Source organism: Stenotrophomonas sp. FR012 (genome assembly GCF_047520565.2).
Lineage (GTDB): Bacteria > Pseudomonadota > Gammaproteobacteria > Xanthomonadales > Xanthomonadaceae > Stenotrophomonas > Stenotrophomonas sepilia.
Window position 1 is genome coordinate 253768 of record NZ_JAXBQL020000005.1, and the last position, 56617, is coordinate 310384.

50 protein-coding genes and 1 riboswitch are annotated in these 56617 nt (G+C 67.3%); of the genes, 32 read left to right on the forward strand and 18 right to left on the reverse strand.

From position 1 onward, the window contains the following. Positions 1-48: 48 nt before the first annotated feature. The gene (locus ACM0O9_RS11185) at positions 49-480 is read right to left on the reverse strand and encodes a YkgJ family cysteine cluster protein (protein ID WP_005407630.1); all 432 of its coding nucleotides are present in this window, start codon (positions 478-480) and stop codon (positions 49-51) included. 104 nt (positions 481-584) lie between these two features. On the opposite strand from ACM0O9_RS11185, the gene oleC reads away from it, so the two are divergent. The 3 genes from oleC (at position 585) to ACM0O9_RS11200 (ending at position 3469) form a co-directional block, all read left to right on the forward strand. Then, positions 585-2243, forward strand: a complete 1659-nt coding sequence (oleC, locus tag ACM0O9_RS11190; protein ID WP_005420778.1) for an olefin beta-lactone synthetase — start codon at positions 585-587, stop codon at positions 2241-2243. Beyond that, positions 2240-3232, forward strand: a complete 993-nt coding sequence (gene oleD, locus ACM0O9_RS11195; protein ID WP_005420776.1) for a 2-alkyl-3-oxoalkanoate reductase — start codon at positions 2240-2242, stop codon at positions 3230-3232. The genes oleC and oleD overlap by 4 nt, the downstream gene beginning before the upstream one ends. An 81-nt stretch (positions 3233-3313) precedes the next feature. Continuing rightward, complete coding sequence (locus tag ACM0O9_RS11200) at positions 3314-3469, forward strand: DUF1328 domain-containing protein (protein ID WP_005407633.1); 156 nt, start codon at positions 3314-3316, stop codon at positions 3467-3469. A 76-nt stretch (positions 3470-3545) separates the two neighbouring features. On the opposite strand, the gene ddlA is transcribed toward ACM0O9_RS11200, so the two are convergent. Next, complete coding sequence (gene ddlA, locus ACM0O9_RS11205; RefSeq protein WP_065185572.1) at positions 3546-4640, reverse strand: D-alanine--D-alanine ligase; 1095 nt, start codon at positions 4638-4640, stop codon at positions 3546-3548. Between the two features lie 497 nt (positions 4641-5137). On the opposite strand from ddlA, the gene ACM0O9_RS11210 reads away from it, so the two are divergent. From ACM0O9_RS11210 to ACM0O9_RS11225, 4 genes are all read left to right on the forward strand, one after another. Then, the gene (locus ACM0O9_RS11210; RefSeq protein ID WP_164230145.1) at positions 5138-5773 is read left to right on the forward strand and encodes a ubiquinone biosynthesis accessory factor UbiJ; all 636 of its coding nucleotides are present in this window, start codon (positions 5138-5140) and stop codon (positions 5771-5773) included. Further along, positions 5770-7425: a ubiquinone biosynthesis regulatory protein kinase UbiB gene (gene ubiB / locus ACM0O9_RS11215; protein WP_414603793.1), complete on the forward strand. Its 1656-nt coding sequence runs from the start codon at positions 5770-5772 to the stop codon at positions 7423-7425. The genes ACM0O9_RS11210 and ubiB overlap by 4 nt, the downstream gene beginning before the upstream one ends. A gap of 32 nt (positions 7426-7457) precedes the next feature. After that, positions 7458-8009: an O-methyltransferase gene (locus ACM0O9_RS11220; RefSeq protein ID WP_065185663.1), complete on the forward strand. Its 552-nt coding sequence runs from the start codon at positions 7458-7460 to the stop codon at positions 8007-8009. Positions 8010-8094: 85 nt separating this feature from the next. Further along, entirely contained in the window at positions 8095-8838 is a 744-nt protein-coding gene (locus ACM0O9_RS11225; protein WP_005420759.1) for a pseudouridine synthase, read from the forward strand. A 75-nt stretch (positions 8839-8913) separates the two neighbouring features. Here ACM0O9_RS11225 and ACM0O9_RS11230 read toward each other — a convergent pair whose 3' ends face one another. After that, positions 8914-9447 carry a DUF2059 domain-containing protein gene (locus tag ACM0O9_RS11230; protein ID WP_005420757.1) on the reverse strand — a complete coding sequence of 178 codons (534 nt, stop codon included), beginning with the start codon at positions 9445-9447 and terminating at the stop codon, positions 8914-8916. A gap of 133 nt (positions 9448-9580) precedes the next feature. Between ACM0O9_RS11230 and arfB the strand changes: the two genes are divergently transcribed. The 3 genes from arfB to dcp all read left to right on the forward strand — a co-directional run bounded on the left by arfB (position 9581) and on the right by dcp (position 12886). After that, positions 9581-10012 carry an alternative ribosome rescue aminoacyl-tRNA hydrolase ArfB gene (arfB, locus tag ACM0O9_RS11235; protein ID WP_032962216.1) on the forward strand — a complete coding sequence of 144 codons (432 nt, stop codon included), beginning with the start codon at positions 9581-9583 and terminating at the stop codon, positions 10010-10012. A gap of 4 nt (positions 10013-10016) precedes the next feature. Continuing rightward, the gene (locus ACM0O9_RS11240; protein ID WP_005420754.1) at positions 10017-10619 is read left to right on the forward strand and encodes a lysophospholipid acyltransferase family protein; all 603 of its coding nucleotides are present in this window, start codon (positions 10017-10019) and stop codon (positions 10617-10619) included. A 110-nt stretch (positions 10620-10729) separates the two neighbouring features. Then, positions 10730-12886 (forward strand): peptidyl-dipeptidase Dcp, encoded by a 2157-nt coding sequence (gene dcp, locus ACM0O9_RS11245; RefSeq protein ID WP_065178394.1) that lies wholly within the window; start codon positions 10730-10732, stop codon positions 12884-12886. Between the two features lie 116 nt (positions 12887-13002). Here the strand turns inward: dcp and ACM0O9_RS11250 are convergent, their stop codons facing one another. After that, the gene (locus tag ACM0O9_RS11250; protein WP_004153636.1) at positions 13003-13449 is read right to left on the reverse strand and encodes a 3-dehydroquinate dehydratase; all 447 of its coding nucleotides are present in this window, start codon (positions 13447-13449) and stop codon (positions 13003-13005) included. A 3-nt stretch (positions 13450-13452) separates the two neighbouring features. Beyond that, the gene (locus tag ACM0O9_RS11255; RefSeq protein ID WP_019661885.1) at positions 13453-13854 is read right to left on the reverse strand and encodes a hypothetical protein; all 402 of its coding nucleotides are present in this window, start codon (positions 13852-13854) and stop codon (positions 13453-13455) included. A gap of 275 nt (positions 13855-14129) precedes the next feature. On the opposite strand from ACM0O9_RS11255, the gene lepB reads away from it, so the two are divergent. After that, positions 14130-14756: a signal peptidase I gene (lepB, locus tag ACM0O9_RS11260; RefSeq protein ID WP_005420745.1), complete on the forward strand. Its 627-nt coding sequence runs from the start codon at positions 14130-14132 to the stop codon at positions 14754-14756. Between the two features lie 124 nt (positions 14757-14880). Continuing rightward, positions 14881-16137, forward strand: a complete 1257-nt coding sequence (locus tag ACM0O9_RS11265; RefSeq protein WP_065185577.1) for an MFS transporter — start codon at positions 14881-14883, stop codon at positions 16135-16137. A 92-nt stretch (positions 16138-16229) separates the two neighbouring features. Here ACM0O9_RS11265 and ACM0O9_RS11270 read toward each other — a convergent pair whose 3' ends face one another. Beyond that, entirely contained in the window at positions 16230-17138 is a 909-nt protein-coding gene (locus ACM0O9_RS11270; protein WP_005420736.1) for a LysR family transcriptional regulator, read from the reverse strand. A gap of 405 nt (positions 17139-17543) precedes the next feature. After that, positions 17544-18512 carry a LysR family transcriptional regulator gene (locus ACM0O9_RS11275; RefSeq protein ID WP_053499296.1) on the reverse strand — a complete coding sequence of 323 codons (969 nt, stop codon included), beginning with the start codon at positions 18510-18512 and terminating at the stop codon, positions 17544-17546. Between the two features lie 109 nt (positions 18513-18621). Between ACM0O9_RS11275 and aceB the strand changes: the two genes are divergently transcribed. The 4 genes from aceB (at position 18622) to ACM0O9_RS11295 (ending at position 25595) form a co-directional block, all read left to right on the forward strand. After that, positions 18622-20244, forward strand: a complete 1623-nt coding sequence (gene aceB, locus ACM0O9_RS11280) for a malate synthase A (protein ID WP_138953312.1) — start codon at positions 18622-18624, stop codon at positions 20242-20244. 64 nt (positions 20245-20308) lie between these two features. After that, entirely contained in the window at positions 20309-21610 is a 1302-nt protein-coding gene (gene aceA / locus ACM0O9_RS11285) for an isocitrate lyase (RefSeq protein WP_235649697.1), read from the forward strand. A gap of 438 nt (positions 21611-22048) precedes the next feature. After that, the gene (locus ACM0O9_RS11290; RefSeq protein ID WP_032954692.1) at positions 22049-23089 is read left to right on the forward strand and encodes a GGDEF domain-containing protein; all 1041 of its coding nucleotides are present in this window, start codon (positions 22049-22051) and stop codon (positions 23087-23089) included. A gap of 13 nt (positions 23090-23102) precedes the next feature. Next, positions 23103-25595: a putative peptide modification system cyclase gene (locus tag ACM0O9_RS11295; RefSeq protein ID WP_414603794.1), complete on the forward strand. Its 2493-nt coding sequence runs from the start codon at positions 23103-23105 to the stop codon at positions 25593-25595. Positions 25596-25602: 7 nt separating this feature from the next. On the opposite strand, the gene ACM0O9_RS11300 is transcribed toward ACM0O9_RS11295, so the two are convergent. Beyond that, positions 25603-25899, reverse strand: coding sequence for an NHLP-related RiPP peptide (locus tag ACM0O9_RS11300; protein WP_065178400.1), 297 nt, complete (start codon positions 25897-25899; stop codon positions 25603-25605). Positions 25900-26037: 138 nt separating this feature from the next. On the opposite strand from ACM0O9_RS11300, the gene ACM0O9_RS11305 reads away from it, so the two are divergent. Then, positions 26038-27204 carry a putative peptide maturation dehydrogenase gene (locus tag ACM0O9_RS11305; RefSeq protein ID WP_065178401.1) on the forward strand — a complete coding sequence of 389 codons (1167 nt, stop codon included), beginning with the start codon at positions 26038-26040 and terminating at the stop codon, positions 27202-27204. 19 nt (positions 27205-27223) lie between these two features. Here the strand turns inward: ACM0O9_RS11305 and ACM0O9_RS11310 are convergent, their stop codons facing one another. Genes ACM0O9_RS11310 through ACM0O9_RS11320 form a run of 3 tightly spaced genes read right to left on the reverse strand, consistent with a single transcriptional unit; the run spans position 27224 to position 32017 of the window. Next, positions 27224-29206 (reverse strand): acetyl-CoA carboxylase biotin carboxylase subunit, encoded by a 1983-nt coding sequence (locus ACM0O9_RS11310; RefSeq protein ID WP_065185581.1) that lies wholly within the window; start codon positions 29204-29206, stop codon positions 27224-27226. Between the two features lie 26 nt (positions 29207-29232). Then, positions 29233-30843 carry a carboxyl transferase domain-containing protein gene (locus ACM0O9_RS11315; protein WP_111174940.1) on the reverse strand — a complete coding sequence of 537 codons (1611 nt, stop codon included), beginning with the start codon at positions 30841-30843 and terminating at the stop codon, positions 29233-29235. Between the two features lie 10 nt (positions 30844-30853). Beyond that, the gene (locus ACM0O9_RS11320; RefSeq protein WP_414603795.1) at positions 30854-32017 is read right to left on the reverse strand and encodes an isovaleryl-CoA dehydrogenase; all 1164 of its coding nucleotides are present in this window, start codon (positions 32015-32017) and stop codon (positions 30854-30856) included. A 158-nt stretch (positions 32018-32175) separates the two neighbouring features. Here ACM0O9_RS11320 and ACM0O9_RS11325 point away from each other — a divergent pair, with 158 nt between their 5' ends. The 3 genes from ACM0O9_RS11325 to ACM0O9_RS11335 all read left to right on the forward strand — a co-directional run bounded on the left by ACM0O9_RS11325 (position 32176) and on the right by ACM0O9_RS11335 (position 35126). Beyond that, positions 32176-32793: a TetR/AcrR family transcriptional regulator gene (locus ACM0O9_RS11325; RefSeq protein ID WP_005420712.1), complete on the forward strand. Its 618-nt coding sequence runs from the start codon at positions 32176-32178 to the stop codon at positions 32791-32793. 195 nt (positions 32794-32988) lie between these two features. Beyond that, positions 32989-33507 carry a c-type cytochrome gene (locus ACM0O9_RS11330; protein ID WP_065178404.1) on the forward strand — a complete coding sequence of 173 codons (519 nt, stop codon included), beginning with the start codon at positions 32989-32991 and terminating at the stop codon, positions 33505-33507. Between the two features lie 173 nt (positions 33508-33680). Next, positions 33681-35126 carry an ExeM/NucH family extracellular endonuclease gene (locus ACM0O9_RS11335; RefSeq protein ID WP_414603796.1) on the forward strand — a complete coding sequence of 482 codons (1446 nt, stop codon included), beginning with the start codon at positions 33681-33683 and terminating at the stop codon, positions 35124-35126. Between the two features lie 301 nt (positions 35127-35427). On the opposite strand, the gene ACM0O9_RS11340 is transcribed toward ACM0O9_RS11335, so the two are convergent. Next, the gene (locus ACM0O9_RS11340; protein ID WP_065178406.1) at positions 35428-36285 is read right to left on the reverse strand and encodes an EamA family transporter; all 858 of its coding nucleotides are present in this window, start codon (positions 36283-36285) and stop codon (positions 35428-35430) included. A 43-nt stretch (positions 36286-36328) separates the two neighbouring features. Between ACM0O9_RS11340 and ACM0O9_RS11345 the strand changes: the two genes are divergently transcribed. The 4 genes from ACM0O9_RS11345 (at position 36329) to ACM0O9_RS11360 (ending at position 42303) form a co-directional block, all read left to right on the forward strand. Beyond that, positions 36329-37000, forward strand: a complete 672-nt coding sequence (locus ACM0O9_RS11345; RefSeq protein ID WP_065178407.1) for an alpha/beta hydrolase — start codon at positions 36329-36331, stop codon at positions 36998-37000. Further along, positions 36997-38097: a cell division protein ZapE gene (gene zapE, locus ACM0O9_RS11350; protein ID WP_065178408.1), complete on the forward strand. Its 1101-nt coding sequence runs from the start codon at positions 36997-36999 to the stop codon at positions 38095-38097. Before ACM0O9_RS11345 ends, zapE begins: the two co-directional genes overlap by 4 nt. Positions 38098-38733: 636 nt before the next feature. Beyond that, positions 38734-41136: a ribonucleoside-diphosphate reductase subunit alpha gene (locus ACM0O9_RS11355; RefSeq protein ID WP_053499270.1), complete on the forward strand. Its 2403-nt coding sequence runs from the start codon at positions 38734-38736 to the stop codon at positions 41134-41136. A gap of 147 nt (positions 41137-41283) precedes the next feature. After that, a complete protein-coding gene (locus ACM0O9_RS11360) occupies positions 41284-42303 on the forward strand; it encodes a ribonucleotide-diphosphate reductase subunit beta (RefSeq protein ID WP_005420683.1) in 1020 nt (339 codons plus the stop codon). 102 nt (positions 42304-42405) lie between these two features. Here ACM0O9_RS11360 and ACM0O9_RS11365 read toward each other — a convergent pair whose 3' ends face one another. After that, the gene (locus ACM0O9_RS11365) at positions 42406-43041 is read right to left on the reverse strand and encodes a LysE family translocator (RefSeq protein ID WP_065178409.1); all 636 of its coding nucleotides are present in this window, start codon (positions 43039-43041) and stop codon (positions 42406-42408) included. A 90-nt stretch (positions 43042-43131) separates the two neighbouring features. Here ACM0O9_RS11365 and ACM0O9_RS11370 point away from each other — a divergent pair, with 90 nt between their 5' ends. From ACM0O9_RS11370 to ACM0O9_RS11390, 5 genes are all read left to right on the forward strand, one after another. Continuing rightward, a complete protein-coding gene (locus ACM0O9_RS11370) occupies positions 43132-43533 on the forward strand; it encodes an acyl-CoA thioesterase (RefSeq protein WP_414603797.1) in 402 nt (133 codons plus the stop codon). A 43-nt stretch (positions 43534-43576) separates the two neighbouring features. Further along, positions 43577-44383, forward strand: a complete 807-nt coding sequence (locus ACM0O9_RS11375; RefSeq protein WP_065178410.1) for an NAD-dependent protein deacetylase — start codon at positions 43577-43579, stop codon at positions 44381-44383. A gap of 159 nt (positions 44384-44542) precedes the next feature. Beyond that, positions 44543-45643, forward strand: a complete 1101-nt coding sequence (locus ACM0O9_RS11380) for an NADH:flavin oxidoreductase/NADH oxidase (RefSeq protein ID WP_081280882.1) — start codon at positions 44543-44545, stop codon at positions 45641-45643. A 193-nt stretch (positions 45644-45836) separates the two neighbouring features. Further along, the gene (locus ACM0O9_RS11385) at positions 45837-46337 is read left to right on the forward strand and encodes a hypothetical protein (protein ID WP_065178411.1); all 501 of its coding nucleotides are present in this window, start codon (positions 45837-45839) and stop codon (positions 46335-46337) included. Between the two features lie 100 nt (positions 46338-46437). Continuing rightward, on the forward strand, positions 46438-47193 hold the full coding sequence (locus ACM0O9_RS11390) for a hypothetical protein (protein WP_139726611.1): 756 nt from the start codon (positions 46438-46440) through the stop codon (positions 47191-47193). Positions 47194-47219: 26 nt separating this feature from the next. Here ACM0O9_RS11390 and ACM0O9_RS11395 read toward each other — a convergent pair whose 3' ends face one another. Continuing rightward, the gene (locus ACM0O9_RS11395; RefSeq protein WP_069138218.1) at positions 47220-48131 is read right to left on the reverse strand and encodes a LysR family transcriptional regulator; all 912 of its coding nucleotides are present in this window, start codon (positions 48129-48131) and stop codon (positions 47220-47222) included. Between the two features lie 114 nt (positions 48132-48245). Between ACM0O9_RS11395 and purU the strand changes: the two genes are divergently transcribed. After that, positions 48246-49097, forward strand: coding sequence for a formyltetrahydrofolate deformylase (gene purU / locus ACM0O9_RS11400; RefSeq protein WP_164230165.1), 852 nt, complete (start codon positions 48246-48248; stop codon positions 49095-49097). A 287-nt stretch (positions 49098-49384) separates the two neighbouring features. Here purU and pncA read toward each other — a convergent pair whose 3' ends face one another. The 4 genes from pncA to ACM0O9_RS11420 all read right to left on the reverse strand — a co-directional run bounded on the left by pncA (position 49385) and on the right by ACM0O9_RS11420 (position 53714). Then, positions 49385-50011, reverse strand: coding sequence for a bifunctional nicotinamidase/pyrazinamidase (gene pncA, locus ACM0O9_RS11405; RefSeq protein WP_235649704.1), 627 nt, complete (start codon positions 50009-50011; stop codon positions 49385-49387). 55 nt (positions 50012-50066) lie between these two features. Continuing rightward, positions 50067-50738: an epoxyqueuosine reductase QueH gene (locus ACM0O9_RS11410; RefSeq protein ID WP_061480745.1), complete on the reverse strand. Its 672-nt coding sequence runs from the start codon at positions 50736-50738 to the stop codon at positions 50067-50069. 139 nt (positions 50739-50877) lie between these two features. After that, positions 50878-51091, reverse strand: a riboswitch (cobalamin riboswitch). Between the two features lie 98 nt (positions 51092-51189). Further along, positions 51190-52599, reverse strand: coding sequence for a nicotinate phosphoribosyltransferase (locus ACM0O9_RS11415; protein ID WP_414603798.1), 1410 nt, complete (start codon positions 52597-52599; stop codon positions 51190-51192). Between the two features lie 65 nt (positions 52600-52664). Further along, entirely contained in the window at positions 52665-53714 is a 1050-nt protein-coding gene (locus ACM0O9_RS11420; RefSeq protein WP_065178416.1) for a bifunctional nicotinamide-nucleotide adenylyltransferase/Nudix hydroxylase, read from the reverse strand. Positions 53715-53953: 239 nt separating this feature from the next. On the opposite strand from ACM0O9_RS11420, the gene ACM0O9_RS11425 reads away from it, so the two are divergent. Both ACM0O9_RS11425 and ACM0O9_RS11430 read left to right on the forward strand, forming a co-directional pair. After that, on the forward strand, positions 53954-55801 hold the full coding sequence (locus ACM0O9_RS11425) for an RpoH suppressor (RefSeq protein ID WP_414603799.1): 1848 nt from the start codon (positions 53954-53956) through the stop codon (positions 55799-55801). A gap of 43 nt (positions 55802-55844) precedes the next feature. Next, a complete protein-coding gene (locus ACM0O9_RS11430) occupies positions 55845-56282 on the forward strand; it encodes a YfbO family protein (RefSeq protein WP_065185588.1) in 438 nt (145 codons plus the stop codon). The last annotated feature ends 335 nt before the right edge of the window (positions 56283-56617 follow it).

Below are 56617 nucleotides of genomic sequence, written 5' to 3' on the forward strand. Positions count from 1 at the left end.
ACAAGTGGAAGGTATGGGTGGGTGCCGACCGTTGGTCGGCACACCGGATTACGCCGCGACCGGCGCCTGCGGTGGCGAGGACGGGCTGTTGCCGTTGTCGTCCGGATGATCGTCGTCATTGTCGGCGTCATCGCGCCAACGCCAGTCGGCCGGCGTCAGCGGATCCAGGCCATAGGCAATGCGCGCCTTGTCGCACTGCGGGCTGGCCTTGCCGTATTCCCACGATGCATCCACCTCACGGCACACGCTGGGCCGGTTGGGGTGGATCGTGCAGCGTGAATACACGCCGATCTGCGCATCCAGCGCGACGCAGCGCACCGGCTTGGAATGGGTGCCGCGCATGCACAGGCGATGCGGGTCCAGCACCTCGGTAAGCTGGTGCGGCACGCCGCCGGGGGTGACCTCGTCCGATTCCATCCAGTGGAAGGCCACGCGGTACTGGGTGCAGCAGGCGCCGCAGGTCATGCAGGGATGTTGCATGGGCAAGCCGCCTCGGGCGGCAGTCGGAATCGGGAACGAGGGTGCGGATTTTCCACGAAGTGGGCCGCCGCGCAAGAAATTCCGTAAGCGGCGACAATGAACGGATGAACCGACCCTGCAACATTGCGGCCCGTTTGCCTGAACTGGCGCGTGAACGCCCCGACCAGATCGCCATCCGCTGCCCGGGCCGCCGCGGCGCCGGCAACGGCATGGCCGCCTACGATGTCACCCTCGATTACCGTCAGCTGGACGCCCGCAGTGATGCCATGGCCGCCGGCCTGGCCGGCTACGGGATCGGCCGTGGCGTGCGCACGGTGGTGATGGTGCGGCCTTCTCCGGAGTTCTTCCTGCTGATGTTCGCGCTGTTCAAGCTGGGCGCAGTGCCGGTGCTGGTCGATCCGGGCATCGACCGGCGCGCGCTGAAGCAGTGCCTGGACGAGGCGCAGCCGCAGGCCTTCATCGGCATTCCGCTGGCGCATGTGGCGCGGCTGGTGCTGCGCTGGGCGCCGTCGGCCACCCGGCTGGTGACGGTCGGCCGCCGCCTCGGCTGGGGCGGTACCAGCCTGGCCGCGCTGGAACGTGCCGGTGCCAAGGGGGGGGCCATGCTGGCCGATACCGATGGCGAGGACATGGCGGCGATCCTGTTCACCAGCGGCTCCACCGGCGTGCCCAAGGGCGTGGTCTACCGCCACCGCCACTTCGTCGGCCAGATCCAGTTACTGGGCAGTGCCTTCGGCATGGAAGCGGGTGGGGTGGACCTGCCGACCTTCCCACCGTTCGCGCTGTTCGACCCGGCGTTGGGCCTGACTTCGGTGATCCCGGACATGGACCCGACGCGGCCGGCGCAGGCCGACCCGGGACGCCTGCACGATGCCATCCAGCGCTTCGGCGTAACCCAGCTGTTCGGCTCGCCAGCGCTGATGCGGGTGCTGGCCCGGCACGGGCGGCCACTGCCGACGGTGACCCGGGTGACCTCGGCCGGGGCACCGGTGCCGCCGGACGTGGTCGCCACCATCCGCAGCCTGCTGCCGGCCGATGCGCAGTTCTGGACTCCCTATGGCGCCACTGAGTGCCTGCCGGTGGCGGTGGTCGAAGGCCGCGAACTGGAGCGCACCCGCGCGGCGACCGAGGCCGGTGCCGGCACCTGCGTGGGCAACGTGGTGGCCCCCAACGAGGTGCGCATCATCGCCATCGACGACGCACCGTTGGCCGACTGGTCGCAGGCACGTGTGCTGGCCACCGGCGAGGTGGGCGAGATCACCGTGGCCGGGCCGACCGCCACCGACAGTTACTTCAACCGCCCGCAGGCCACCGCCGCCGCGAAGATCCGCGAGACGCTGGCCGATGGCAGCACCCGCGTGGTGCATCGCATGGGCGACGTTGGTTATTTCGATGTGCAGGGCCGCCTGTGGTTCTGCGGGCGCAAGACGCAGCGCGTGGAAACCGCGCGCGGGCCGCTGTACACCGAGCAGGTCGAGCCGATGTTCAACACCGTGGCCGGCGTGGCGCGCACTGCGCTGGTTGGCGTGGGGGCCGCCGGTGCGCAGGTGCCGGTGCTGTGCGTGGAGCTGCAGCGTGGCCGGTCCGACAGCCCGGCACTGCAGGAAGCGCTGCGTGCCAAGGCCGCCGCATGCCTGGCCGGAGCCGGGCTGGAGCACTTCCTGGTACACCCTTCGTTCCCCGTCGATATCCGTCATAACGCCAAGATCGGCCGCGAGAAGCTCGCCGTCTGGGCCAGCGCCGAACTGGAGAAGCGCGCATGAAGATCCTGGTCACCGGTGGCGGTGGTTTCCTTGGGCAGGCGCTGTGCCGCGGGCTGGTCGAGCGTGGCCACCAGGTGCTGGCGTTCAACCGCAGTCATTACCCGGAACTGCAGGCGATGGGCGTGGGCCAGATCCGCGGTGATCTGGCCGATGCGCAGGCGGTGCTGCATGCGGTGGCCGGCGTCGATGCGGTGTTCCACAACGGCGCCAAGGCCGGCGCATGGGGCAGCTATGACAGCTACCACCAGGCCAACGTGGTCGGCACCGACAACGTCCTCGCGGCCTGCCGCGCGCATGGCATCAACCGGCTGGTCTACACCTCCACGCCCAGCGTGACCCATCGTGCCACGCACCCGGTGGAAGGCCTCGGGGCTGACGAGGTGCCGTACGGCGAAGATTTCCAGGCGCCGTATGCGGCTACCAAGGCAATCGCCGAACAGCGCGTGCTGGCCGCCAACGATGCGTCGCTGGCGACGGTGGCACTGCGCCCGCGCCTGATCTGGGGCCCGGGCGACCAGCAGCTGGTGCCGAGGCTGGCCGAGCGTGCGCGGCAGGGCCGCCTGCGCCTGGTGGGGGATGGCAACAACAGGGTGGACACCACCTACATCGACAACGCCGCACTCGCGCACTTCCTCGCCTTCGAGGCACTGGCGCCGGGCGCTGCGTGTGCGGGCAAGGCCTACTTCATCTCCAATGGCGAGCCGCTGCCGATGCGCGAGCTGGTCAACAAGCTGCTGGCCGCTGTTGGCGCGCCGACGGTGGACAAGGCGATCAGCTTCAAGACCGCGTACCGTGTCGGCGCCATCTGCGAGCGGCTGTGGCCGCTGCTGCGCCTGCGTGGCGAGCCGCCGCTGACCCGCTTCCTGGCCGAGCAGTTGTGCACGCCGCACTGGTACAGCATGGAACCGGCGCGCCGTGACTTCGGCTACGTGCCGCAGGTCAGCATCGAAGAGGGGCTGCGCAGGCTGAAGGCTTCATCTGCTGCATAGATCGCCGTCACTGGTTGCACACCGCAGGATCGGGAGGATGGACCCACGCCATCCAAGGCTCGACCACCCGCGAGGAGCGCCATGCTGCACTACGCCATCATCTTCTTTGTCATCGCCATCATCGCCGCTGTTCTGGGTTTCTCCGGAATCGCCGGCGCCGCAACCAACATCGCCTGGATCCTGTTCGTGGTGTTCCTGATCCTTGCGGTGATCTCGATGTTCCGCAAGCGCGGCTAGCCGGTAGTGCCGGCCGCTGGCCGGCATCGCTTTCCGCAGAGTCGAGCCATGCTCGACTCTGCGGGCGATCACGACGTTACACAGCGCTCTGCAGCCCGCGATCGGCCTCATGGCGCTCCAGCGCCAGCTCGATCAGGCGGGTGATCAGCGTGGTGTAGTCCACGCCGCTGGCACCCCACAGCTTCGGGTACATGCTGATGCGGGTGAAGCCCGGCAGCGTGTTGACCTCGTTGATGATGATGTCGCCGCCCGCAGTGAGGAACACATCCACGCGCGCCATGCCGGCACACTCCAGCGCCTGGTAGGCCCGCAGCGCGATCTGCTGGATGCGTGCCTGGGTGCCGGCATCGATATCCGCGGGTACCACCACTTCGGCACCATCGGCGTTGATGTACTTGGTGTCGTAGGCGTAGAACTCGTCGTGCACCACCACCTCGCCGCACAGGCTGGCCTGCGGATGTTCGTTGCCCAGCACCGCGCACTCGATCTCGCGGCCGATCACCGCCGATTCCACCAGCACCTTGTGGTCGTAGCGCAGCGCCAATGCCAGCGCTTCGGCAAAGCCCGCCGCATCCTTGACCTTGCTCACGCCTACCGACGAGCCTTGGTTGGCCGGCTTCACGAACAGCGGCAGGCCAAGCTGGGCAATCACCGCATCGACATCCACTTCCGCCACCTGGTGGCGGCGGATGCACAGCCACGGCGCCACCTGCAGCCCGGCGTCGCGCAGCAGGCGCTTGGTCACGTCCTTGTCCATCGCCACTGCCGAGCCCAGTACCGGCGAACCGACGAAGGGCAGGTTGGCCATGCGCAGCAGGCCCTGCAGCGCACCGTCCTCGCCCAGAGGCCCGTGCACGATCGGCAGCACCACATCGATCTGGCCCAGCACGCTGGCCGCATCGGAGGGCTGCAGCTGTGCCTGCTCGGCACCGGGAAGGACCGCCAGCGACTGGCCGGAGCGATGCAGCGCGATGCGTGCCGGATCATCGGCATTGAGCAGGAAGGTCGCAGGCTCGCTCAGATGCCACTGGCCCTGCTTGTCGATGCCGACCAGCACCGGCTCGAAGCGCTCGCGATCAAGCGCATCGAGGATGTTCTTCGCCGACTGCAGTGAAACTTCGTGCTCGGAAGACTTGCCCCCGAAGATGATGCCGACCCGGGTCCGTGCCATGGGGAATGCGATGTCCTGTGCGTTGCGTGGCCGTATAGCATGAACCTTCATCGGCCCACCGCGTGAGGCACAGATGAACCAGAAATCCATCCACGCATGGCGTGGATCTACCGTCCTCACGGCCCATCAACAGGGGTCGGAGCCCGTTGCGCAACAACGGGATCCGACCCCACGGACGACAGGAAACTGTCGAAGGCGGGATGGGTCCGGTTGCGGGGGTGTCCGCGGCATGGATGCCGCGGCCAAGCCCCCATGGGTGAGGGCGCTTTGCTTGCGAAGCACTGCTTCGCAAGCGCCCGAACGCCCAGCCGCCAGCGGCTGGGCCGGACCGCGGAGCGGGGTTTACGGCGTCTCCCGCCACCGGCCCCATCCCGCCAACCCACGGAATGCATGCTGTTGCTGTTGGTGTTGAGGTTGCCGGCCAGCGGCCGGCACTACCGCGGGTGCCGGGCGGCAGCCCGGCCCAAGCCCTCCACCCACGCAGGTAGAATGCGCCCATGGCTCTTTCCCTGCTCAAGTCCCTCAAGCCGGTCGCTGGCCGCGCCCTGCAGATCGCCCTGAACCGCGCGCTGGCGCTGGATCCGGATACCCGCCATGCCCTGGCCAGCCTCGATGGCCGGCACATTGACCTGACCCTGGAAGCGCCGTCGCTGGCGATGCGCATCAGCGTCGACGGCGACCAGCTGCGGGTCGGCCCGGTGGATGCGCAGGAAGCCGACCTGGCCGTGCGCAGCAGCCTGGCCGGCGTGCTGGCGCAGCTGCCGCTGCTGGCCAACGCACGGCGCGGCGAGTCCAACAACAAGGGCCGTGTACGCGTGGCCGGTGACGCCGAACTGGCGCGGCGCCTGCAGCAGCTGGCCAAGGGCTTCGACCCGGACTGGCAGCAGCCCTTCGTCAGCGTATTCGGCGAGGTACTGGGCGTGCAGGTCGCCAACACCCTGCGCAGCGCCCTGCAGCACGCGCGCCAGGGGGCGATCGACCTGGCCCAAAGCGCCGCCGAATTCATCACCGAGGAATCGCGTGACGTGGTGCCGCGCGCCGAACTGGATGCCTTCCATGATGATGTGGACGTGCTGCGCGATGACGTCGAGCGTCTTGGCGCGCGCGTGCAGCGCCTGCGGGGTGCCGCATGAAGGCCGTGCTGCGGGCGAGCCGCATCGGCCGGGTGATCCTGCGTTACCGCCTTGACGACCTGCTGCAGGGCACGCCGGCCGAGCGTTGGCTGCGCCTGGCCAAGCCGTTCGTGCCGCGTGCCTCGGCCGACATCGCCGCACAGTCGCGCGGTGCGCGCCTGCGCCTGGCGCTGCAGGATCTCGGCCCGATCTTCGTCAAGTTCGGCCAGATCCTCTCCACACGCCGCGACCTGGTGCCGCCGGATGTGGCCAATGAGCTGACCCTGCTGCAGGACCGGGTCAAGCCGTTCGACGGTGACACTGCGCGCCGCATTGTCGAGGAAGCGCTTGGCCTGCCGGTCAGCGAGGCGTTCGCCAGCTTCGATACCGAACCACTGGCCTCGGCTTCGATCGCGCAGGTGCATGCGGCCACGCTGGCCGATGGCCGCCAGGTGGTGGTCAAGGTACTGCGCCCCGGCATCGAGAAGCAGATCGATGCCGACATCGCCCTGCTCAACTCGCTGGCCGCGCTGGTCGAGCGTACCCATCCGCGTGCCGACAAGATCCGACCGCGCGAAGTGGTGGCCGAAGTCGAGAACACCCTCGCCGCCGAGCTGGACCTGCAGCGCGAAGGCGCCAATGCCAGCGTGCTGCGCCGCTTCTGGGAGAACAGCGACGACCTGTATGTGCCGGAAGTGATCTGGAGCCATACCGCCGAGCGCGCGCTGACCCTGGAACGCGTGTGGGGCATTCCGTCCGACGACATCGCCGCGCTCGACAAGGCGGGCATCGACCGCAAGGCACTGGCCGCCAAGGGCGTGCGGGTCTTCTACACCCAGGTGTTCCGCGACAACTTCTTCCATGCCGATGCGCACGCCGGCAACATCTGGGTCGACACCGATCCGGGGCGCCGCGCCAGCCCGCGATTCATCGCGCTGGACTTCGGCATCATGGGCCAGCTGTCGCAGGAGGATCAGTACTACCTGGCTGAGAACTTCATGGCCATCTTCAACCGCGATTACCGCCGCATCGCCGAACTGCACGTGCAGGCGCGCTGGATGCCCGATCACGTACGCATCGATGATCTGGAAGCGGCCGTGCGTTCGGTGTGCGAGCCGTACTTCACCCGCCCGCTGTCGCAGATCTCGCTGGCCGAAGTGCTGATGAAGCTGTTCCGCGTGGCGCAGCGCTACCAGCTGACCCTGCAGCCGCAGCTGATCCTGCTGCAGAAGACCCTGCTGAACATCGAAGGTGTCGGCCGGCAGCTGGATCCGCAGATCGATATCTGGGCGGTGGCCAAGCCGGTGCTGGCGAAGATCCTGCGCGAGCGCTACAGCCCACGCCGGGTGGTGCGCGAGATCGGCAAGCGGTTGCCGGAAATCATGACCCACGCGCCGGACATGCCGCGCCTGGTACACGCTTGGCTGACCCAGCAGGTGGAGGGGCGCCACGAGCTGGCGATGCGCTCGCGCGATCTGGTTGCGCTGGATGCCAGCGTGCAGCGCCTGCAGAAGCGCACGGTCGGCGCGATCACCGGCGTCGGCCTGCTGGCCATCGCCGCGCTGATGTACGTGCTGCAGCCGCCGGGCTGGTACTGGGGCGACCTGCCGATGTGGAGCTGGGTGTCCGGTGCCGTCGGCGCGCTGGCGCTGGCGCGCGCGTGGTGGAGATAGACCCGGTGCTGCAGACGCTGAAGAACGAACTGATGCACTTCGGTGCTGAAAACGACGCGCATGAAACCGAGCGCGCTCGGCGCATGCTCAACATCACGCCGGATACCGGTGAATTCCTGTCGGTGCTGGTGCGTTTCGGCACCGCGCGACGGGTACTGGAAATCGGCACCTCCAATGGCTACTCCACGCTGTGGCTGGCCGAAGCCGCAGCCGCCATCGACGGCCACGTGACCACGCTGGAAGTCGCCGAGGACAAGGTGGCGTTGGCGCGATCCACGTTCGCGCGCAGCGGGTTGGCCGCGCACATCACGCTGGTGCATGGCGATGCCGGGCAGTGGTTGGCAGAGGCCGGCGAAGGCTGCATCGACCTGTTGTTCCTGGATTCGGACCGCGGGCAGTACGCCGGCTGGTGGCCGCAGCTGCGCCGCGTGCTGCGGCCGGGGGGCCTGCTGGTGGTGGACAACGCCACCTCGCACGCGGAAGAGATGGAGCCCTTGTGCCTGCTGCTGGATGCCGATCCGGACTTCAGCACCAGCGTGGTGCCGGTGGGCAACGGCGAACTGCTGGCCGTGCGCAACGCCTGATTGCCACGCCACAGACCCGGGGTCAGATCCCTTTTCCCGTGGAAAAGGGATCTGACCCCATACAGGGCACCCTTATAATCCTGCGGTGAGTACCGAACCTGACACCCTCGCCGCGGTCGAGACTGAAACCGCGCCCCTGCAGCTGCTGCACCTGGATGAGCGCCTGGCCGTGGTCAACAAGCCTGCCGGGCTGATGGTCCACGACAGCAAGCTGGCCCGTGGCGAAGATGATTTCCTGGCCGACCGCCTGCGTGAGCAGCTGGGGCGGCCGATCTTCCTCGTGCACCGCCTGGACCGGGCCACCAGTGGCTGCCTGCTCCTGGCCTTTGACCGCGAAACCGCCAGTTCGCTGGGCAAGGCACTGATGGGTGGCGAAGTGGCCAAGGACTACCTGACAGTCTGCCGAGGCTGGCCGGCCGAGCTGTCCTGGCGGGTGGACCATGATCTGGACGGTGGGCCGGGCAAGCCGGTGAAGAAGCCGGCGATCACCGATTTCCAGCGCCTGGCCACTGGCGAGCTGTCGGTGCCGGTGGGCGAATTCAGCAGCTCGCGCTACGCGCTGCTGCGCTGCCAGCCGCAGACCGGGCGCTTCCGGCAGATCCGCCGTCACCTCAAGCACCTGTCACATCACATGATCGGCGATACCAGCCACGGCGATGGGCGCCACAACCGCATCTTCCGCATGCAGGGCGTGCACCGCATGCTGCTGCACGCCGAGCGCCTGCGTTTTCCGCATCCGGAGGGCGGCAACGTGGATGTCAGTGCGCCGCTGGACCGCCAGTTCCAGAAGGCACTGGACCTGTTCGGCTGGCAGGTGGACGCAGTTTGACGGTAGTGCCGGCCGCTGGCCGGCAGCTGCGTGATTCCAGGTGTACTGGGGAGCCGGCCAGCGGCCGGCACTACCTCATTCTCGTTTCTTTTCCGGCTCGTTGACGATCGCTTCCAGGTCTTTCTGCAGGTCCGCAAACAGCGGCTGCATGCGCGCCTGGATGGCCACCATCACGTTCTGCATCAGTGCCGGGGTCTTGTCCAGCAGGCTCTGGCCTGCCGCGCTCTCGTAGAACTCGGCCATCGCCAGCACGTCTTCCTTGCTGAACGTCTTCTTGTACAGGTCCACGTACATCGGCCGCAGCTGCTGCCACGACATGGCCTGGCGCAGGGTCTGGCTGGTCCGCGCCTGGATCCGCTTCAGCTGCTCCTGCTGCTGGGCGGTGAGCTGGCGCTGCGCGGCCACCTGCTGGAACTGCTGCTGCTGCATGGCTTCGATCTGCGGCACCATGGTGTCGATCATGCTCTGCGCGCGCGAGGCCGACAGCAGGCGGTTGATGTCGCCGTCGGTCGGCGGGGCGGCCAGGGCCGGGACGCTGGCCGTGGCCAGTGCCAGCAGCAGGGCGGCGCGGCGCAGCAGGGACGGCAGGGCGGGTGCGAAGCGGGTCATGCGGGCTTCCTGCGGTACATGGGACCGCCAGCATACCCGCAGCCCAGGCGAAGGCGGCGTGTTCGGCGCCTGATCGGCGGCATACGGGGCGCGATGGCGCACTCCACCACGTGCCTGCCGCTACAATGCGCGGATGGGCAGTGGACCGGTCACCATCAGCGCGCAGCTTGAAATCCCCGACGGCGAGATCGTCGAGCGGTTCGTGCGCGCCAGCGGCGCCGGCGGCCAGAACGTCAACAAGGTGTCCACTGCGGTGGAACTGCGTTTCGACGTGGCCAACTCGCCCTCGTTGCCCGAACCGTTGCGCACGCGGCTGTTGGCGCGGCGTGACCGGCGCATGACCGGCGAAGGCGTGCTGGTCATCGACGCGCAACGTTTCCGCACCCAGGATCGCAATCGCGAGGATGCGCGCGAGCGGCTGGCGGCCTTCATCCAGGCCGGGCTGAGCGTGCCCAAACCGCGCAAGGCCACCAAGCCGACCCTCGGGTCGAAACTGCGTCGTCTGGACGCCAAACGCGGGCGCGCGCAGATCAAGCGCGGGCGCTCATCACGTGACTGGGAGTGATTGCTTGAACAACCCGACTTCGTTGCTGCCGGCCGTGCCGCCGCAGATGCCGCAGGTCAAACCCAACGCCTTCCTGCGCTGGCTGGCGCGCTGCACCCTGCGCATGGGGGGCTGGAAGGTGACCGGCACCCTGCCTGACATCCCGAGGCTGGTCTTCATCATCGCCCCGCATTCGTCCAACTGGGACGGGCTGTGGGGCATGGCGGCCAAGATCGCGCTGGGCATGAAGGTGAAGGTGCTGGGCAAGGCGTCGCTGTTCTGGTGGCCGCTGGGCCCGTTGCTGCACCGGCTGGGCGTGATTCCGCTCGATCGCAGCTCGCCACAGGGTACGGTGGGCCAGGCGGTGGACCTGCTGCGCAACAACGAGAAGATGTGGTTCGCCATCACGCCCGAGGGCACCCGCAAGGCGGTGAAGGAATGGAAGGCCGGCTTCCTGAAGATCGCCCGGATGGCCGACGTGCCGATCCTGACCGCGTATTTCCACTATCCGGAAAAGACCATCGGCATCGGTCCGCTGTTCACCCCGAGTGGCGACGATGTGGCCGACATGGCTGCCATCCGCGAGTTCTACCGGCCCTGGATCGGCAAGACCCGCGGCACGGTCTGAGCCGGCCGCAGGCCGCCGCATAGACGCCACGTCCGGCACATGCCGGGCGAGCGCGACAGGAGTAGGGTGGAGGGCTGGTATCCATACCGTCTGCCCAAGGAGCGTTTTACATGTCGCGTACCGTAGTCCTGGCCGCCGCCATCAGCCTGGCGTTGGCGGCCTGTTCCGGCAAGGAGTCCACCCCCGTGACCGATGCCCAGAAAGCCCCGGCCCCGCAGCCGGCCGAAGCCTCCACCAATCCGCTGCTGAGCGCCAGCACGCTGCCGTTCCAGGCGCCGCCGTTCGACAAGATCAAGGACAGCGACTACCTGCCGGCCTTCGAAGAAGGCATGCGCCAGCACCTGGCCGACGTGCGCAAGATCGCCGACAGCAGCGAGCCGGCCACCTTCGACAACACCATCGTGGCGATGGAGCGCAGCGGCGAGACCCTGACCCGCGTGTCGCGCATCTTCTTCGGCCTGGTCCAGGCCGACACCAACGATGCGCGCCAGAAGATCCAGGAAGAAGTGGCGCCGAAGCTGGCCGCGCACCAGGACGAGATCAACCTCGATCCGAAGCTGTTCGCGCGCGTGAAGTCGCTGTACGACCAGCGTGACACGCTGGAGCTGGACCCGGTGCAGAAGCGCCTGGTCGAGCACTATTACGATGGCCTGGTGCGCGCCGGTGCGCAGCTGTCCGACGCCGACAAGGCGACCCTGCGCAAGCTCAACGTGGAAGAGACCACGCTCTCCACCCAGTTCCACACCCGCCTGGTGGCCGCGACCGCCGCTGCGGCTGTTGTCGTTGACGACAAGGCCAAGCTGGCCGGCCTGGACGAGGGCGCGATCAACAACGCTGCGGCCGCCGCCAAGGACCGCAAGCTGGATGGCAAATTCCTGCTGCCGCTGCAGAACACCACCCAGCAGCCGGTGCTCGGCTCGCTGAGCGATCGCGACCAGCGTGCCGCCGTTCTGAAGGCCTCTGAAACCCGCGCCGAGCGCGGTGATGCCAACGACACCCGGCAGACCGTGCAGCGCCTGGCCCAGCTGCGTGCGCAGAAGGCCAAGCTGCTCGGCTTCGACACCTTCGCCGACTATCAGCTGGGCGACCAGATGGCCAAGACTCCGGCTGCCGCGCTCAAGCTGTTGACCGACACCGTGCCGGCCGCCACCGCCAAGGCGCGCGCCGAGGCCGGTGAGATCCAGAAGGTCATCGACGCGCAGAAGGGCGGATTCCAGGTCGCCGCTTCGGACTGGGACTTCTACGCCGAGCAGGTGCGCAAGGCCAAGTACGATCTGGACGAGTCGCAGATCAAGCCGTACTTCGAACTGGACAACGTGCTGCAGAACGGCGTCTTCTACGCCGCCACCCAGCTGTACGGCATCACCTTCAAGCCGCGCACCGACATTCCGACCTACAACCCGGACATGAAGGTGTACGAAGTGTTCGACAAGGACGGCACCTCGCTGGCCCTGTTCTACACCGACTATTTCAAGCGTGACAGCAAGTCCGGCGGCGCCTGGATGGACGTGTTCGTCGAGCAGGACGGCCTGACCGGTGCCAAGCCGGTGGTCTACAACGTCTGCAACTTCACCAAGCCGGCCGCCGGCCAGCCGGCGCTGATCAGCTTCGACGACGTCACCACCATGTTCCATGAGTTCGGCCATGCGCTGCACGGCATGTTCTCGAACGTGAAGTATCCGTCGATCGCCGGCACCGCCACCTCGCGTGACTTCGTCGAGTTCCCGTCGCAGTTCAACGAGCACTGGGCACTGGACCCGAAGGTGTTCGCCAACTACGCCAAGCACTACAAGACCGGCGAGGCGATGCCGCAGGAACTGGTCGACAAGATTCTCAAGGCGCGCAGCTTCAACCAGGGCTATGCGACCACCGAATACCTGTCGGCCGCGCTGCTCGACCTGGCCTGGCACACGCAGAAGGCCGATGCACCGCTGCAGGATGTCGGCGCCTTTGAAGCCAGCGCGCTGAAGAAGTTCAAGGTCGACCTGCCGCAGGTGCCGCCGCGCTACCGCACCACCTACTTCGACCATATCTGGGGTGGTGGTTACTCGGCCGGTTACTACGCCTACTTCTGGGCCGAAGTGCTGGACCATGACGCCTACCAGTGGTTCACCGAACACGGTGGGCTGACGGCGGCCAACGGCCAGGAGTTCCGCGACAAGATCCTCTCGCGCGGCAACAGCGTGGAGCTGTCGACCCTGTACCGCGATTTCCGCGGCAAGGACCCGTCGGTGGAACCGCTGCTGAAGTTCCGCGGGCTGAAGTAGGAAACAGAAAACGGCGGGGGCAACCCCGCCGTTTTTCTTTCTGTAGAGCCGAGCCCACGCTCGGCTGATGGCTCCTGGAAAGGCAGCCGAGCATGGGCTCGGCTCTACACACAGCGTTACGTCCCCACGTGCACGCGGTTCGCCTGCTCGGCCAGGCCCAGGTGATCGAGCGCGATATCCAGCGCCAGCACATAACTCTGCGCGCCATACCCAGCAGCGATGCCCAGGCGCTGGCCGACACCGGCCGGCAGGCACGGTTCGGCCACTGCGCCGTCGTCATGCACCTCTACGTAAGCGTTGTGCAGATAGGGCAGCAGCCGCTGCAGGCGCAGACTGTTGGCACACGCACCCGGATCGAGCAGCGTCACCTCGCCGCGGCTGTGATCGGCCACGCGCAGCGCATCAAGCAGTTCCTGTTCCGAACCGCAGGCGCGGATCGCCACGCTGGTGCCGGCGTCGATCGCGCGATGCACCAGCGATTTCAGGACCGGTGCCGGCAGCGGCATCGCGGTGCGGATCAGGGCGCCGGCCGCTTCGGGGCCGCGGATGATGAAGATCGACATGACTCAGCCCTCCTGCGCCAGGCGGCGGCCGACAATGGCCAGCGACAACGGGTAACCGGCCTGCTGGCTGCGCTGGTCGACCACCACGGCGGCGGGGCCGTGCTGCAGGCGCAGGCGTGCATCCAGACCAGGTTCGCTGGGTGCCTGCAACTCGATGTACTGCGCCGGCAGCCGTTCCAGCGCCGCCTGCAGCGCGCCACCTTCGGCCTGCCATTGCGCCTCGTCGGCGGCACCGACATCCAGCAGTACCCAGTCGGCCGAGCGCGCCTGCGGCTGGCACAGGCACTGGCGTACCTCGGACAGGCTGGCGCAGTCGCTGCACAGCACGCGATGGCCGGCCAGCTGTGCCGGCAGTTGGGGGCGCGGTGCCGACGAAGAGGCGTGGCGGATCACCAGGAGGGTCATACAACACCTTGCGGAATGCGCCGTGTGGCGCGGTGGGCACACGATGCGCGTGCTGCCCGTAAAGGTGCGATGCCCGCGGCCGGACCGGGGCGTAAAACCTGCGTAACCCTTCATGTAGAGCCGAGCCTACGCTCGGCTGCTCTGCGCCCCAGTCGGGCAACCTCGACGCTACAAAGAACAAGCCGAGCGTAGGCTCGGCTCTACAGGAGCGCGGCGCGGGAACCTCTTGCGCCCGGATGTGGTCTGATGCAGCCACCACCCAACCGGAGCCTGTCATGGATGCTGTTGCCCGTCCCCCCTTTTCCCAACGCGCCGTGGCCTGGCTGAAGAAGGAAGCATTGCCGCTGCTGGTGATGCTCGGCCTGCTCGCCGCCGCCCGCGATACCCTGGCCAACCATTACGTGGTGCCGAGTGGTTCGATGCAGCCGACCCTGCAGCCCGGCGACCGGGTGGTGGTGGACATGCGCGCCTACGGTCTGCGTCTGCCATTCACCAACACGGAACTGATGGCGACCGGCACCCCGCAGCGTGGCGAGGTGGCGGTCTTCGACTCACCGGCCGACGGCACCCGCCTGATCAAGCGCGTGGCGGCGGTGGCCGGTGACCATGTGCAGATGCGCGAAGGCCATCTGAGCATCAACGGGCAGCCGCTGCAGATGGCCGACCTGCAGGACGTGGAAGCCTTCGGCGAGCGACGTGCCCGCCTTGATCTGGACATGGGCGGCGGTCCGGACATCGCCGACCTGGTGGTGCCGGCTGGCAAGGTGCTGGTGCTGGGTGACCACCGCGGCAACAGTTTCGATGGCCGCTTCTTCGGCTTCGTCGACGCCGACAAGCTCTACGGCCGCGCGGTGGCGGTGTACTACCGCCGGGGCGACGGCTTCGAGTGGCAGCGCCTGTAAGCTGAATTGATACTTCTCGTATATCAATCATGACCTATCAGGTTATGGATCGACTGGATAGACGGGCCTAGTCTGAGGCCCGTTCCCTCCCGCGCTTGGCCGCCCCCACCGGCCCATCGATCCCATGACTGGCGAAACCGCGGCGGCCGTCGAACGCCGCCCCCCCACTGTCGACCCCAGCGCCGAGACCCGCATCCAGCAGGGCACACCGGCCTTTCGTCGCACCGCGCTGGCACTGTTCCTGGCCGGCTTTTCCACCTTCGGCCTGCTGTACACGGTGCAGCCGCTGCTGCCTGAGTTCAGCCGCCATTTCGGCGTGTCCGCCGCCGGCAGCGCCATGTCGTTGTCGCTGACCACCGGCACCTTGGCCGTGGCGATGCTGCTGGCTGGTCTGCTGTCCGATGCGGTCGGCCGCCGCCCGTTGATGATCGTCGCGTTGCTGGCCTCGGCCATGCTGTCGCTGAGCTCGGCGCTGGTGGATGACTGGACCACGCTGCTGGTATTGCGCACGCTGCTCGGCCTGGCGCTGAGCGGCGTGCCGGCGGTGGCGATGACCTACCTGGTCGAGGAAATGGACAGCCGTGCGCTGGGCCTGGCGATGGGCCTGTACATCGGCGGCAATGCCATCGGTGGCATGAGCGGGCGCCTGCTGGCCGGCATCATCGCCGACCACTGGGGCTGGCGCTGGGGTATCGGCGTGGTCTCGATCATCGCGGTGGCCAGCACGGTGCTGCTGTGGCTTCAGCTGCCGCCGTCGCGCCACTTCCATCCCCGTCGTGACGGCCTGCGCCAGTTGCCGTCGCGCTGGCGCATGCTGTTCGCCGACCCGGGCCTGCCGTGGCTGTTCGCCACCTCGTTCGTGCTGATGGGCGTGTTCGTCACCCTCTACAACTACCTGGGCTACCACCTGCTGGCGCCGCCCTACCACCTCAGCCAGACCGTGGTCGGCCTGATCTTCAGTGTCTACCTGGTGGGCACCTTCAGTTCGGCGTGGATGGGCCAGCAGGCCACGCGCTACGGCCGCGGCCGCATCCTGTCGATCTCGTTCGCGCTGATCGGCGCCGGCATCGTGCTGCTGGCAATGCCGTGGCTGAGTGCGATGGCACTGGGTATCGCGCTGGTCACGTTCGGCTTCTTCGGCGGCCACTCGGTGGCCAGCAGCTGGGTTGGCAGCCGCGCCGGTACGATGCGCGCCGAAGCCTCGGCGATGTACCTGTTCGCCTACTACCTGGGATCCAGCGTGCTGGGCGGGGTCGGTGGCCTGGCCTATGCGGCCTGGGATTGGCTGGGTGTGTGCCTGTTCGCTGCCGTGCTGACCCTGATCGGTGGTGGCATCGTCTGGGCACTGCAGCAGCGCGCGCCGCAGCCGGTCACCGCGTGATCCACCGCTACGGTAGTGCCGGCCGCTGGCCGGCATGCCGGCCCATGTGGGGTTGCCGGCCAGCGGCCGGCACTACCCGGGTGGGTTGCACTTCACCCTTCGGCGAACGCCTCACGCAGTAGCGTGGCGAAATTGCGGATCAGCGGCGTTACCCGTTCGCGGTGCCAGGCCAGCTGCACTTCCGAATGCGCGCCGGCATCGGCCAGTGCCACGAAGCGCGATCCTTCCACGCGTATGTGATCGCATGACGACGGCAGGATCGCCGCACCCAGGCCCGCGGCGGCCAGGCTGATCAACGTCGATGCTTCACCGGCTTCCTGCACGATGCGCGGCGTGAAGCCCGCCGCCGCGCACAACGCGATCATGTGGTCGTGGATGCCCGCGCCGGCGCTGCGGCGGAACGCTACGAACGGCTCCTGAGCGAAGTCGCGCAGCGACAGCGTGCCCTGCTTCGACAGCCTGCGCAGGGCAGGGTGGTCGGCGTGCACGATCAGCGCCAGCGGGTCGACGAACAGGCTGTGCGCCACCAGTTCCGGCGGCAGCGCGCGCTTGCGGATGATGCCCACGTCCAGTGAACCGTCGAGCAGCGCGTCGATCTGCTGCAGCGTGTTCATCTCGCTCAGCTGCAGCCGCACCTGCGGGTACTGCTGACGGTAGCGCAGGATCGAACGCGGAATCTGCGGCGACAGCGGCGTGGCGCGAGTCAGACCGATGTGCAGTTCACCCTGCTCACCACGCTGTGCACGCTGCACCTCGTCCACGGCCGTTTCCACCTGCTGCACGATGGCGCGTGCACGTTCCTGCAGCAGTTCGCCCGCAGGCGTCAGCTGCACGCGGCGATGGCTGCGCACGAACAGGCGCGCGTCAATCAGTTCTTCCAGCTGGCGGATCTGTTGGCTGAGTGGCGGCTGTGACATGCCCAGCCGCTCCGCCGCCTGGCCGAAGTGCAGCGTATCGGCGACGGCGAGGAAGTAGCGCAGGTGGCGGAGTTCGATGGACATGGGTGCAGTTTATTCATCGTCAGCCGGAAATGAATCAGAGGCGGGGTCAGAGCCCGTTGCGCAGCAACGGGATCCGACCCCGTGCCGACCAACGGTCGGCACCCACCATGGGAAGCATTTCCCACAGTTCGCAGAAAACGGTCGAAGGCGGGGTGGGTCCGGTTGCGGGGGCGTGAGCGCCATGGGCCCGAGGCATGCCTCGGGCGGGTTGAGCAGGACGCTCAACACCGGTCTTGCCGTGTGCGCAGGACAGCGCACACGAGCAAGGCGCGACCGAGCCTCCATGGACGGATTTACGGCGTCCCCCGTAACCGGACCCACCCCGCCATCCCACGGAAAGCCCGCTGTCGCCGTTGCTGTTGCTTCGGCCTCTGCAGGTGCAGGGCGCAGCCCTGCCGAACACCCCTACCGCTCGGAATGCCCGCTCTGATCGTAATCGCGCGGACTGAACAACTCCGGCTGGATCAGCTCGATGAACGCCCGCGCCTGCGCCGACAACGCCTTGCCCCGGCGCACGATCACCCCGTAGCTGCGCTCGGGGAACCAGCGCTTCATCGACCGCGCCGCCAGCCGCTCGTGGTCGGCCTCGTTCAGGCACAGCGCCGGCACGATGGAAATGCCCATGCCCATCGCCACGTACTGCTTGATCACTTCCCAGCCCCCCACTTCCAGCGCCACGGTGTAGGCGATGCGGTGGCGCTGGAACACCTGGTCCACCAGGCGGTAGGTGATCTGCCGCTTCGGCGGCAGCACCAGCGGATAGCGCGCAATATCGGCCAGCTCCAGCTCGCCGCCCTTGGCCAGCGGATGATCGTGCGGTGCGATCAGCACCTGCTCGAAGCGGTAGGCCGGGGCGTAGGTCAGGTCGGCCGGCACATCGGTCATCGAACCTATCGCCAGGTCGGCGGCATCCTCGCGCAGCAGGTCGGTGCCGTCGGCGCTGATCGCGTTGTGCAGGGTCAGGCGCACGTCCGGGTGGTGCAGGCGAAAGCGTTCGACGATCTTCGGCAGCAGGTACAGGATGGTCGAGCTGTTGGCGGCAATGTTCAGCTCGCCCGCGTCCAGGCCGCGCACCTTGTCGCGGAAGCGCGCCTCCAGCCCGTCCAGGTTCTCCACCAGCGGCTGTGCCATCTCGTACAGCAGCTGGCCCTCGCGGCTGGGCACCAGGCGCCGCCCGCTGCGCTCGAACAATGGCACCCCCAGCTCCCGTTCCAACGCCTGCAACTGCAGGCTGATGGCCGGCTGGCTGACGAAAAGTGCCTCAGCCGCCCGTGAGACCGAGCCGAGGCGCACGGTCTGGCAGAATGCGCGCAGCGGCTTGAGCCGGTCGGATTTGTAGGAAAAACGAGGACTTGGCGGGGCGCGTGTGCTCATCGTGTAACGAGTATTAGCACAACTTATGTAAAACATTGCAAAAACTGTTTTGCCAAATACTGAGGCCCAGCGGCACCGTGGAGACGTTCCCCCATCGCTGGAGTCGCCCATGTCCGCCGTCGCTTCCGCCGTTCCCACTCCCGCCACCAAGGCTACTCCCGGCATCGCCCTGGCGACGCGCGTGGCCGGCCAGGACACCCTGCTGCCGGCGCCGCTGCTGGCCCTGCTGGTGTCGCTGCACCGTGCGGTGGAGCCGGGCCGGCAGGCGAGGCTGCAGGCCCGCCGTGAACGCCAAGCGTTCTTCGACCGGGGCGGCCTGCCGGACTTCCGCGAAGACACCACCGCGATCCGTAGCGGCGACTGGCGCGTTGCGCCGCTGCCGGCCGCGCTGCAGGACCGCCGCGTCGAGATCACCGGCCCGACCGACCCGAAGATGGTCATCAACGCGCTGAACTCCGGCGCCAAGGTGTTCATGGCCGACTTCGAGGATTCGACCTCGCCGACCTGGCGCAACCTGCTGGCCGGGCAGCAGTCGCTGGCCGCGGCGGTGCGCGGCGATCTCGAATACACCGCCCCCAATGGCAAGCATTACACGCTGCGCCCATACGACGAACAGGCGGTGCTGATCGTGCGCCCGCGCGGCTGGCACCTGGACGAGAAGCACGTACGCGTCGACGGCCAGTTCCTTGCCGGTGGCCTGTTCGACGCAGCGGTGTTCGCCTTCCACAACGCCCGCACCCTGCAGGCGAAGGATCGTGGCCCGTACTTCTACCTGCCCAAGCTGCAGAGCATGGAAGAGGCGGCGCTGTGGGAGACCGCGCTGTCGCACATCGAGGGCATGCTCGGCCTGCCGCACGGCCAGATCAAGGTGACCGTGCTGATCGAAACGCTGCCGGCGGTGTTCGAGATGGACGAGATCCTGCACGCGCTGCGTGATCGCATCGTCGGCCTGAACTGCGGGCGCTGGGACTACATCTTCTCGTACCTGAAGACCTTCCGCCGCCACGCCGACCGCGTGCTGCCCGAACGCGGCCAGGTGACCATGACCCAGCCGTTCCTGAAGGCCTATTCGGAACTGCTGATCCAGACCTGCCACCGCCGCGGTGCGCATGCGATGGGTGGCATGGCCGCGCAGATTCCGATCAACCACGATGCCGCCGCCAACGAGCAGGCCATGGCCCGCGTGCGCGCCGACAAGCTGCGTGAAGTCAGCGCCGGCCACGACGGCACCTGGGTCGCGCATCCGGCGCTGATTCCGGTGGCGATGGCGATCTTCGACGAGCACATGCCCGGTGCGAACCAGCACAGCGTGCTGCGCCAGGACGTGCGCGTCGGCCGCGACGAACTGATCGCGCGGCCGCCGGGCACCATCACCCGCGCCGGCTTCGAAGGCAACGTGGAAGTCTGCGTGCGTTACCTGGCGGCGTGGCTGGATGGCAACGGCTGTGTGCCGATCCATCACCTGATGGAGGACGCGGCCACCGCCGAGATCAGCCGCAGCCAGTTGTGGCAATGGCTGCATACGCCGGGCCAGCAGCTGGACGATGGCACCGCGATCGACCTGGCCCTGCTGGATTCCACCCTGTCGCAGCTGCCGGCACGGCTGGGCGATACCGCCGCGCTGCCCGGTGGCGCGCGCATCAGCGAGGCCATCGCCCTGCTCGGCGAACTGAGCCGCAGCGAAGAACTGACCGATTTCCTGACCCTGCCGGCCTACGCGCGCATCGATTGACTGCCGCCCGCGTCTACCGCCGTTTCCCTCCCCGCTGCACGCACGAACCGAACTGGAGAAAGACATGAGCAAGCTGCCCACTGCCGAACAGATCCAGCACGACTGGGATACCAACCCGCGTTGGGAAGGCATCCAGCGCAACTACAGCGCCGCCGACGTGGTGCGCCTGCGCGGCACCGTCCACATCGAGCATTCGCTGGCCCGCCTGGGTGCGGAGAAGCTGTGGGCGTCGCTGCACGAGCGCGAGTTCGTCAACGCGCTGGGTGCACTGACCGGCAACCAGGCCATGCAGCAGGTCAAGGCCGGCCTGAAGGCGATCTACCTGTCCGGTTGGCAGGTGGCGGCCGACGCCAACCTGGCCGGCCAGATGTATCCGGACCAGTCGCTGTACCCGGCAGATTCGGTGCCGGCGGTGGTCAAGCGCATCAACAACACGCTGCTTCGCGCCGACCAGCTGCACCACGCCGAAGGCAAGGATGACATCGACTTCCTGCAGCCGATCGTGGCCGATGCTGAGGCCGGCTTCGGCGGCGTACTCAACGCCTTTGAACTGATGAAGGCGATGATCGAGGCCGGCGCCGCCGGCGTGCACTTCGAGGACCAGCTGGCCTCGGTCAAGAAGTGCGGGCACATGGGCGGCAAGGTGCTGGTGCCGACCCGCGAGGCGATCGAGAAGCTCAACGCCGCACGCCTGGCCGCCGACGTGATGGGCGTGCCGACCCTGCTGGTCGCGCGCACCGATGCCGAAGCTGCGGATCTGCTGACCAGTGACATCGACGGCAACGACAAGCCGTTCACCACCGGTGAGCGCACCGTCGAAGGTTTCTACAAGACCCGCAACGGCCTGGACCAGGCGATCAGCCGCGGCCTGGCCTATGCACCCTATGCCGACCTGGTGTGGTGCGAGACCGGCAAGCCGGACCTGGAGTTTGCACGCAAATTCGCCGAGGCGATCCACGCGAAGTTCCCGGGCAAGCTGCTGGCCTACAACTGCTCGCCCAGCTTCAACTGGAAGAAGAACCTGGACGACGCCACCATTGCCAAGTTCCAGCGCGAACTGGGCCGCTACGGCTACAAGTTCCAGTTCATCACCCTGGCCGGGTTCCATGCGTTGAACTACGGCATGTTCAATCTGGCCCACGGCTACGCGCGCCGCCAGATGAGTGCGTTCGTGGAACTGCAGGAAGCCGAGTTCGAAGCGGCCGAGCGCGGTTTCACTGCGGTCAAGCACCAGCGTGAGGTCGGTACCGGCTATTTCGATGCGGTGACCCAGGCGATCCAGCAGGGCCAGTCGTCGACCACCGCGCTGACCGGATCGACCGAGGAAGAGCAGTTCCACGGCGGGCGCAGCGAACGCGCGGCGTGATCCGGTGCGCGGCGTGATCCGGTAGTGCCGGCCGCTGGCCGGCAATCACAGGATGCTCCGGGCGCTGCGTGGCAGCCGGCCAGCGGCCGGCTCTACCGGGGCCTGGAAATCCGATCAGGGTGGCCAGGGAAGGGCCAGGCAACGCCGGCCGGTCGGGGGACCTGCCGGCGTTGTTGTATCGATGCAAGGGGGGGCAGCCAGCGGGCAGCGTCAATCAGGCGCACCCCGGGTTCCGGCAACTTGGCCGAAACCCTGTGAAACCCGGCATCGAATTGATCCAGCAGGGGTTTTGCCCGGGCACCCGTGACCAGAACGGGCCACCACCGATCTTCACATCAATCAAGATCGGCAGAACGGTCAAAATGAGATAGGGCGCACACTTTAAAGCGGTGCTATGCTCCGCGGCTCACCAGGGGACGCTGGCGGCGGGTGCAGGGAATGACCGGCAGGGGTGCGGCCGAGAACAGTGATGTGACGACAGGTATCGCCCGGGTGGCGATGGCCGAGATCGTGCACGCGCTGTTGTCAGATGCCGAGGTGGCATTGTTTGCCAGATTCGCCCGCGCATGCAAGCTCCGTGCCGGACAGTGGCTGTTCCAGCGTGGCCACCGCGGCGAGCGCATGTATGTGATCCTCGAAGGCCAGATCGAACTGGACTTCGGCGAGGACCTGGTGATCAAGACACTCGGGCAGCATGAGTTCTTCGGAGAACTGGGCCTGCTGGTCGGCGACCACCTGCGCAGCGCCAGCGCGCGCGCGCTGGTCGACTGCGATGTGCTGGAACTGGGGCCGGCTGATTTCCACCGGCTGGTCGAATCCGATCCGGGCCTGGTGGCCTACTTCCTGCGCCGCACGATCATGCGCGTGCTGGCCAACGAACAGGCCCTGATCAGCCAGTTGCGCCGGCGCAACCACGATCTGGAAACCGCGCTGGACAACCTCTACATCACCACCCACCAGCTGACCCACACCCGCGAGCTGGTGCGTACCGATGAACTGACCGGTCTGCACAACCGCCGTGGCCTCACCCTGTACCTGCAGGAGTGCCGCGAGCGTGCCGAGGGGCCGCCGCAGGCGCTGCTGCTGATCGATTGCGACCGTTTCAAGCAGATCAACGACCGCCACGGCCACCAGGCCGGCGACCGCGTGCTGCAGAGCATGGGCAACATCCTGCGCTCGATGGCTGGCGAACAGGACCTGGCCTGCCGGCTTGGCGGTGATGAGTTCTGCCTGATGCTGCGCCGTGGCAACCGCGAGATCGTGCAGCACGCTGCCGAGTTCATCCTCAGCGCGGTGCACGGCCTGCTCGAGCGCAGCCATGGCACGCCGCATGTAAGCCTGGTCAGCATCGGAGCCAGCCTGCTGGATGCCGACGCGGACTGGAGCGAGTGGTATGCCAGCGCCGATCGGGCGCTGTACCGGGCCAAGCGTGATGGCGGCAACTGCCTGCGCTGGGTGGATGATCCGGACGGCCAATAGGGAGATGCAGGCGATGAATGGCGACAACGGAACGTCAGCCCCGCATAGCCCACAGCTACGCGCCCTGCTGTTCACTGATCTGTGTGATTCGCTGCAGCTGGTCGAGCGGATCGGCGACGTGGCGGCGGCGAGCCTGTTCCAGGAACACGACCGCCTGGTGCTGGTGCTGCAGCACCGCTGGAATGGCCAGCTGATCGATCGTTCGGACGGCCTGTTCATGCTGTTCGAGCGCGCCATCGATGCCCTGGGCTTCGCCCTGGACTACCAGCGCGAACTGCATGCGCTGGGCCAGCAGCGTGCGATTGAACTGCGCGCGCGTGCCGGCCTGCATGTGGGTGACGTGCTGACCTGGGAAAACAGTGCAGAGGCGGTCCGCGCCGGCGCCAAGTCGATGGAAGTGGAAGGCTTGGCCAAGCCGATGGCGGCGCGCCTGATGATGCTGGCGCGGCCCGGCCAGATCCTGTTGTCGGCGGTAGCCGAATCGCTGACCCGCCGTGCCACCGATGCGTTGGGCGAGCGCGGCACGCGCCTGTTGTGGAAGTCGCACGGGCGCTGGCGCTTCAAGGGCGTGCCGGTGGTACAGGAAGTGATCGAAGTGGGCGAGATCGGCTCCGCACCGCTGCGCATGCCGCGTGCCAATGCCAAGGCCCGCCGCGACCTGCCGTTGTGGCGGCAGCCGCTGGTGCTGGCCGCCGAAGGCCTGGTGCTGGCGGTGGCGGTGCTGGGCGGCTGGCTGCTGCTGCGGCCGGAACCGGCGATCGCGTTCGCCGAGCGCGACTGGGTGGTGCTCGGTGATGTCGACAATCTCACCGGCGACCCGATCTTCGACGACTCGATGCGGCACGCGATCCGGATCGCGCTGGAGCAGTCGCGCTACGTGAACGTGCTGTCGGAGGGCAAGATCCGCGAAAGCCTGGAAATGGCGCGGCTCTCCGGCGATACCCGGCTCAGCCGCGATACCGCAGCCAACGTGGCGGTGCGGGAAGGCGCGCGCGCCGTGCTGTTGCCGACCGTGCGGCAGAAGATCGGTGGCTACGAGCTGGCCATCGACGTCGCAGCACCGGGCAGCGGCCAGGTGATCCAGACGTTCACCGCCACCGCGGATCGATCCGATCAGATGGTGTTCGCGGTGGACGATGTGGTCGGGCGCCTGCGGCGCGGACTGGGCGAATCGGTGGCGAGCCTGGAACAGTCGTTGCCGCTGCCGCGGGCATCGACCCAGGACCTGCGCGCACTGCGTGCATTCGCGCTGGCGGAGAGTGCACTGGGCCAGCGTCGCTTTGAGGAGGCGCGCAACCTTTACCAGGCGGCGATCGATATCGATCCCGGTTTCGCCCTGGCCTACATGGGCGTGGCCAAACTGCATGCGCGCGTCGAGGAAGGGCGGCGAGCACGCGAAGCCATGCAGCATGCGCTGGACCTGCAGGATCGGCTGCCGCCACGCGAGCGGCTGTACCTGAAGGCCTGGACGGCCGAGCTGGAGCCGGGTGGCTGGGCGCTGGAGCAATGGCGCACGCTGGCCAAGGTCTATCCGGATTCGTTCGCGGGGCTGTCCAACACGTCCTGGTACCTGCTGCAGGCCAACCAGTTCAGCGAGGCCGAGCCCTATGCGCGTGCCGCCGCAGTGCCGCAGGATCCGCTGCGGCTGTATCCGCTGGTCCACCTGGTGCGGATACAGATCGCTGCCAACCAACCGCAGCTTGCCGCCGAAACACTGGCACAGGCGCAGATCCTGCGCGGCCGTGATGACGCCGATGAGACCGGCGTGGATGTGCTGGTGGCGCAGGGGCAGTACGCCAAGGCAGCGAAGCTGTTGCCGCAGATCCATGCCAGCGATGCCCTGCAGCAGCGGATGAAGCTGCGTGCGCAGCTGCTGCTGGCGGCCGCGCAGCGCGACTGCCCGGCGATGCAGCGGGCGATACGCGAAGATGCAGCGGCGCCGACGCTGGTCGATCTTCAGGTGCAGCAGCGCCTGCAGCACGCCAGCGTGGCGGCGTTGTGCCCGGGCGCTGACCGTGTCGAGCTGCAGGCGATCGCGGCGCTGCTGCAGCCGATGCTGCAGGAGCGTGATGATCCCATGCTGCATGCCCGTGGCCTGCAATGGCTGGCACTGGTCCACCTGGCGCAGCGGCAGGGCCAGTTCGAACTGGCCAGGCGTTGGCTGGACGAGCAGCGGCCCCTGCTGCGCAGCCTGCGCAGTCCGGTCGCGGACCGCTGGCTGCGCATCGTCAGCGCCATGGATGAGCTGCAGATGCAGCGCCCCGAGGCTGCCCGCGCCCTGATCGAGCCGATGCTGGATGGCAGCGAGCCGGTGCAGGCGCGCGTCGTGCTGCTGCTCGCGCTGCGTGCGCAGGGCGATGAAGCCGCCGTGCGCCGCCAGCAGGCCTGGCTGGCCCAGCATCGCGGCCAGGCCATTGCCGAGGTCACCGCCCTGCAGGTGTGGCAACCGCTGAACGTGTATGACGTCTCCACGTGGGCTACGTCGGCCACGGCCGGCGCGCCCTGATGGCGGGTCAGCCGTCGATGCGCTCGCCGACCTTGCCGGCTTCGAAGCAGAACACCACGGTCATGGCCGCCACCGACCCGGACAGGTGGGCCTGCAGCCCGTCACGCACTTGGCTCAGCTCCTCGACCGAGGCCAGGGTGCCGATCTTCATGCAGTCGTTCTCGCCAACGGCACCGTCCAGGCCGATCGAGGCCAGGGCCTTGGCCGGCGACGCGGTGAAGTGGCGGCGGAAGTCGTCGCTGCCGATCAGGTGGTCCAGCAGGGTGCTGGCGTCTGCGGCGGAAAGGCGGGGATGGGTGCTCATGGGGATCGTCCGTAGGTGGAGTTTCTCGTATCGGCCGCGACAGCCTGCCATTGAGGGCCGCGCTGCGCACATCGCTAAAGTTGGCCGCGCCGCGGTCGTTGCTGCTATGCCGGTTGTGCGGCAGAAGGAAGGAAACTTATGCGCCTGCGCCGCTGCGCCAGCCTGATGTTCGAGCCCCGCGAGGCGGTCACCCTGGACCTGCGCGCGATGCTGGCCGGCCACGCCGAGATGGACAGCCAGATCAGCTGGGTGGCGCTGGCCGCACATCTGGACCAGCCACTGCCGGTGGACGCCGAGGAGCGCCAGCTGCTGGGCGAGCTCAGCGCGCACCGCTGGAGCGAACCGCCCGCCGATGCCTCCCCGGCGATGCTGGCCCGCCTGGTCGAGCAGGGCCTGCTGCTGACCGACCCGCCGAGCGAGGTGGGGCATCAGTTGCGCGACGAGGCACTGCGGCGCAGCCAGTGGTGGCCGCTGGCCGCGCTGGCCCATCGCCATGCGCGCTGGCAGGCCGTGGACAGCGTGGAGGACATGCGTCGGCAGGGGTTGGACACCGCTGCCGGCCTGCGCCAGCGCCTCGGGCCGCCACCGCCGGTGGTGCAGCCCATGCAGGGCGACTACCAGCCGCTGCCGCGCAGCGAAGAGGCCGCGTTCGATGCACTGCTGGCGCGCCGCACCACCTGCCGCAATTTCGACCCGCAGCGCGCGCTGCCGCTGCCATTGCTGGCCCAGGTGCTGCAGCGCACGCTGATGGCGCACGCGGTGCAGAAGGTCGAGCGCGACACCGAGTTCCTGAAGAAGAACGTGCCTTCCGGTGGCGGCCTGCATCCTACCGAAGGCTTCCTGCTGGTGCAGAACGTGGAAGGACTGGCACCGGGCCTGTATCACTACCACCCGGTGCAGCACGCCGTGCTGCCGCTGCCCTCGCCACCGTCGCAGGCACTGCCGGCGCTGGCGCGGCGGATGCTGTCCGGGCAGGCGTGGTTCGCGGATGCGCCGGCGCTGCTGGTGCTGGCGCCGCGCTATGACCGCTGCTTCTGGAAGTACCGCAACCACGCCAAGGCGCATCGTGCGGTGACGCTGGATGTCGGCCACATCTCGCAGCTGCTGTACCTGTGCGCGACCGAGCGCGGCCTGGCCGCCTTCGTCACCGCAGCCATCAACGATGCCGATGTCGATCGTGCCTTCGGCTTCGATGGCATCGGCCAGAGCGCGATGGCCATCTGCGGCCTGGGCTGGCGCAGTGCCACACTGGACACGGCAGAATTCGATCCCGCTGGTCGGGTGACGGCGGGCGACGACCGCTGAGCGACCGTCGCCCTGGCGTTCACGCCGCTTCGAAGTCCACCAGCACCGCGCCGTCGTTGACCTGGTCACCGGCCTTGGCGCGGTAGCCCTTCACCGTGCCGTCGGCCGGCGCCTGCAGGGTGTGCTCCATCTTCATCGCTTCCAGCACCACCAGCGGCGTGCCGCGCTTGACCTCGGTACCGGCGGCGACCAGCGTGGCCACGATCTTCCCGGGCATCGGTGCCAGCAGGCTGCCGGCATCGGCCACGGCGTGGTCCGATTCGCTCACCGGATCATGCAGGGTGAAACGGTGCTGGCCGTCGGTGCCGAACAGGTACAGCTGGTCACCGTCGCGCAGCAGCTGCAGTGTCCAGCGGCGCCCGCCCAGCTGCACCGCCAGCCCCCGCACATCGGCGGTGCCGATCACCTGCACGGGTGCCGCGTCATCGCACTGCACGCGCCAGCCATCGGTCTGCGCCCACACCTTCAGCGTGTGCCGGCGTTCACCCTGCTGCAGCGGAAGCACGCGCGGCGCGGGCGCGCCAAGGCGCCAGCCATCCTGCGCCTGCCACGGCGAATGCGGGTCGCGCGCGTCGCTGGCTGCACCTGCAGTAGTGGCCACGGCGGCCACCGCCGCCAGCAGCCACAGCGCATCATCGCTGTCACCCACCCGGCCCAATGCGGCCTGCTCGCGCTCGATCAGCGCGGTATCCAGCTTGGCATGGGTAAACGAATCGGTGTTCACCAGGCGGCGCAGGAAGCCGGCATTGGTGGTCACGCCCACCACCTGGCAGTCGGCCAGGGCCTGGCTCATGCGGCGCAGCGCGGCGTCGCGGTCCACGTCCCAGACGATCAGCTTGGCAATCATGGGATCGTAGTACGGCGTGATGCTGTCGCCTTCCTCGACACCGGTATCCACGCGCACATGAGTCGACGGCGACGGCAGGCGCAGGCGGCGCAGGAGGCCGGTGGACGGCAGGAAACCACGGTCGGCGTCTTCGGCATACAGCCGCGCCTCGATGGCGTGGCCGTGGATCGCCAGCTGCTCCTGGCGCAGCGGCAGTGGCTGGCCCGAGGCTACGCGCAGCTGCCACTCCACCAGGTCGGTGCCGGTGATGTACTCGGTGACCGGATGCTCGACCTGCAGGCGGGTGTTCATTTCCATGAAGTAGAAATCGCCGTCAGGGCCGGCGATGAACTCCACCGTTCCGGCGCCGACGTAGCCCACCGCGCGCGCGGCATCGACCGCGGCCTTGCCCATCGCAGCACGACGTTCGGGGCTCATGCCCGGGGCGGGCGCTTCTTCCAGCACCTTCTGGTGGCGGCGCTGCACCGAGCAATCGCGCTCGAACAGGTAGACCGCATCACCGTGGCTGTCGCCGAACACCTGGATCTCGATATGGCGCGGGCGCTCGACGTACTTCTCGACCAGCACTTGGTCGTTGCCGAATGCCGAGGCCGCCTCGCGCTGGCAGCTGGCCAGTGCATCGACGAAATCTTCGCTGCGTTCGACCTTGCGCATGCCCTTGCCACCGCCACCGGCGCTGGCCTTGATCAGTACCGGGTAGCCGATGGCATCGGCCTGCGCGCGCAGGAAATCCGGCGCCTGCTGGTCGCCGTGGTAGCCCGGCGTCAGCGGCACACCGGCCTTGGCCATCAATGCCTTGGCCGCGCTCTTGTCACCCATCGCGCGGATCGCGCTGGCCGGCGGCCCGATGAAGGTGATGCCGGCGGCGGCGCAGGCATCGGCGAAGTCGGCATTCTCGGACAGGAAACCGTAACCGGGGTGGATCGCCTGCGCGCTGGTCAGGCGTGCGGCGTCGAGCAGCGCGTCGCCGCGCAGGTAGCTCTCACGCGCGGCAGCCGGGCCGATGTGGATGGCCTCGTCGGCCAGGCGTACGTGGCGTGCATTGCGGTCGGCATCGGAATACACCGCCACGGTGGCGATGCCGAGGCGGCGGCAGGTGGCGATGACGCGGCAGGCGATTTCGCCGCGGTTGGCGATCAGGACTTTGGTGAACATGGCAACAGGCTCGGTCATGGCACGGGTTACATGCGGAACACGCCGAAGCGCGTCTGCTGCGGGGCGGCATTGAGGCTGGCCGACAGCGCCAGCGCCAGCACCCGGCGGGTGTCGGCCGGATCGATCACGCCGTCGTCCCACAGGCGTGCGCTGGCGTAGTACGGGTGGCCCTGCTGCTCGAACTGGTCGCGGATCGGTGCCTTGAACGCGTCTTCCTCCGCTGCCGGCCACTGGCCGCCCTTGGCCTCGATGCCATCGCGCTTGACCGTGGCCAGCACGCTGGCGGCCTGTTCGCCACCCATCACGCCGATGCGCGCGTTCGGCCACATCCACAGGAAGTTCGGCGAATAGGCGCGGCCGCACATGCCGTAGTTGCCGGCACCGAACGAGCCACCGATCACCACGGTGAACTTGGGTACCCTGGCGCAGGCCACCGCCATCACCAGCTTGGCCCCGTCCTTGGCGATACCACCCTGTTCGTACTTGCGACCCACCATGAAGCCGGTGATGTTCTGCAGGAACACCAGCGGGATATTGCGCTGGGTGCATAGCTCGATGAAGTGCGCGCCCTTCAGTGCCGACTCGGAGAACAGGATGCCGTTGTTGGCGATGATGCCGATCGGGTAGCCGTTCAGATGGGCGAAGCCGGTGACCAGCGTTGCGCCGTAGCGCGGCTTGAATTCGTCGAAGCGTGAGCCATCGACCAGCCGCGCGATCACTTCGCGTACGTCGTAGGGCTTGCGCGTATCGGCCGGGATCACCCCGTACAGTTCGTGTGCCGGCAGCAGCGGTTCCTCGGGTGCCTGCACCGCCATGGCCGGTTCCGGCTTGCGCCAGTTGAGCTGGGCGATGATCGCGCGCACCCGTGCCAGTGCCTGCAGGTCGTTGTCGGCCATGTGGTCAGCCACGCCGGAGATGCGCGTGTGCACATCGGCACCACCCAGTTCCTCGGCCGTCACCACTTCGCCGGTGGCCGCCTTCACCAGCGGCGGGCCGCCGAGGAAGATCGTGCCCTGCTCGCGCACGATCACAGTCTCGTCGCTCATCGCTGGCACATAGGCACCACCAGCGGTGCAGCTGCCCATCACGCAGGCGATCTGCGGAATGCCCTGCGCCGAAAGATTGGCCTGGTTGTAGAAGATGCGGCCGAAATGGTCACGGTCGGGAAAGACTTCGTCCTGCAGTGGCAGGAACGCACCACCGGAATCGACCAGGTAGATGCACGGCAGGTGGTTCTGCTCGGCGATCTCCTGCGCGCGCAGGTGCTTCTTCACCGTCATCGGGTAGTAGGTGCCGCCCTTGACCGTGGCATCGTTGGCCACGATCACGCATTCCACGCCACTGACGCGGCCGATGCCGGCCACTACGCCAGCGGCCGGCACGGCGTCTTCGTACATGCCGTGCGCGGCCAGCGGCGCGATTTCCAGGAAGGCGCTGCCGGGGTCGAGCAGCGCGTCGATGCGGTCACGCACCAGCAGCTTGCCGCGCGCGGTGTGCTTGGCGCGTGCGGCTTCGCTGCCACCCAGCGCGGTGCGGGCGAGGGTGGCATGCAGGTCGTCGACCACGGCCTGCATGGCCGCGCGGTTGCTTTCAAACGTTTCGCTGCCCGGTTGCAGCTGGGTGCTCAATACGGTCATCGCAGTGGCCTTACAGGGTGCGCTGGAACAGTTCGCGGCCGATCAGCATGCGGCGGATCTCCGAGGTGCCGGCGCCGATCTCATACAGCTTGGCATCGCGCCACAAGCGGCCGGTCGGGTATTCGTTGATGTAGCCGTTGCCGCCGAGGATCTGGATCGCCTGACCGGTCAGCCAGGTGGCCTTCTCGGCGGCGTACAGGATGGCACCGGCGGCGTCCTGGCGGGTGGTGCGGCCCTGGTCGCAGGCACGTGCCACGGCATAGACATACGCGCGGCAGGCGCCCAGGCCCACGTACATGTCGGCGATCTTGGCCTGGATCAGCTGGAAGCTGCCGATCGGCTCGCCGAACTGGTGGCGCTCGTGCACGTACGGCATCACCACGTCCATGGCGGCGGCCATCAGGCCCAGCGGGCCACCGGACAGCACCACGCGCTCGTAGTCCAGGCCGGACATCAGCACGCGCACGCCACCGCCGACCTGGCCCAGCACATTCTCTTCGGGAATCTCGCAGTCCTGGAACACCAGCTCGCAGGTGGGCGAAGAACGCATGCCGAGCTTGTCCAGCTTCTGCGCGGTGGTGAAGCCCTTCATGCCCTTCTCGACCAGGAACGCGGTGATGCCCCTGGCGCCCGCGTCCATGTCGGTCTTGGCGTAGACCACCAGCACGTCGGCGTCCGGGCCGTTGGTGATCCACATCTTGTTGCCGTTGAGCACGTAGCGGTCGCCGCGCTTGTCCGCACGCAGCTTCATCGACACCACGTCCGAACCGGCGCCCGGTTCGCTCATCGCCAGCGCGCCCACCTTGGCGCCGCTGCACAGGTCGGGCAGGAAGCGCTGCTTCTGTTCCTCGTTGCCGTTCTTGCGCAGCTGGTTCACGCACAGGTTGGAGTGCGCGCCATAGGACAGGCCGATGCCGCCGGACGCGCGCGAGATCTCTTCCATCGCCACCACGTGGGCCAGGTAACCCATGCCGGTGCCGCCGTATGCTTCTTCCACGGTGAGGCCCAGCAGCCCCTGTTCGCCCAGCTTCGGCCACAGCGCCAGCGGGAACTGGTTGCTGGCATCGGCCTCGGCGGCCAGCGGAGCGACCTCGGCGGCGGCAAAATGGGCCACGCTCTGGCGCAGCAGGTCGATGTCTTCGCCAAGATCGAAGTTCAGGGATGGCACGTGCATTGTGGTGGCTCCACGGCGGGATGGCAGGAATGGACGCACCCGGCAGGGGAGTGGGGGGCGGTCTGCAGGACCGCCACCCACACGGGCGATGGCCCCAGCGTAGCGGGGTTCGGGTAAGAAGTGAATACGAATTCAAAAATTGAAACTAGAATCAGAACATGGCTTATAAGCGCTCTGCATTGATGGAAGAACGCCTGGCGGGCGCCCGTGAACGGATCCTGCTGGCCACCCGCGAGCTGGTCGCCACGGGCGGCTGGCGCAATGCCCCGGTGACGGCCGTGGCGACCCAGGCCGGGGTGTCCACCGGCCTGATCTATCGCCACTTCCCGTCCAAGGCAGAGCTGTTCGTGGAAGTCCTCAATGCCGCCGTCGCCCACGAGGTCGCGATCATGGAGCGCATCGCCAGTGGCCCGGAGGCGGCCAGCGAGCGGCTGCGGCTGGCGATCACCGCCTTCGTCCGCCGTGCCCTGGCCGGGCCGGGGCTGGCGCACGCCTTCATCGTTGAACCGGTCGACCCGGACGTGGAAGCCGAGCGCATGCGCGGCCGTCGCGCCTTCGGCGACGTGTTCCTGCGGCTGGTGGAGGAGGGCGTAGCGGCCGGCGAGCTGCCGGTGCAGGACGCGCATGTGGCCGCCGCCTGCCTGGTCGGTGCCTTCACCGAAGCGATGGTCGGCCCGACCGCGCCCAGCCGCGAAGCGCACCGCGACGAAGACGCGCTGGTGGATGCGATCTGCAGCTTCTGCCTGCGCGCGATCGGCGCCCCGGCAATCCGGTAGCGCCGGCCGCTGGCCGGCTTCTGTTGCTGGGGTCAGATCCCTTTTGCGGCGCAAAAGGGATCTGACCCCAGCCCCGGCATGCTGCGCCGCATCAGCAGTGACGCCTGTTGTCGCACGCAAAGTGCGTTCTATACTCGGCCCATCACGCAGTCGCTCAGCCGTGGTCCAACGACTATCAGCCAGGGGTAACGAAGAGTGCGGAATTACGATCTGGAGTTCCTGAAACGCTTCTCCATGGTGATCGCGCTGCTGGCGACCATCACCCTCGGCCTCATCCTCCTTGCCGCCTACATCCACACCCGGATTCCGCCCGAGGTGTCGCCGACCGCGGCCAAACGCACCGAACAGCGCATCTCGCCCACCGGCGCGGTCTATGCCGGCAGCACCGGCGCCGCCGCGCAGGCTGCCGCCAAGGCCGCCGCGCTGGCCAAGGCCGCGTCGCAGGTGGCCTACGGCGGCACCAAGGATGGCAAGGTGATCTTCGACAACCTGTGCACCGCCTGCCACACCACCGGCGTGGGCATGGCACCGACGCTGGACCATTCGCACTGGGACAAGCGCATCGCACAGGGCAAGGACACCCTCTACAAGCACGCCATCGAGGGTTATACCGGCCCCGACGGCGGCATCATGCCCCCCAGGGGCGGCAACCCGGCCCTGACGGAAGAACAGATCCACGCCACCGTGGACTGGATGCTGGCCAATCTGAAGTAAGCGGTAGTGCCGGCCGCTGGCCGGCAACCACACATCGCACGAAGGTCATGAGGTTGCCGGCCAGCGGCCGGCACGACCCAGGCTTTGCCCACCAAGGTCAAAACCCCGCTCGCAGGCGGGGTTTCGCATTTCAGGGTTAGTCTGTGCGCCCTCGTCCCAGGAATCGCCCGTCGATGCGCCGCTGCTCCCTCGCCCTTGCCCTGTCCCTGCTGCTGCCGGCCGGCGCCATCGCCCAGGCCCAGCCGCAGGCCACGCCGGTCGCGACGCCGCCCGCTGCGCGCAGCAGCGCCAGCGTGGTGCTGACTGCCGCGCCAGCCGACTGGCGCGCGCTGGATGGACAGCGCGTGCGCATCGCCGCACCGCTCACCCTGGCCGGCACCGATGGCCTGGAGCGCTTCGGCCAGCTCACCGTGGCCTTCGATGGCCGCCTCTGGCAGCCGACCGAAGTGGCCGCGCCGGGTACGGCCGGCTATGAGCAGGTGATGGCCGACAACCAGCGTCGTCGCCTGGTGCTGGACGATGGCAGCGATGCCCGCGATCCGGCCAGCGTGGCCTACCTGCCGGGCAACCCGGTGCTGCGCACTGGCATGCAGCTGCGCAATGTGGAGGGCATCGTGCGCGTGGACGCGCAGGACCGTCCGCGCCTGCAGGTCGAAGGCGCGCTGAAGCTGCCGGAGCTGAAGCGTCCCGCCGTGCCGACGGTGCCGGGCAGCCTGCATGTGGCCGCCTTCAACCTGGAGAACTTCTTCAATGGCGACGGCCAGGGCGGTGGCTTCCCCACCCTGCGAGGTGCGCGCACGCCGGACGAGCACAAAGCGCAGGTGGCCAAGCTGGTCGCCACGGTCAACGCGCTCGGCGCTGATGTCGCGGCGCTGATGGAGCTGGAGAACGACGGCTACGGCCCGCAGTCGGCCATCGCCGAACTGGTCGATGCCCTCAACCGCGACCGTGGTGCGCAGGGGGACTGGCGCTTCGTCGACGCAGGCAAGGGTCCTGGCGACAACCCGATCCGGGTCGGGATCATCTACCGCAGCTCGCGCCTGCAGCCGGTCGGCACGCCGGCCACGTTGACCGGCGGCCCGTTCGTCGAACACAGCCGCGTCCCGTTGGCACAGGCCTTCCAGGGCAAGCAGGGCGCGCCATTCGTGGTGGTCGCCAACCACTTCAAGTCGAAAGGCTGCCGCGACGCGAGCGGCGCCGATGCCGACCACAATGACAACCAGGGCTGCTGGAACGCCACCCGCGTGGCCTCGGCGCAGCAGCTGCACGCCTGGCTGCAGACCGACCCGACCGGTACCGGTGCAAAGGACGCGGTGCTGCTCGGTGATTTCAATGCCTACGCCATGGAAGACCCGATCCGCACCCTGCATGACCTGGGCTGGCAGGATGCGTTCAAGGTCGCCAAGGTCGAGCATCCCTACAGCTACGTCTACAACGGCTACACCGGGCGCCTCGATCACGCGCTGCTGAGCCCGGGCATGGCCAAGCGCCTGCGCGGTGCCGCCGAATGGCACAGCAATGCCGATGAGCAGGACGCCAGCGGCTACCAGGGCCGCAACGTGCAGGGTCCGTGGCGCAGCTCCGACCACGACCCGCTGCTGCTGGGTTTCGACAGATAGGGTTCGCCGGGGATCTGCTCTGGGAGCGACCTTGATCGGCACGGATGCTGCTATTGCTCTTTATCTTCCAGTCCGCCTTCAAGCGAGCCGAGCATCGCAGGGGAATCAGGGGCGAAGAGGCGCCGATGTCTGAGCGCAGCGAGTTCGGCGCCGTCCCCTGATTCCCCGAGAAGCGCAGGGTACCGGTGCACAGCACCGGCTCGCGGCTGGCGGCGCGTTTCTTTTGGTCACTTTTCTTTTCGCGCGAAAAGAAAAGTGACATCCCTCCGCGGGCGCGGAAATGGCCCGCCGCGACCAATGCTCACCCCCAGGCGATCAAGCCGATCGCCAGCACCGCCAGCGCCAAACCGGCACGGTTCCACTTCGTGGTGGCCTCGCCGAAGACGAACACGCCCACCAGTGCACCCAGCACCACCACGCCGATGTTCATGCCGGCGAACACGGTGGCCGGGTTGTCCGGCATCGACTGGTGCGCATGCACATAGAACAGGATGTTGCTGCCATTGAGCAGGCCCAGCAGCGCACCCGCGCCGAGGTTGCGCCAGGCCAGCTGGCTGCGGCCACTGACATGCCGCCACAGCTGCAGGGCCAGCATCAGCACGAAGGCCACGCTGAAGCTGGCCAGCACCGCCGCCATCGACGGCGTGCCCGACAGCGCCACCTGCTTGAGCAGCACGTCCACCACCGCAAACCCGCCCCATACGCCCAGCAGCCAGCCCCAGCCGCCGGGCGAGGACGCCACCGCCGGGCCGCGCGGGCGCAGGCTGATCGCCACCATGGCGACCAGGCCCAGCGCCAGGCCGACCAGCTTCCACGGCGTCGCGCTCTGGCCGAAGAACAGGAAGGCGGCAGCCAGTGACAGCAGCAGCGACAGGCGCTGCGCCACATCGCTGCGCACGATGCCGGCCACCGCCACTGCGCGGCCCAGCACCAGGAAGATCGAGGGCAGCACCACCGCCAGCGCCAGCAATGACAGCCACGGCGCATGCGGCGCGCGCAGCGCATCCAGCGGCGGCTGCAGCACCACCGCGGTGAGCGTTGCCGCCACCAGATAGTTCCAGGTGACCATCTGCGCAACATCCAGTTGGCGGCGTCCGGCCACCTTCAACAACACCGAGACCAGCACGCTGCAGATCACGGCCAAAGACAGGTAGAGCATGGGGCGGGCACAGGGCAGGGGCGGGGGACGGTATCATGGTGCCATGCACAAGCCCTCGTTCCCCGTCGCCCCCGGCGAAACCGCCTGTCTCCAACTGGATGGCCCGGCCGGCCCGCTGGAAGTGGTCGTCGACCTGCCCAAGGCCGATGTGCCGGTGCAGCCGATCGTGGCCATTGTCTGCCATCCGCTGTCCACCGAAGGCGGCACCCTGCACAACAAGGTGGTCACCATGACCGCCACCACCCTGCGCGAGCTGGGCATCGCCACGGTGCGCTTCAACTTCCGCAGCGTCGGCGCTTCGGCCGGTACCTTCGATGGCGGCGTGGGCGAGCAGGATGACCTGAAGGCCGTCGCCGCCTGGGTACGCAGCCAGCGCCCGGACGACCGCCTATGGCTGGCCGGTTTCAGCTTCGGTTCGTTCGTTTCGCTGAAGGCGGCTGCCGCGCTGCAGCCGGAAGCGCTGATCTCGATCGCGCCGCCGGCTGGTCGCTGGGATTTCGACGGTATCGCACCGCCGGCCCGCTGGCTGGTGATCCAGGGCGAGCAGGACGAGATCGTCGACCCGCAGGCCGTCTACCAGTGGCTGGACACGCTGGACTTCCCGCATGAGCTGGTGCGCATGCCCGAGACCAGCCACTTCTTCCACCGCAAGCTGATCGACCTGCGCGGCGCGCTGACCCACGGCGTGAAGCATTGGCTGGGCGCGGCGGCATGAGTGCAACCGAGTTGACCCCGTCGCAGCGGTACGCGGAAGGGGTCGCCCGTGGTGACTGGCAGGACGACCCGGCCCAGCATGCAGCGCTGGCCGAGCTGGACCGCATCCACCTGGGACTGCTGGACAGTGCCGAGGACGGCTGGCTGGACCGCCTGTCCTCGTTCTGGAAGAAGCCCGAGCCGGTCAAGGGCCTGTACTTCTGGGGCGGCGTCGGCCGCGGCAAGACCTTCCTGGTCGACCTGTTCTACGACGGGCTGCCGATCAAGCAGAAGTACCGCACGCATTTCCATCGCTTCATGCGCAGCGTCCACGAGCGTCTGCGCGAGCACCAGGGGCAGAGCGACCCGCTGGCGAAGATCGCCCAGGAGTGGCGCAGCAACCTGCGCGTGCTGGTGCTGGACGAGTTCTTCGTCACCGACATCGGTGATGCGATGCTGCTTGCGCGGCTGCTGGAGCGCCTGTTCGCCGAGGGCGTGACCCTGGTCACCACCTCCAACACCGCAGTTGAGAACCTGTACCTCAACGGCCTGCAGCGCGAGAGCTTCCTGCCGGCCATCGGCCTGTTGCAGCGCTTCTGCGTGGAGCTGTACGCAGAAGGCACCGAGGACTACCGGATGCGCGCGCTGACTCGCTCGCCGGTGTACCGCGCACCGTTGGCCGCAGACAGCGACGACTGGCTGGCCACGCGCTGGAGCGAACTGAGCGGCGGCCAACCGGCCAGGCCCGGCAACATCGAGATCGAGGGCCGCAAGATTCCGGTCCGCGGCCGCGGCAAGAGCATCGCCTGGTTCGATTTCGCCGCGCTGTGCGAGGGCCCGCGCGGGCCCTCGGACTACATCGAGATCGCGCACGAGTTCAACACGGTACTGCTGGGCGGCATTCCGGCCTTTGATCGCCTGAACGAGGATGCCGCGCGCCGCTTCGTCAACCTGATCGACGAGTTGTACGACCGCCACGTCAACCTGGTCTGCACCGCCAGCACCTCGCCGGTCGAGCTGTACACCGGCCAGCGCCTGCAGGGCGCGTTCGAGCGCACCGCCTCGCGCCTGATCGAGATGCAGAGCGCCGAGTACCTGGGCACCCCGCACCGGGCGTGAGGGGTTCCGCGCGAATGCAATGCCGGCCAGCGGCCGGCACGACCACCCTGGGATTCCGGTAGTGCCGGCCGCTGCCCGGCAATGATCGGGGGATAGGGCGCAACGGCGTTTCCCTGCGGCCGCTCCTCCGGCCCGGCCGACATGTTCAGCCTCGCGTCGCTGCCCGGCGGGTGATCCCGGCATCCACCGGATTCCCACCGGCTGCCCACGCTCTATCCACAGGGTTGTCCCTAGCCAGTTTCATCACTGTCATGTGAAGCTGTCATTGTTCCGTTTCCGCGGTGCGTTGTGCCACCGCAGTGACGCCTTTCGGGCTTGACTGCGCAGCCCGTTCCGGCAGGTCTGAAGCGTCTGATCCGGGCGCCGTCGGCACGATCCTTGCGGCGCAAGGGATTGCCGAATTTCACTACATTTGGCGTTGACGGACCCCACTACCCCCACTATCTTGTGGCCGTCGGTCGCAGCAACCCCAGGTCTGGGGGTTGGCAGCAGCACCCATCCGCGATCGTCAACGGCAGTGGCAGGCGCAGGGTCTCATCCCCTGCGACGCCGTCCTGCCATCCTGGGCCGTCATGTCCCGGGCTGCGTCACCCCGATGCATCGAGCACCCCCAATCACGCCAAGAGGACATACGCCGTGAGCACCGAATCCAGCGCCACCATCGAGAAGGAAAGCGAGTTCCTGTTGACGTCGCCGCCGACGGCCAACGCGATGAGTGTGACCAAGCGCAACGGGACCACCGAGCTGGTGGACCTGAACAAGATCGTGCGCGCGGTGCAGCGTTCCTCCGAAGGCCTGCACGCCGTCGATCCGATGCGCGTGGCCACCCGCACCATTTCCGGCCTGTACAACGGCGCCACCACCCGCGAGCTGGACGAACTGTCCATCCGCACCGCCGCCCTGCTGATCGGTGAAGAGCCCGAGTACGGCCGCCTCGCTGCGCGCCTGCTGGCCAACTACATCGCCAAGGAAGTCTCGGGCCAGGAAATCTACGCCTTCTCGCAGTCGGTCAGCCGCGGTCATGAAGTCGGCCTGATCAACGACCGCCTGCTGAACTTCGTGCAGACCAATGCACGCAAGCTCAACGACGCCATCGACGGCGCGCTGGACCTGAACTTCGATTACTTCGGCCTGCGTACCCTGTACGACCGTTACCTGCTGCGCCATCCGCACACCCGCAAGGTGATCGAGACCCCGCAGCAGTTCTTCCTGCGCATCGCCAGCGCGCTGAGCGAGGACGTGTCCGAGACCCTGGCGCTGTACAAGCGCATGGGCAATCTGGACTACCTGCCGTCCAGCCCGACCCTGTTCAACTCCGGCACCACCCACGAGCAGCTGTCCTCGTGCTTCCTGCTGGACTCGCCGCAGGACTCGCTGGAGTCGATCTATGCCAAGTACGGCGACATCGCCCAGCTGTCGAAGTTCTCCGGCGGCATCGGCGTCAGCTACACCCGCGTGCGTTCGCGCGGTTCGCTGATCAAGTCGACCAACGGCCACTCCAACGGCATCGTGCCGTGGCTGAAGACCATGGATTCGTCCGTGGCCGCGGTGAACCAGGGCGGCAAGCGCAAGGGCGCAGCCTGCGTGTACCTGGAAACCTGGCACGCCGACATCGAGGACTTCCTCGAACTGCGTGACAACACCGGTGACGAAGCCCGCCGTGCGCACAACCTGAACCTGGCCAACTGGGTGCCGGACCTGTTCATGAAGCGCGTCGAGGCCGACCAGGAATGGTCGCTGTTCGATCCGCGCGTCGTGCCGGAGTTCACCGACCTGTTTGGCGAAGCCTTCGAGGCTGCCTACCTGCAGGCCGAAGCCCAGGGCAAGGCCAACCGCACCATCTCCGCGCGCAAGCTGTACGCCCGCATGATGCGTACGCTGGCTGAGACCGGCAACGGCTGGATGACCTTCAAGGACAAGTGCAACCGCGCCAGCAACCAGACCCTGCGTCCGGGCAACGTGATCCACCTGTCCAACCTGTGCACCGAAATCCTGGAAGTCACTTCCAACGATGAAACCGCAGTGTGCAACCTGGGTTCGATCAACCTGGGCAATCACTTCGACGAGCACAACGAGTTCGACTTCGAGAAGCTGGCCGAGACCGTGCGCCTGGCCGTGCGCCAGCTCGACCGCGTCATCGACCTGAACTTCTACCCGATCGAAACCGCCCGCCGCGCCAACCTGCGCTGGCGTCCGGTCGGCCTGGGCTGCATGGGCCTGCAGGATGTGTTCTTCCGCAAGCGCCTGCCGTTCGACAGCGCCGAAGCCCGCGCGCTGTCGAAGAAGATCGCCGAAGCGATCTACTTCCACGCGCTGGAAACCTCCTGCGAGCTGGCCCAGGAACGCGGCAAGCACCCGTCGTTCAACGACACCCGTGCCGCCAGCGGCGAACTGCAGTTCGACGCCTGGAACGTGGTGCCGGAAGACACTGCGCGCTGGGACGCCCTGCGTGAGCGCATCAAGGAACACGGCCTGCGCAACTCGCTGATGATCGCGATCGCGCCGACCGCGACCATCGCCTCGATCGCCGGCTGCTACGAGTGCGTCGAGCCGCAGGTGTCCAACCTGTTCAAGCGCGAGACCCTGTCCGGTGACTTCCTGCAGGTCAACCGCTACCTGGTCAACGAGCTGAAGAAGCTGGGGCTGTGGACGCCGGAAATGCGCGATGCCATCAAGCTGGCCGAAGGCTCGATCGCCGGCGTGGCGCAGATCCCGGAAACGCTGCGCGAGGTCTACCGCACCGCGTGGGAACTGCCGATGCGTTCGCTGATCGACATGGCCGCCGAGCGTGGCGCCTTCATCGACCAGTCGGCCTCGCTCAACCTGTTCATGGAAAGCCCGAACATCGGCGCGATGTCCTCCATGTACATGTACGCCTGGAAGCAGGGCATCAAGACCACCTACTACCTGCGTTCGCGCCCGGCCACCAAGATCGCCAAGACGACGGTGAGTGCCGCCGCACCGGCCAAGGTGTTCAGCCCGGACGAAGCCATCGCCTGCTCGCTGGAAAACCCTGAAGCCTGCGAGGCCTGCCAGTAACACGCCGCGCGGTGGGTGCCGACCGTTGGTCGGCACTCGAACACCTCGCACCTGTAGAGCCGAGCCATGCTCGGCTGCAGCACGGAAACACCAAGGTAGCGCCGGGCCATGCCCGGCGTTTTGACCCGAGAATTCAAGGGAACACCCATGGCCGACAAGCCCAAGCAGATGCTGCTCGATCCCGGTTTTGAACTGACCCTGCGCCCGATGCGCTACCCGCAGTTCTATGACATGTACCGGAATGCGATCAAGAACACCTGGACGGTGGAAGAGATCAACTTCCAGATCGACATCACCGACCTGCACAGCAAGATGTCGCCGGGCGAGCGCCACCTGATCCACCGCCTGGTCGCGTTCTTCGCCACCGGCGACTCGATCGTGTCCAACAACCTGGTGCTGAACCTGTACCAGCACCTCAATGCGCCGGAAGCGCGCATGTACCTGTCGCGCCAGTTGTATGAAGAAGCGCTGCACGTGCAGTTCTACCTGACCCTGCTCGACAACTACCTGCCGGACCCGGAAGAGCGCGCCAAGGCGTTCTCGGCGGTGGAGAACATCGACTCGATCAAGAAGAAGGCCGATTTCTGCTTCAAGTGGATCGACTCGATCCAGGACCTGACCCGCATCGAGACCCGCGAACAGCGCCGCCAGTTCCTGCTCAACCAGATCTGCTTCGCTGCCTGCATCGAAGGCCTGTTCTTCTTCGCTGCGTTCGCCTACGTGTACTACTTCCGTTCGCGCGGCCTGCTGCCAGGCCTGGCCTCGGGCACCAACTGGGTGTTCCGCGACGAAAGCGCGCACATGGAGTTCGCCTTCGAGTCGGTGCGCGTGGTGCGTGAGGAAGAGCCGGACCTGTTCGACGATGAAATGAAGCAGCAGGTCTACGACATGCTGGCCGAAGCCATCGAATGCGAAGTGCAGTTCGCCGAGGACGTGCTGTCCGGTGGCGTGGCTGGCATTTCCACCCGCGACATGCGCCAGTACCTGCAGCACTGCGCCGACCAGCACTTTGCCAAGCTGGGCATGGAAAAGAAGTACAACGTGCGCAACCCGCTGCCGTTCATGGAACTGCAGGACGTGCAGGAACTGACCAACTTCTTCGAACGCCGCGTCTCGGCCTACCAGGTCGGCGTGCAGGGCGAAGTCGCCTTCGACATGAACTTCTGATCGAACCGGTCAGGCCTGTCGCAACGAAAGACCCCGGCCAATGCCGGGGTTTTTTGTTGCGCGCCTGGCTTTTGTAGAGTCGAGCATGGCTCGACTCTACGATCAGCGCCGCCCTTCCACCGCCATGCGCACCGCCAACCCGGCCAGCACCGTGCCCATCAGCCAGCGCTGCACCCTCTGCCAGGTGGGGCGCGCGGCCAGGAAGCCGGCGATGCTGCCGGCGGTCAGCGCGATCAGGCCGTTCACGCTGACGCTGACCAGGATCTGGGTGCAGCCCAACACGATCGACTGCATCAGCACACTGCCTTCGCTGTCCGGATGCAGGAACTGCGGCAGCAGCGACAGGTACATCACCGCCACTTTCGGGTTCAGCAGATTGGTCAGCAAGCCCATCGTGAACAGTCTGCGCGGGCTGTCCTGCGGCAGCTCGCGCACCGCGAACGGCGAACGGCCGCCGGGCTTCAGCGCCTGCCACGCCAGGTAGAGCAGGTACAGCGCGCCACCGATGCGCAGCGCCTCATAGGCGAACGGCACGGTCATCAGCAGGGCGGTGATGCCCAGCGCCGCGCACAGCATGTAGAACACGAAGCCCAGCGCCACCCCGGCCAGCGAGATCAGCCCGGCGAGCGGCCCTTGGCAGATCGAGCGCGAGATGACGTAGATCATGTTCGGCCCGGGCGTGAGCACCATGGCCAGGGAAACCAGCGCGAAGGCCAGCAGGTCGGAAAGTGCGGGCATGGGCGGTCCTGGCAGTGGGCGTGGCGCAGTGTAGCGCCGCCTGCACGGGGCCTGGCTTAAAATTGACGGACCCCACACCGAAGCACCCCCATGACCCCGATCCTCGAGACTGTGCCGCCCACTGAAGTGCGCATGGCCGAAATCGTCTTCCCCAACCACACCAACCACCTCGGCACCCTGTTCGGTGGCCAGGCATTGGCGTGGATGGACAAGGCCGCCTTCCTGGCTGCCGCCCGCTATTCGCGACGCACCGTGGTGACCGCGCGCAGCGACCAGGTCGACTTCAAGCTGCCGATCCGCATCGGCCAGATGGTGGAAACCATCGGCCGCATCGTCGAAGTCGGGCGCAGCTCGATGAAGGTCGAGGTCGAACTGGTCGCCGAGGACCTGCACAGCGGTGAGCGCAAGCTGTGTACCCGCGGCCACTTCGTGATGATCGCGCTGGACGAGGACGGCCACCCGATCGCGGTGCCGCCGCTGCCGGCCGCCTGAGCCGGCGCTTGCACGGGCGCTGCGGCGCCCCCATCTGGCAGCCATGACCTCGCCGCTGACCGACTTCATCGACCGCGCCCAGCGCCTGTTCGTGCTGACCGGCGCCGGTTGCAGCACCGCCTCGGGCATCCCCGATTACCGCGATACCGACGGCCAGTGGAAGCGCACGCCGCCGGTGACCTACCAGGCGTTCATGGGCGAAGCGGGTACCCGCCAGCGCTACTGGGCACGCAGCCTGCTGGGCTGGCCGCGCTTCGGCCTGGCCCGGCCCAACGGCACCCACCAGGCCTTGGCCACCCTGGAAGCGCGCGGCACGCTGCAGGTGCTGCTGACCCAGAACGTGGACGGCCTGCACCAGCGCGCCGGCAGCCACAAGGTGATCGACCTGCATGGCCGCCTGGACCGGGTGCGCTGCATGGGCTGTGAGCGCCGCAGTGGCCGCGAGGATTTCCAGCAGCGGCTGCTGGACGCCAATCCGGGCTGGGATGCGCTGGAGGCCGGTATCGCGCCCGATGGCGATGCCGATCTGGAGACCGATTTCTCCACGTTCGTGGTGCCCGATTGCCCTTACTGCGGCGGCCTGCTGAAGCCGGATGTGGTGTTCTTCGGCGAGAACGTGCCGCGTGAACGGGTGGCGGCGGTGCACGATCACCTCCAGCAGGCCGACGCCGTGCTGGTGGTAGGCTCGTCGCTGATGGTCTATTCCGGCTTCCGCTTCGTGCAGGCGGCGGCGAAGGCAGGAGTGCCGGTGGCGGCGCTGAACCGCGGCCGCACCCGAGCCGACGACCTGCTGTTGTTCAAGGATGAGCGGGACTGCGCTGAAGCGCTGGCCGCCTGGGCTTCGCGCTGAGCCGAGCATGGGCTCGGCTCTACAAGGGGCGAGGGCTTCTGTAGGGCCGAGCGCACGCTCGGCTGCTGCAGGTCACGCGAAACAGCGATCCATCCAGATGGTTGATCCGCGAGCCGCGCAGCGGTGCAATACGCACCCCCTACGTCGTTCATCACCGTCTTGAGCCAGCTGTTCTCGCCGATTTCATTCGGCCCCCTCACCCTGTCCAACCGCATCGTCATCGCGCCGATGTGCCAGTACTCCGCCGAAGACGGTCGCGCCAGCGACTGGCACGCCATGCACCTGGGCAACCTGGCGCAGTCCGGCGCCGGCCTGCTGATCCTGGAAGCCACTGCGGTCGAGCCGCGCGGCCGCATCAGCTGGGCCGACCTGGGCTTGTGGGACGACGGCACCGAGGCCGCGCTGGCGCAGGTGCTGGCCAGCGTCCGCCGCTGGTCGCCGATGCCGCTGGGCATCCAGCTCGGCCACGCCGGTCGCAAGGCCTCGGTGAAGCGCCCGTGGGACGGCGGCGGCCAGCTGCCGGGCGATGATGCGCGTGGCTGGGCCACGGTGGCGCCGTCGCCGCTGCCGTTCCATGCCGCCGATCCGGCACCGCAGGAACTGGACGAGGCCGGCATCGCCGAGCTCATCGCCGCTTTCGCCGCCAGTGCGGTGCGCGCCGAGCGCCTGGGCTTCGAGCTGATCGAGCTGCATGCCGCGCACGGCTACCTGCTGCACCAGTTCCTGTCGCCGCTGAGCAACCACCGCACCGATGGCTATGGCGGCTCGCTGCCGAACCGCCTGCGCCTGCTGGTGGAGGTGTTCGACGCTGTGCGTGCGGCGGTATCGGACAAGATCGCCGTGGGCGTACGCATTTCCGCCAGCGACTGGGTCGATGGCGGCTGGGACCTGGTGCAGAGTGAAGCGCTGGCCCAGGTGCTGGACGCGCGCGGCTGCAATTTCCTGCATGTCTCCAGCGGTGGCCTGGACGAACGCCAGAAGATCACCGTCGGTCCCGGTTACCAGGTGCCGTTCGCCGCGGCGATCAAGACCAAGGTACGCATGCCGGTGATCGCGGTGGGCATGATCACCGAGCCCGAGCAAGCCGAATCGATCCTGCGCCATCGCCACGCCGATGCGGTAGCGCTGGCACGCGGCATCCTCTACGACCCGCGCTGGCCGTGGCACGCTGCTGCCGCATTGCGCGACAGCGTGGAGCCGGCGCCGCAGTACCTGCGCTGCGAGCCGCGCGATGCGCGCGGCGTGTTCAAGGCGCGCTGACGCAGTCTGCGAGCGCATTGTGACGCTTCAGGATGCAGGGGATCTGCGTGACGGCGAGTTGCGGCATAGCCTGTCGCAACGAACTAGGAATGATTGCGGATACTACTTTATGTGAATGACACCTCATTGCGCTGGGTGCGGACATTGCAACGTTGAGCTGCACACATGGGTGTGCAGCCAATGGAGAAACGCAATGAAACCCATGATGCTGATGGTTCTGCTCTCGGCTTTCTCACTGCCCCTATCAATGCCTGCCGTCGCAGGTGATGACGCCGCGAGTGTCACCGGGGCGGAGAATGTTTCGCTCATGCACGCCCCTGTGAACTCGCGGGGGCGGCTTGATCTTCACATGATCGAGCTCTCTCCCGAATCCCCACTGATGTTGCTTTCACCCCTTGCGCGCAAGCAGTTTGTCGATTCGCTGGTGTTTGGAGATCGCGGACTGGCCAGCTTCAGCTACGAGCCCATCGTCTCTGAACTGAGTGCAGGTGAAGCCTATCGGCTCCTGTCACTCTTCGGGGCACAGCGCGCAATTGTGCACATCCCGGGATTGCGGAAGGAGTCGGAAGCGGATCATGTGGTCGTGCGGTCGGCCAATCCAAACCCGGTATTCGAAGATTATCCGGGCTACGCCTGTTCAGGGCGTGCGACCTGTTCAACCTCCATGAGCAGCATCTGCATGTCGAGTTGCTGATCGCATGATTGGTCGCATGCTGCTTTGGTGTTTGCTGCTGCCCACAAGTACGTGGGCAGCAACTCCAGTAGACGCTCAACTGCGTGAAATGGACCGGGAGATGTTGGCCGCTGGCGCTTCAGACCGAGTCGAGAAGCTGGTGGATGCCTATTCGTCATGGGAGTCTTCCAGATCTTCAGGGGATGGTTGCGGCAGTTTGAGCGATCTGGAACTTGAGGCCGCGTTCCGCGCCAGCTTCTACATCTCAATGTACGTTGGAGACGAGAAATGGCTTGGCAAAGTGCGATGCATTCATGCAGAACTGGGGCGGAGAGGTATTGCCACAGAGACAACGCACCGGAAAATGCACGCGGTCCTGGTGCAGGTTCGACATTTTGCTGAGGCCAATGAGCTGCGTGAGAGGGCGTCATTGCGTGTAGATGAACTTCCCGAGATAGAGCGGAACGCACCCGACCAGCAGGGCGTTCTCCACCCTCTTTCGGGTGGGAAGCTGGAATGGCGGCGCTGGACGTACAGGGAGGGAATGGAGGTGGTCGTCTATGTCAGTCCGGCATGCGCTCCCTCGCGAAGCGCGATGCACGTGATCATGAACGAACCAGAATGGACATGGATTCGATCCAGCGTGCGCTTTGTCGTGCGTCGGTCTCCTGCGTGGCCGCAGCCGGGTGTCAGTGAGTGGAACAGAAGCAATCCCTCTCATCCCATGTTGCTCCAAGCGGGGCCCGAGGGCTGGAAAGAACTGGATGTCCATGAAACTCCGGTATTCCATGTCTTCAGGAATGGCCTGCGCCTGCGCACCCTGACAGGATGGGCAGAGGCCAGTGCTCACCTGATGCGCCTGAAGGAGAGTTTCTGACCGCGAAGGCCCTCCGCTCCTCCCCGTCACACCCGCCAGGCCGGCGCCATGCCGGCCTGCAGATGCTCGAACAGCGCGCGGATCTTGGCGGTGAAGTCGCGGCGGTCGCTGACGCAGAAATAGACCTCCATCGGCTCCGGGCGCCACGCCGTGTCGGCGCCGAACACCGCCTGCAGGCGGCCGTCGCGCAGGTAGGGCTCGGCCACGAACGCAGCCAATCGTGTGATGCCGGCACCGGCCGCCGCCAGCGACGCCAGCGCATCGATGTCATCGCAGACCATGCTCGGCGGCAGCGCGGCGTCCACGCGCTGGCCGTCCTTCAGCAGGCCCCAGCGCAGCGGCCGGCCATCGGTGGGGAAGCGATGCAGCAGCCCGCGATGGCTGCCCAGGTCCGAGGGTTCCTGCGGCGTGCCATGGGTCTTCAGGTAGGTTGGTGAGGCGCAGAACACGAATGGCACGCGCGCCAGCTGCCGTGCGACCACACCGTCCTCCAGCTGCGCGCCGATGCGGATGCTGGCATCCACCGCCTCTGGACCATGCTGCACGGCGCGGTCGGTCAGGCGCAGCTCCAGCTGCAGTTGCGGGTAGCGCTGCTGCAGTGACGGCAGCAACGGTGCCAGCACGTGGCGGCCGAAGGCGCTGCTGCTGGCGATGCGCAGGGGACCGGCCGGTTCGATATCACCGGCAGTCACCATCGCCTGCGCGCGCGCCAGGTCGCCCTCGATGTGGCGCACCTGCGCCAGGTACAGCGCGCCGGCCTCGCTGAGGGCCAGCTGGCGCGTACTCCGGTTCAGCAGCCGTACGCCCAGATGCGCTTCCAGTCGGTTGATGTTCTGGCCGACTGCGGTGGCGCTGATGCCAAGGATGCGGGCCGCGGCGGCAATGCTGCCGGTCTCTGCGGTGCGGGTGAAGCTGCGGATCAGTTGCAACAGGTTCATGACCGACCAGCTTGCCACGGTGATGGGCAAGTATCGCTTGGGACTGAACCAAGCGGTTCGGTTGCATCGGTGATCATCCGGCTGCTGGGCAGGAAGCTGCCCTACACTGTGGAGATGCGCCCCGATTCCATCCTCACCCTGTCCTGCCCCGACCGTACCGGTATCGTCTACCGAGTGTCCGGCCTGCTGTTCGACCACGGCTGCAACATCCTCGACGCCCAGCAGTTCGGCGACGAGGAAAGCGGCCGCTTCTTCCTGCGCGTGCATTTCGACCGCGATGCCAGCCTGCCGCTGGAGACCGTGCATGCCGCGATGGCCAAACTTGCCGAAGGCTTCGGCATGGACTGGCAGCTGCATGATGGGCGCCGCCGGGCACGCCTGCTGGTGCTGGTCAGCAAGCAGGGGCACTGCCTCAACGACCTGCTGTTCCGTGCCCACAGCGGCCAGCTGAAGGTCGATATCGCGGCGGTGGCGTCCAACCACGCCGACTTTGCGCCATTGGCCGCGTCCTACCAGGTACCGTTCCACCACCTGCCGGTGACCGCCGATACGCGTGCGGTGCAGGAGGAGCAGATCATCGACCTGGTCGAGCGTGAGCGCATCGACCTGGTGGTGCTGGCGCGCTACATGCAGATCCTGTCACCCACGCTGTGCCGCGCGCTGGCCGGCCGTGCGATCAACATCCATCACAGCTTCCTGCCCAGCTTCAAGGGCGCTCAGCCGTATCATCAGGCGCACGCGCGCGGGGTCAAGATCATCGGCGCCACCGCGCATTACGTCACCGAGGATCTGGACGAAGGCCCGATCATCGAACAGGACGTGGCCCGCGTGGACCACGCGATGGCGCCGCGCGAGCTGGTGCGGCTGGGCAGCGATACCGAATCGCTGGTGCTGGCGCGCGCGGTGCGCCGCCATGTGGAGCACCGCATCCTGCTCAACGGGCACCGCACGGTGGTGTTCCGGTAATCGCCCATCCCGCGTCCGCCGGGCATGGCCCGGCGCTACCACGGGTGCTATCCGGTAGTGCCGGCCGCTGGCCGGCAACTGCAGAGATCCCGAGGTTGCCGGCCAGCGGCCGGCACTACCGAATCCTGATTTCATCCAATGAAAAGCCCCCGGTTCGGCCGTCCCGCGATCTATAGGGGGGCGTAGTTAGGGGGCTGGATGAATCGATTGTGTTGTTGTGGGCAGGAGCGCGCAAGCGGCATAAGCGACGTGCGCGGTAGCGCCGGGCCATGCCCGGCGGTCACGCCTCAGGCGATCGCGATCCCTGCCTTGCCCAGCGCTTCGCGCACCATCGCGTCGTTGGCCTCGGTCACCGGCCGGGTCAGGTCCCACAGGAACTTCACCCGGAAGCCGGATTTCACCGCGTCCTGCGCGCTCCACAGCACGCAGTAGTCGCGTGCCAGGCCGCACACGTGCACCTCGCGGATGCGGCGCTCATGCAGCCAGCCGGCCAGGCCGGTGGCCGGGCGCTCGCCATCGGGGCCGTGGTTCTCGCGGAAGGCGCTGTACGAATCCACCTGTGGGCGGGTGCCCTTGCGCAGGATCAGGTCGGCCACGGTCCAGTCCACGCCCGGGTGCAGGTCGGCACCCGCGCTGCCCTGCACGCAGTGGTCCGGCCACAGGGTCTGCGGCTGCGCGTGCAGCAGGATGGTTTCGAACGGTCGCTTGCCGGGGTGCTGGCTGGCGAACGAGGCGTGGTCGGCCGGGTGCCAGTCCTGGGTCGCCACCACGGTGCGGTAGCGACGCTGTGCCAACAGATCGCCAATCGGTGTTACCAGCGCATCGCCCTGGTCGCAGGCCAGCGCACCGCCGGGCATGAAGTCCGGCTGCAGGTCGATCACCAGCAGGGCGACATCGGCGGGCAGGGCAATCATGGCAGATCCACTACATCAGAAGGAGCGACCAGCGTGGCCGCCCCATGCCTGCACGTCAATCGCCCTGCGGCGCCTCAGCGTCCTGCCCGTAGTACAGCAGGCCGATCCTGATCCGCTCGCGGCCGTTCTCGCGGCGGTGGCGGTTGGCATCGCGCAGCGAGTACACGCAGCCGCAGTACTCCTGCTGGTAGAACTGCTCGCGCTTGCTGATCTCGATCATGCGGCTGGCACCGCCGCCCTTGCGCCAGTTGTAGTCCCAGTACTGCAGGCCTTCATAGCGCGACGCCGCGCGGATGCCGCAGTCGTTGATCTGCGCCATGTTCTTCCAGCGCGAGATGCCCAGCGACGAACTGATGGTGTCGTAGCCGTGCTCGTGCGCGTACAGCGCGGTGCGTTCGAAACGCATGTCGAAGCACATCGTGCAGCGGATGCCGCGCTCGGGCTCGTTCTCCATGCCACGCGCACGGCTGAACCAGTTGTCGGTGTCGTAGTCGCAGTCGATGAACGGAATGCCGTGCTGCTCGGCGAAGCGGATGTTCTCCTGCTTGCGCAGCTCGTACTCCTTCACCGGATGGATGTTGGGGTTGTAGAAGAAGATCGCGTAGTCGATCCCGGAAGCGGTGATCGCCTCCATCACTTCGCCCGAGCACGGCGCGCAGCACGAATGCAGCAGCAGGCGCTTGCCATCGGCGGGCAGGGTCAGGGTGGGGCGTTGGAACTCGGTCATCGTGGCGTGCGTCAGGGCGTGGGAGCGGTCTGGCCGGTTACCGTGAACAGGACGCGCGCGGCCACGCCGCCTGTACGTGCAGGCGGGCGATGGCCCCGGCGCCCTCCCCGCGGAGAGTCCAGGTCGAATCAGGGGACGGTCGTGTCCCCCGGCCGGGGCCGGTATTCGGGCTGATGGACACGGGCCGCAGCCCACCTACTCCCTGCCGCTTCCCAGGCGCGAGCCCAGTGCTGTTGGCAGGATTCGTTTCCATTCACCGCTGCGGGGCAGCTCCGGAATGGGCGCACGAAGCGCCTTCACCGGATTCCCGTTTAACTCCCTGCCGCCATCCAGCCACGGCAGGGATACCTTCGGCGTGCCCACGGTGGACGCGTTGCCGGCGTGGGTCAAGGGGCACCGGGGTCGGAGCCCTTTGCGCTGCAACGGGATCCGACCCCGGTCGGGATGCGCCTCAACGCCCCGCCGCAGCCCGCGCGCGGATCTCATCCAAGCGCTGGTCGTGCAGCAGGCGCCCGTTCTCCCACACGGTCACCATCGCATCCTCGAAGCCGGTCGGCAGCGCCTCGTCACCGCTGGGAGGCAACGCCACCGTGTGCAGGCTGCCGTCATCCAGGCTCCGCAGCAGGCGCATGCGGCCACGCTTGCTGGTCTTGCCGGCATCGGTGACCGGGTCCTTGTAGACGTCGATCCACTCACCCTCGACCCGTGCTGCCGAGCACTTCAGCGCGAACTTCTGGGTGTCGCGGTCCAGCCGCTGCAAAAGCGCGCCGCCCATGCCGAAGGCCACGTTGTCGGCGGCGTAGCCGTCTTCGGTGATGCGCTGCAGGATGGCGCGGATCGTATCCGGGTTGATGCCATCGCCCTGGATCACCCGCACGTGGTTGAGTACGCGGTAGCCCTTGCCGTTGAGGGTGTGGCCGAATGCTTCATCCAGCCGGCGCAGGCTTTCGGCCACCACGTCCACCGGGTCACCCGAGTCGGGGCGGATGACCAGGGTGGCGCCCGAAGCGATCACTTCATCACGCAGCGTCGTGCCCCAGTGTTCACTGATCGCGCGGTAGATGTCATAGCTGTCCGACACCACTGCCACGATCGCGCCCGGCTTGCCGAACTGGCGCAGCATGTTGCGGTAGGCGTCCACTTCGCGCTCGCGGCCCCAGCTGGTGATGGTGCTGTGCTCGGCGGCGGGAATCGAATAACCGGCCATCGGCGCGTGATAGTGCGCGCGGGCCAGGCACAGGGCCGATACAGTGTCGGTGCCGAGGAAGTTGACCAGGTGTGCGGCACCGCCCAGCGCGGCCGATTCCAGGCTCGATACACCGCGGGCGCCGAAGTCGTGCAGCTTGAACGGCAGCTGCCCCTGCGGATCGTCGCTGGTCTGCTGCAGGAACGCAGCAATGGTCTGCCGTGCATGCCAGCTGATGGTGGCCACGGTGACCGGGTACCACACGCGCAGCAGCAGCGTTTCCAGGTACGACGGCACCCAGAATGCAGCCGGGTCGGTCGACTCGACGGTCATCAGTGCCTGGTGGGTGGGTACCACGCTACCCTCGGGCACGGCACGGATGCGCACCGGCAGGTGGCCGCCGAGCCGATCGACGATATCGCGCCAGCCGGCTTCGTTGAACGGCTCGCCATGGGCGGCGAATACCGCAGCTGCGTCGTCGATGTCGGCGTGGGTGACCGGCCGTGCCAGGGCGTCCTTGAGGATCGCCTGCAGGCCGAAGAACACCGTGCGATCGTGCAGGCCGCCACGTGATTCCACGTAGAAGAACGTGGCATCGGTACCCGGCGGGTACTGCAGCCAATGGCTGGCCTTGTAGCTGTCGGTGTTGAGGAGAAGGTTATCGAGGTAGTGCATGACGGAAGCTCCTTCGCGTCGAGTGACACCAGCGGTCTATCCGCCGGTGGGGAGAGCCGGGCAGGTCAGCCGCGGCCGAGGAAATACTCCAGGATGTGCAGGTGGTCTTCGAACAATTGCGGGCCCATGTCCAACGCCTCACTCACCGGTATCCAGCGCGCCTTGTCGGCGTCGTCGCCACCGCGCACCGGCGGCAGGTCACCGGCCGGGAATTCGAAGTGGAAACCGTGGGTGATGGTGCGGCCGCGCTGGCTGCGGTCGGGGTGGTCGAATACCTGCTGGCCCTTCAGCGAACCCTTCAGCACCGGCAGCGGAATCTTAAGGCGGGTTTCCTCGCGCAGTTCGCGCAGGCAACTGTCCAGCAGGCTCTGCTCCTGGCCAACGAAACCGCCGGGCAGCGCCCACAGGCCCTTGCCGGGCTCCGAACGGCGCCGTACCAGCAGCACGTGGCCCGAATGCACCACCACCGCATCGGTGGTGACGAAGGTGGGCGCGTAGGGCGCATCCTTCCAGGCGGCCTTGTACTGTTCGATGAAGCGGTACTCGGCCACCAGCTGGGCATACGCAGGCGCGCTTTTGCGGAACGCTTCGAGCATGTCGTACACCGGCGCCGGCACATTGCCACGCAGCATCAGCAGCGCGCCGTGGAAGTCGACGTCGCCGGCTTCGAACAGGTAGCGCCGCAGCTCGGTGGCCGACAGGGTGGCGGTGTGCTGCACGTCCACCAGCGGCCATTGCGGGAACTCCCGCAGGTAGTAGCTGGAGGCATCCTTGTCCATGCCGATCAGGCCCACCTTTGCATCGGCGGCGGCACCGTCGTTGCGCAGGGCGTCGGCCACCTGGCGCTGCACGTTGGCGATCCACTGTGCTTCGTTGTACAGGTGGTCACGCAGCGGGCGGATCAGCAGGCGGTCGGTGTGGCCATCGAGGGCGGCCTGGATCATCACGGCGCGTTCGGCCACGGTCCAGGGATTGCGGAGGCTGCGGGGGGTATCGGCAGAGCCGACCAGGAAGATCAGCTTGCGGGCCCGGCTCAGGGCCAGGCGGGCAACGGCGGCGTGGCCGTTGTGGAAGGGCTCGAATCGCCCGATGAAGACGAGATAGTCGAATTCCATGAGAATCCCTCATGTCGTTGTGGCAGCCGCGGGTCTGTCCCTTGGCTTGCTGCAGATGCTACGCCGATGGTGTAGCCGGTCAAGCCTGCAGGCCTGCCATCTGCTGAACGCCGCAGATTCCTGCCCGGACTGCGGTGGTGTTCTCAGGCCCTGAGAAGCCGCTGCGCCATACTGGCATCCACGCGGCGGACGGTAGGCTCGGGGGCAAGACGGTGGCGGACAAGTACTGCGATCTGGTCATGAAAGGCGGCATCACCAGCGGCATCGTGTACCCCAACGCGGTACTGGCGCTGGCACGCGAGTATCGGTTCAAGAGCATCGGCGGCACCTCTGCCGGCGCCATCGCTGCGGCGGTGGCGGCTGCGGCGGCATACGGTGATCGGCGCCAGCAGGCCGGCGAGCACCTGCCCGGTGATGCCGGTTATGGCGGGCTGTCGGCGGTGTCGGCGCAGTTGTCGCGGCGGGGGTTCATCTACAGCCTGTTCCAACCGGCGCGGGGCGCGCGTGCGGCCTATCGGCTGCTGGTGGTGCTGACCGGCAATGCCAGCTTGCCGCACAAACTGCTGTGCCTGGCGGTGGCGGTATTCGAGATCGCGCCGCTGGAAGTGCTGGTGTCGCTGGCGCTGCTGCTCGGTCTGGGCGGGTGGGGCGGTGGTTGGAGCGGCGTGGCCGCGACGCTGCTGCCGTCGCTGCTGTGCGCCTACGGTGCAGGCGTGGCCGGAGCCGCGCTGCGCGTGGCGCGCGTGGCCCGGCGCAACCTGCTGGGCCTGTGCAGTGGCCTCGGTCGCGATGCACGTAAACCGGCATTGACCGAGTGGCTGCATGAATGCCTGCAGCAGTTGTCCGGCAAGCCGCTGGATGCACCGCTGACCTTTGCCGACCTGCATGACGCGCCGCGCTATGCCGGCGAGCCGGACAGCCCGCATGCGATCAGCCTGCAGATGATCACCACCTGCGTATCGCACAACGAACCACGCACACTGCCGCTGGGCGGCGCGCAGTTCTGGTTCCTGCGCGAGGAGTTCGAGCAGTTGTTCCCCGCCAGCGTGGTGCAGTGGCTGGTGACGCAGGCCGGCCCGCCGCTGGAGGTGGAAGGGCGCCGGTACTACCACCTGCCGCAGGGTCCGAAGCTGCCGGTGCTGGTGGCCACGCGCATGAGCCTGAGCTTCCCGTTGCTGATCAGCGCGGTGCCGCTGCATGAGCCCTCGCGCCGCGAACGCCGCTGCGAACCCACTGCACCTGCCGCCGACCAGGAACACAACGTGGCCGACAGCATGGAAGGGCTGACCAGCGCCGGGCAGACCTGCGGCCCGGTGATTACCGCGCTCCGCATCTGCTGGTTCTCCGATGGTGGCATCAGCAGCAACTTCCCGATCCATCTGTTTGATGCCGCCCTACCGCGCTGGCCGACCTTCGCCATCAACCTGGTCTACCCGCAGCATGCCGAGGACGTGGGACGTGGCAGTGATGGCCGACAGGCGCTGGAACGTGCCGTGTTCCTGCCCACCGAAAACCGCCACGGTTGGCAACGGCATTACCAGTCCATTGCCACGCCGCTCGCCGCAGCCGAGCTGGGGCGCTTCCTGTTCGCAGTCGTGGCGACCATGCAGAACTGGCGTGACCTGCTGCAGGCACGCGCGCCGGGTTACCGCGACCGTATCGTGCACGTCAGCCTGCAGGGCGACGAAGGCGGCATGAACCTGGACATGCCGCAGGAGGTGCTGACCCGCATCGCCGACAAGGGCAGCCTGGCGGGCGCGCGCTTCTGTTCGTTCTCGTTCGGGAACCACTACTGGATCCGCTGGCGCAACCTGGCCTCGGCCTATCAGCGCTACACGTTGGAAGTGGCGCGTACCGACGACCCGGCGCAGCAGGTGCTGGCCTATCGCGCGGCGTACTCGATGGTTGCCCGTGGCGAGCCGGCACCGCCGTCGTACAAGCTCGGCTCGGAAGACAAACGTCGCGGCTCGCAGCAGCTGTGGGCGCAGATGGTCGAGCAGGGCCGCACGTGGGAAGACCTTGGCCCGGACCTGACCGACGGCGCACCGCGCCCGCTGCCGCAGATGAAGGTGACGCCGATCTACTGAGCGCGATCGATACAATCGTGCTTCATGTCGCAAGGAGCTGTGGATGTCTGCCCGCCAGGAACTGCTGGATCTGCTTGAACGCCTCGATACTCGCGACCCGGAACACCTGCCGGTGGTGCCACTGGCTGCGTACTTCGAAGGCAATGATTTCGAAGAATGCATCGCGCCCAACCAATGGGGTTTCGGCCGCCCGCCGATTGCCGAGCTGTACGCGCGCCTGGCCGTGATTGCAGCGAAGCCTGAAGTGGAAGGCGTGTACGTCGGCCTGCACCAGGACTGGGGCAGTGCATTGGAAGACGACAGCGAATGGCCTGCTGCGGAGAACGTGCATGTGCTGACCAGTGCCGACGTCGAGACCGTGGAAGGCTGGCTGCAGGGTCTGGAATGCGACGGTGTGGGCGAAGGCTGGCCGTACGGCCAACACATCGACGCACCTGTGCCCTCGGAAGGCCACCGCGTACTGACCGTGTTCTGGGACTAAAACGCGCCAACCAGGGTTGGCACCTACCAGTAGAGCCACGCCACGCGTGGATGCATTCCAAAATGAGAATTCATCCGGATGGGGTGGGTCCGGTGGCAGGGGCGTGAGCCGCATGGGCCCGAGGCGTGCCTCGGGCGGGTTGGGCAGGACGCCCAACCCCGCTCTTGCCGTGTGCGCAGGACGGCGCACACGAGCAAGCGGCGACCGAGCTTACATGGGTGAGGACGCTTTGCTTGCGAAGCACTGCTTCGCAAGCGCCCGAACGCACAGCCGCCAGCGGCTGGGCCGGGCCCCGGAGGGGTACTTGCAGCGTCCCCTGCAACCGGACCCACCCC

Coding starts and splice junctions, on each gene's coding strand:
- ACM0O9_RS11335 (WP_414603796.1), top strand. CDS start 33,681: ATGCGCCGCTGCTCCCTCGCCCTTGCCCTGTCCCTGCTGCTGCCGGCC.
- oleD (WP_005420776.1), top strand. CDS start 2,240: ATGAAGATCCTGGTCACCGGTGGCGGTGGTTTCCTTGGGCAGGCGCTG.
- ACM0O9_RS11210 (WP_164230145.1), top strand. CDS start 5,138: ATGGCTCTTTCCCTGCTCAAGTCCCTCAAGCCGGTCGCTGGCCGCGCC.
- purU (WP_164230165.1), top strand. CDS start 48,246: ATGCGCCCCGATTCCATCCTCACCCTGTCCTGCCCCGACCGTACCGGT.
- ddlA (WP_065185572.1), bottom strand. CDS start 4,640: ATGGCACGGACCCGGGTCGGCATCATCTTCGGGGGCAAGTCTTCCGAG.
- ACM0O9_RS11410 (WP_061480745.1), bottom strand. CDS start 50,738: ATGACCGAGTTCCAACGCCCCACCCTGACCCTGCCCGCCGATGGCAAG.
- zapE (WP_065178408.1), top strand. CDS start 36,997: ATGAGTGCAACCGAGTTGACCCCGTCGCAGCGGTACGCGGAAGGGGTC.
- ACM0O9_RS11305 (WP_065178401.1), top strand. CDS start 26,038: ATGCGCCTGCGCCGCTGCGCCAGCCTGATGTTCGAGCCCCGCGAGGCG.
- ACM0O9_RS11430 (WP_065185588.1), top strand. CDS start 55,845: ATGTCTGCCCGCCAGGAACTGCTGGATCTGCTTGAACGCCTCGATACT.
- ACM0O9_RS11255 (WP_019661885.1), bottom strand. CDS start 13,854: ATGACCCTCCTGGTGATCCGCCACGCCTCTTCGTCGGCACCGCGCCCC.
- dcp (WP_065178394.1), top strand. CDS start 10,730: ATGTCGCGTACCGTAGTCCTGGCCGCCGCCATCAGCCTGGCGTTGGCG.
- ACM0O9_RS11345 (WP_065178407.1), top strand. CDS start 36,329: ATGCACAAGCCCTCGTTCCCCGTCGCCCCCGGCGAAACCGCCTGTCTC.
- ACM0O9_RS11325 (WP_005420712.1), top strand. CDS start 32,176: ATGGCTTATAAGCGCTCTGCATTGATGGAAGAACGCCTGGCGGGCGCC.
- ACM0O9_RS11360 (WP_005420683.1), top strand. CDS start 41,284: ATGGCCGACAAGCCCAAGCAGATGCTGCTCGATCCCGGTTTTGAACTG.
- oleC (WP_005420778.1), top strand. CDS start 585: ATGAACCGACCCTGCAACATTGCGGCCCGTTTGCCTGAACTGGCGCGT.
- ACM0O9_RS11270 (WP_005420736.1), bottom strand. CDS start 17,138: ATGTCCATCGAACTCCGCCACCTGCGCTACTTCCTCGCCGTCGCCGAT.
- ACM0O9_RS11395 (WP_069138218.1), bottom strand. CDS start 48,131: ATGAACCTGTTGCAACTGATCCGCAGCTTCACCCGCACCGCAGAGACC.
- ACM0O9_RS11415 (WP_414603798.1), bottom strand. CDS start 52,599: ATGCACTACCTCGATAACCTTCTCCTCAACACCGACAGCTACAAGGCC.
- ubiB (WP_414603793.1), top strand. CDS start 5,770: ATGAAGGCCGTGCTGCGGGCGAGCCGCATCGGCCGGGTGATCCTGCGT.
- ACM0O9_RS11420 (WP_065178416.1), bottom strand. CDS start 53,714: ATGGAATTCGACTATCTCGTCTTCATCGGGCGATTCGAGCCCTTCCAC.
- arfB (WP_032962216.1), top strand. CDS start 9,581: ATGGGCAGTGGACCGGTCACCATCAGCGCGCAGCTTGAAATCCCCGAC.
- ACM0O9_RS11290 (WP_032954692.1), top strand. CDS start 22,049: ATGACCGGCAGGGGTGCGGCCGAGAACAGTGATGTGACGACAGGTATC.
- ACM0O9_RS11385 (WP_065178411.1), top strand. CDS start 45,837: ATGAAACCCATGATGCTGATGGTTCTGCTCTCGGCTTTCTCACTGCCC.
- ACM0O9_RS11185 (WP_005407630.1), bottom strand. CDS start 480: ATGCAACATCCCTGCATGACCTGCGGCGCCTGCTGCACCCAGTACCGC.
- ACM0O9_RS11275 (WP_053499296.1), bottom strand. CDS start 18,512: ATGAGCACACGCGCCCCGCCAAGTCCTCGTTTTTCCTACAAATCCGAC.
- ACM0O9_RS11365 (WP_065178409.1), bottom strand. CDS start 43,041: ATGCCCGCACTTTCCGACCTGCTGGCCTTCGCGCTGGTTTCCCTGGCC.
- aceA (WP_235649697.1), top strand. CDS start 20,309: ATGAGCAAGCTGCCCACTGCCGAACAGATCCAGCACGACTGGGATACC.
- ACM0O9_RS11425 (WP_414603799.1), top strand. CDS start 53,954: ATGAAAGGCGGCATCACCAGCGGCATCGTGTACCCCAACGCGGTACTG.
- ACM0O9_RS11250 (WP_004153636.1), bottom strand. CDS start 13,449: ATGTCGATCTTCATCATCCGCGGCCCCGAAGCGGCCGGCGCCCTGATC.
- ACM0O9_RS11375 (WP_065178410.1), top strand. CDS start 43,577: ATGACCTCGCCGCTGACCGACTTCATCGACCGCGCCCAGCGCCTGTTC.
- ACM0O9_RS11310 (WP_065185581.1), bottom strand. CDS start 29,206: ATGTTCACCAAAGTCCTGATCGCCAACCGCGGCGAAATCGCCTGCCGC.
- ACM0O9_RS11300 (WP_065178400.1), bottom strand. CDS start 25,899: ATGAGCACCCATCCCCGCCTTTCCGCCGCAGACGCCAGCACCCTGCTG.
- ACM0O9_RS11220 (WP_065185663.1), top strand. CDS start 7,458: ATGCACTTCGGTGCTGAAAACGACGCGCATGAAACCGAGCGCGCTCGG.
- ACM0O9_RS11315 (WP_111174940.1), bottom strand. CDS start 30,843: ATGACCGTATTGAGCACCCAGCTGCAACCGGGCAGCGAAACGTTTGAA.
- aceB (WP_138953312.1), top strand. CDS start 18,622: ATGTCCGCCGTCGCTTCCGCCGTTCCCACTCCCGCCACCAAGGCTACT.
- ACM0O9_RS11340 (WP_065178406.1), bottom strand. CDS start 36,285: ATGCTCTACCTGTCTTTGGCCGTGATCTGCAGCGTGCTGGTCTCGGTG.
- pncA (WP_235649704.1), bottom strand. CDS start 50,011: ATGATTGCCCTGCCCGCCGATGTCGCCCTGCTGGTGATCGACCTGCAG.
- ACM0O9_RS11390 (WP_139726611.1), top strand. CDS start 46,438: ATGTTGGCCGCTGGCGCTTCAGACCGAGTCGAGAAGCTGGTGGATGCC.
- ACM0O9_RS11370 (WP_414603797.1), top strand. CDS start 43,132: ATGACCCCGATCCTCGAGACTGTGCCGCCCACTGAAGTGCGCATGGCC.
- ACM0O9_RS11295 (WP_414603794.1), top strand. CDS start 23,103: ATGAATGGCGACAACGGAACGTCAGCCCCGCATAGCCCACAGCTACGC.
- ACM0O9_RS11200 (WP_005407633.1), top strand. CDS start 3,314: ATGCTGCACTACGCCATCATCTTCTTTGTCATCGCCATCATCGCCGCT.
- ACM0O9_RS11230 (WP_005420757.1), bottom strand. CDS start 9,447: ATGACCCGCTTCGCACCCGCCCTGCCGTCCCTGCTGCGCCGCGCCGCC.
- ACM0O9_RS11265 (WP_065185577.1), top strand. CDS start 14,881: ATGACTGGCGAAACCGCGGCGGCCGTCGAACGCCGCCCCCCCACTGTC.
- lepB (WP_005420745.1), top strand. CDS start 14,130: ATGGATGCTGTTGCCCGTCCCCCCTTTTCCCAACGCGCCGTGGCCTGG.
- ACM0O9_RS11320 (WP_414603795.1), bottom strand. CDS start 32,017: ATGCACGTGCCATCCCTGAACTTCGATCTTGGCGAAGACATCGACCTG.